Below are 44325 nucleotides of genomic sequence, written 5' to 3'. Positions count from 1 at the left end.
ATCGGTAAAATCCTACAAATCGCATCAACACCATATCGATCTTTATTGTTATGGATGAAATCCACCATTATTTGTGTGGGCGGTCGAGCTCCGCCTGGGCGAAAAAAGCGGCTGCTTTACGTAGAATCTCATTGGCGCGTTGCAGTTCTTTATTTTCGCGTTCGAGTTGTTTGATACGTTCTTGGTCTGAAAGCAGCTGTACTTTAACTGGATTTTGTTTATCTAAATATTTTTGATACCAAACACGTAGTGTTTCAGGAGTACAACCCTTGCGCAGCATGCTGCTCAGGCGCAATTGCTGTGATTGCAGCCCAAGTAGAAGGATAATCTTTTTCAGATTCAATCAATAATTGAACCGCTCTTTCTCTGATTTCAGGGGTATATTTTGGTTTTGTCATTGGAACATTCTCTCAAGAAAGTTGGTCTCCGACAAACCCGGTACGGTTCACCCCTTATTATCAATCAAATTAATTTTCAAAGTAACTCTAAATAACGATGCACCCAATCAACCGAAATGCGCTCTTGCTCTAAACGCCTATTTTTAAATGTCTGTGCACGCAAATCATGAAATAATTTTAACTCGTCAGCAGTGAGATATTGTGGCTCACTAAAAATAGAGTCTGGTTCATCCACCATATGATTTTGGAACTGTAAAACTGTGGCTTCATCCATCATTAAAGCAATCACGTGTGGAATTTTTTGCCGAACCATACTTAAAATATTTAAACCTTCAGAGTCGATATCTCCCCAATAAAAAACCTGTTTATACTGTAACCACTTGGCCTTCATCCATGTAATATTTTTACCCCCACCACAAACCACAATACTATTTTCCAAGTAAGGGCACGCTAAACCTGACTGAATATTTTCAACTACAATTATTCGTTCCGCAGGTAACTCAAATTGATCTAGCACCTCTGTGGACAATTGAAAAACGGGGAGTCCTCCCAATTTTTCCTGCACATTTGGGCAGACGGGTTTGATCGTCAACCAACCTTTGGGGCTATCTAAGCAATCTAGCCATGCCAACAACCCTCCAGCCAGTACGATCTCATCATCATAAAGTACATTGCAAATTGCCTCCGTCAGCAATAAGTTCTGCTCAAGAAACTTCGTGTTTACAGCGCTTAATGGCAAGGCCCTTAAATAAAGCCCTGCCCCCATATTCGGTTTCAGCTGTTCAATCAGCTGAATCAACCATTGCCATTCTTGTTGGCTATAGCGTTCTATCTGCTCTAAATGATGAATTAAAGTTTGAAATAAACGGTGCTGATGACGATCATGCACAAAAGACTGCTTCAAAAAGCTGGATATTTTATCCAACCAGTTTTCAAGTTGTTGCTCTGTTCCTAAAAGCTCAGTAAGCTGCTGTAAAGAAAAAATTCGTAACTTTACTGGAACACGTTGTTCTGAAAGTTGTCGATACTGCCGTTCTTGCCATTCAACCAGTTCAGGATAAGCAAAATCTGTCCACGCTTTAAAAAAAGCATGAAAATGACCCAAATTATCTCTAGCTTGTTGGTCTGTGGGCACTTTCAGTGAAATTTCGATTGGAAAAGGACGTTGATTTAACAACCGCTGCTTTAAATTTCGACGATTTTCCCATTCTTTTTTATGCAAAATACCCAAAACGGTATTTGGAAGTAATCCCCACTTCTCAATTTTAGGCATCTAACTGCACCCCAAACTGTTGTGCCTCTCTATGCAGTTGCTGTTGTTTTTGCGCCATTTTTTCATCAATTTCCTGCCAAGTAATTTCACATAAATGACTTTCATGTTTCTCAATATCACGCTCGGCAATTAATAAAGAACGTGCTGACTCACGCGCTAAATTCAAGTTTTTATAAGGTGTGATTAAATTGACATGAATTTTCAACGCCTTAAATACTTTGAGTACTCGACGACTAACCGCTTCAGCTGTGTTTGAAAAAGCTTCATCTAAAAACACTGTACTGTAGATTGGATAATCATAGCCGTCTGGTGTTAATACATAAGCCAAACTCGCTGCCACAATGGTTCCAGCAAATGATTCTTTTTCTCCGCCAGATTTACCACTCGATGACTCCAAAACATCTCGTATTTCTTCTGTAGCCAAATCGACTTCTTCTGCATAGAAAGACATTTGATGACGAGGATCAAGTAAACGCTGGCTTTCAAAAGTATGCGCTGTAACCGAGTTACTCGCTTTTTCTAAAATAGAAATTAATTCAGCTAACTTTTTAAAACGTTGTTCATATTCAATACTATTAATACTAGATACGACCCATTTTAGTTTTTGCTCAAAATCTATGACGTGTGGATACTTTTCCTTTTTGTATCCTAGTCTTAGATAGCTGCCAGACTTAAATTCTGTACGCCGTAAAACCTGATTAATTATGGCAATACGGTCAGTAATTTCTTCTCTATCTGCCTCAAGGCGATTCTGAATCACACTTAAAGACTGCATGGTATGTTTTTGCAGACGCTGTTCAAACTGTTCAACTAAGGCAGGCAAACCTTCCTTTTCTAGTTCATGAAAATAGGCAACGCAATCATCCAATGCGGCCAAACCAACTGCCCATTCACGTTGTAATGCAATATGTGACCATTTATCCTTGCCACGAAACTGACCAATAATGTACGTTGCGCTATTTTTTGCTGAGGTATTTTGGTTGCTGGTATGTTCAATTAAACGCTCTAGCTCTTTTTCCACAGCAGTAAGATAAGCATCCTCCAACCGAGGTGTTTCTCCTATACGCTGTAGCAACAGTTCTCTGGCTTGTTCTGGGACACCTTGGTTTGCTGCCTTTTGCGCTTGTTGTTGTTGTTTTTCTGCATCACTGAGTTTCTGTTTGAGTTGCCCCCAAGTGTGTTGTAACTGCCCTTTCTGTTCCTGTAGTTGTTTTAATTCCTCTTTTGCAAGCTCCCAACGTTGTCGAGCTTGTTCAATATTGGTATCTGCCTGTTGTAAATGCTGCAAGTCATTGCTGGTCTGTTGCTGGCGCTCTGTCCAATAAGGAATATTTATCATATCCCATTGGTAACGTAACATTCGCTCCCACAAACTCTTATGCTGTGTTACCTGATCTAACACCTTACGCGATTGTGCAACACTCAAGGCATACTGTTCCAACTGTACCTCAAGTTGTTTCGCTTCATGCTTTAATAAATTTAAACGTGAAGTATTGGAAAATCCCAAACACCAAATTTTTCGATCATCAATCCGCTGTTGATCTTTTTTCTCAAAACGACCTTGCTCACGATGAATTAAGCCCTGTTGTGTCATAGAAAAAGGCGTTGTATTCATGATTGTTGTATCTGCCACACATTGCAGATCAAAGCGAAGCAGATGTTGTTTTAACCAATCACGATATGGATGCTCTTGCCAAACCAATTTCCGCAGAAAACCATTTTCTTTAAAATACACACTTTCTGTAGCATCAGGATGGATCACCTGTAAACGCACATGGGTTTTATTATGACGTGCATTCACCCATTGAGTGACCATCGAATAACGATCTTTCGGCACCAATAACGTTGTTTTTAAACCACCTAATGCTCGTTCAATTGCGCCTTGCCAGCTTTTTTCAGCCTCTTTTACATCAATGAGCTCACCAATAAACATTAATTCATGTTCATCAAAATCTAAGTGCTGTCTAAGCTCATCTCTTAAACGCAATAAATGTACATCATGAATATTACTATTAGGTCTGGTTTCTATTTCCTGAATATCGCTTTGAGTTTCTTTCAGTTGCTGTTGCGTTTGTGCGTATTTGCTACTGACTTGAGCAAACTCATCTTGTCGTTGGGTTTTCTCTTGCCCAATATTTAGAAGCTGCTCATGGGCTATTTTTTGGTTATCAATTAAATTTTGCTCGGTTAAATCATCTTGCAATTGTAATTGCTGAGCATCTTCCTGATAGCGCGATGCCTCTATGGTTAATTGCTTTAACTGACGCTGTATCAGTTCTAGCTCTTTTTGTAAGTTTTCAATCCGATTACCGCCTACTTGTAAATAGTCTTCATGGCAGCGCTCTTGTCGTTTTTCCGCATCATGTTCTTGTTGTTCTAATTGCTTAAACTGCGTATGTAATCGCTGTATCTCTTGCTCCAGCTGATGTATTTTTTCAGTCCAAAACTGAACATACAATTCACCTAAATATGCAGGAAAAGCTTGTTTTTCGAGCTGTAGATTATTCAGTTGCAGAGTTAACGCTGTTATTTGAACAGCTAACTCAGGTAATTTCTGTAAATGTAGGACTTGTTCACGCGCATCTACCAAATGCTTATAGTTTGCCTCTAAGTCAGCAAACTCATTTACTGCAGTCTGTGCCAAAGCACGAACCTGGCTTGGTTCTAAAACCAACTCGCGAATTAATTTAGTCAAATCATCAATTTTCTTTAAGCCTAAAGCACGTGATAACAACGCAGGTGCATTTTTATTATCCATAAATAAATATTTACGATACATCTCCTGATAGTCTTCAAATTTGCTATCAAAATAATGCACGCGTGCATCTGTTTTAGGATTAAAATGTTGTTTTAGCTGGCGAGTATTACCGTCTGCAAATTTTTCTAACACTTCAGTCAGTTGCACATTACGACTTGCAATCATATATAAACGATTCACTTCACTCAGCGAATGTTGACCTTGTCCAACCCAAAACAATCCAATTAAAGTAATCATCGAACCATCATCAGCGGTATATAGCGCTCTTAATGCTGTTGTCACTGCTTTTTCACGCTTATTTTTTACTCGCGTTCCAGCCCCATCATGTTCTGAACCAAAACTACCACGCATATAAGAGAGTAATGTACGGTCTGAGCGATCGCCCTGCGCAGCTGCTACGTTAAAACTAGCTTTACTTGCAGGTTGTAACAATGCCATTAAACCATCAATAAAGGTAGATTTACCTGCACCATTATCTCCCGTAATAAGTGTCCCTTCAGGATCAATACGTGCTGTATGCAAGTTATGGAAGGAGCCCCAGTTAAATACTGAAATTTCTGACAAGCGAATTTGGCCTTGTGCAAATAAAGTTGAGAGGGTCATTTCTTGCATGATGATTCTCCATATTCTTGTTCGGATTGCTGCAACTTGGCCTTTGCTGCTAATTGTTGATATTCAGATAATAAACTTTGTAAAAACTCGGCATTCACGACATAGCGGATAATTGGCGTAATTTCATAACGCCCTTCTTCACCACGCAGTCCCGTTAATACTTTTTTCTCAATAAATTTTTCTAATGCTGCACTTAGCTTTTTACGATCTTTGCTGTCATGATTCGTTAAAGGAATAAATGGAATTAAACTGCTCTGGATTCGCTCAACATCAATAATAATTTTTTGCTCACCCGCAGTTTCCCGCTCCTGATAATACTTCCGCAAAATAAGTAAAATTAAGGTGTCATATACAGTCAAAGTTCGTTTTCGTATCAGTACAGGAAAATCATCTAAAGGCTGGTTCTCATCTTCCTGTTCATCCTCAATACTTTCGAGATTGATGATATAAGCCACCCCTTGCTTGGCATCCAAAACCAACTGGATATAAACCTCTGCCAAATGTCTACGAATTTCCGCTTCATATCGGCACAATAAATCAAAAAGTTTTAAGTTTTCTGCTGCAAGAATAACCCCTTGACGCATGAGATAGACCAATACGCGTCGGGCTGCATGTGGCATAAGCGCATCTGTATCACGATCCTGAGCATGCTCCATCTCTGTTTGATTATCTGCATGTTGTTCCTCTGCCCCAGTTGTAGGAAACGAATCTTCTACAGGCTGATTAGCTTGGATTTCTATATTTTTCTCTGAATTTGAAGATGGTCTGCGTACCATTTCAAAGAAGTTGTCATGCTGTTGTATCTTATTTTCTGATTGCATCTCGATCTCCTTAAAGTGCCAGCTCATCTATATTTTTGGGAAATAAATCTGCACTCAAGTAATACACTGGAATACTGGCCTGCAAATGCACACCTGAACGATCCTTAAGTTCAACTTGCTCGGTATGCTGCATTTGTGGTGCTTTAATGGCTTTTGCTATACGCAAATAAGCAACAAGTTCTTCAAGCCCCGCTTGTAAAGGATGTTCATGTGTTAAGTGGGCAATACTCATCACCCCTTTCTGTGCGAGCGTTTGATATACTTTTTCAGCAACAGCACGAACCCGTACATTGTCTAAGTACTTCAGCATCTGATCACTAGGTTCAGTCTTGTTTTGTTGCTCTTCGACCTCACGTGTATCCATATGTTCTGTGGGACTTTTTAAAGCAAGACTTTCAGGCGAATTCAGCTGGATGGAACCCACGGCTAAATCCACTTGTACTTCTGTTTTTAAATCACACTCCGATTCCAACAATGCCACTGCATTTTTTTCTAATTCCGACAACAACTGATCAATCAAACGGTTTTCCAATGCTGCACCACTTTCAATATAAGCTCTCAAACCTTCTTCTGTACGACGTCGGACTTGGAAAACTCGGCTACTTTCGCGTCCTAACTCACGCATTAACTGACCTAAATATTTACGTTGAGATTCGCTTAATTGTTGTGCAATAGGATGATTCAAAATACTGCGTAACTGCTCTCTAAACTCAGTAGAACGATCTTGATCCTGAAGTAATTGACAAAACCCATCAAAAGCACTGCCTGCATCACTTTGGGCAAGCAACTGCTCTTTTTCCATTAAGCTCAGCAATACTTCTCCACGTGAATAAGCACCACTAATCATATCTAGACGCAACTCTTTATCTCGTAGACGAATCTCATCTTCGACCCGTCTAAAATCGCCTGTAAGAATGGAAGCAAGTTGATAAATTTCTCGTATTCTTTCTTTTTGTTCTGATTCTTCTAATTGTGTAACAACACCCGCCAACAAAGCATCTATTTCATTTTGAATCACTAATTTTTTTTGTTCGAGCAACTCCACTCGTTCTTCAATATTTTCACTCAATGCGACCACAAAATCACGAACCGCATCCTGCACAATTCTTAAATGTGATGCTGTGGTATGGGTTGCTCGCTCATCCAAGCCCTAACAAAAACGTAATACGGTTTCGCTAATATCCGTTTTACTCAGCTTGCCATCTATTTCTCTGAGCCAGCCTGAATGAATCCAATGATTTAAATAATGCGCTGCATTATTTTCTGTCTGCCAAATACCCTGCTCACGACTAGATTTAATCAACTCATCCAAGACATTTCTTGCACGGCCATAAGGGACTTCATTTTGTTCTGCAAATAAGTCAACAATGAACGCTAAAATATGTGGTGCGTTATCTGCTCTTAATAATTTCCAAATTGAGTTTTCATGATATAAACGCCGATACTTGGCCTGTAACCCTAGAATATTCATGCCATTCCACATCATCTGTATGATGGTTATTTATTCTACAGTTATTTTTTAATCACCCAAGCAAATTACCAAGCAAGACGACACGAGTTGTCGCATAAAGTAAGATGATATAAACAATCACCTTACTTCATCGAAAAAAATAAAAAAACAAACCTTATCTAACTTCTTTGTGTACAGTGACAGTAACCTTAACCTACCTCTCCCCATACACCGTTGCAATCAAATGCTCCACCACTTGCGGCTCAGCCAAAGTCGAAGTATCTCCTAAACTATCCAATTCATTCGCTGCAATTTTCCGCAAAATACGGCGCATGATTTTACCTGAGCGGGTTTTAGGTAAAGCAGGTGCCCAATGCAGCGCATCAGGCGTTGCCACAGGCCCCAAAATTTTGCGAACCCAATTGACTAATTCTTCACGCAATTCCTCTGACTCGGGTGTACCAACTTGCAAAGTTACAAAGGTGCAAATCCCCTGTCCTTTAATCTCATGGGGCATACCCACCACTGCCGCTTCAGCCACAGCTTCATGCGCTACTAGGGCACTTTCAATTTCCGCAGTACCTAAACGGTGCCCCGAAATATTCAAGACATCATCCACACGCCCTGTAATCCAGTAATAGCCATCTTCATCACGGCGTGCACCATCTCCTGTAAAATACGCACCCGGATAGGTCGAAAAATACGCTTCAATAAAACGGGCAGGGTCGCCCCAAATACCGCGCATTTGCCCTGGCCATGAATCTTTCATAATTAAATTGCCTTCGGTCGCGCCTTCCAGTTCATTACCTTCGGCATCGACAATAGCAGGTTGCACGCCAAATAATGGGCGGGTTGCCGAACCGGGTTTCAGTGGCGTTGCACCCGGCAATGCTGAAATTAATATGCCCCCAGTTTCGGTTTGCCACCATGTATCTACAATTGGGCAACGTCCTTCACCTACTACGTTGTAATACCAGTTCCATGCTTCAGGATTAATTGGCTCACCGACTGAACCAAGTAAACGCAAGCTGCTGCGGTCACTTTCACGTACAAAACGATCTCCCTCTCGCATCATGGCGCGAATGGCAGTCGGCGCGGTATATAAAATGGTGATGTTGTGTTTATCGACAATATGCCCTGTGCGCGCCCAGCTTGGATAGTTCGGCACCCCTTCAAACATCACGGTAGATGTACCATTCGACAATGGCCCGTATAAGACATAAGAATGCCCTGTAATCCAGCCTACATCTGCGGTACACCAAAACACATCATCCTGTTTCAGGTCAAAGACTTCTCGGAACGTGCTATTCACATAGGTCAAATAACCGCCTGTGGTATGCAAAACACCTTTGGGTTTTCCAGTCGAACCCGAAGTATATAAAATGAATAATGGGTCTTCGGCATTCATCGGCTCGGGTGGGCAGATGTCATTGACCGACATAATTTCCATGTGATACCACACGTCGCGTTCAGGTAACATCTCAATAGGATTTCCTGTACGGTGCACCACAATCACATTTTGCACACAGTCGGTACCTGCTACGTTTAAGGCAGCATCAACATTGGCTTTTAAATAAATTGGCTTGCCACCACGCATGGTCGAGTCTGCAGTAACAATCAGCTTGGCCTGACAGTCTTCAATTCGGCTAGCCAAAGCATCGGGAGAAAAACCACCAAAAACCACACAATGCACTGCACCAATTCGTGCACAGGCCAGCATGGCAATCGCAGCTTCGGAAACCATTGGCATGTACAGCACCACCCGATCCCCTTTTTGCACCCCGTTCTTTTTCAGTACGTTGGCAAAACGACAGGTTTCATCATGCAAAGAAGCAAAAGAAACCACTTTATGCCGAGATGGATGATCTCCTTCCCAAATAATTGCAGGTTTATGCGGATGTTCTTTTAAATGACGGTCTAAGCAATTGGCACTGACATTCAGTTGCCCATCGGCAAACCATTCAATTTTAAAATGCTCGGGGTCAAAGTTGGTATTTTTGACTTGGGTAAAAGGTTTAATCCAATCTAAGCGTTGGGCCTGCTCTGCCCAATAAGTATCAGGGTCATCTATAGATTGTTGATAGCGTTGAAAATATTCTGCCTCAGTGGTGCGGGCAGTCTTTTTAAATTCATCTGGAACAGGATATACGTCTTTCATCTGCTACTTCCTTGATGTTCTTGCATCTCATCACGAGATGTATGCCACGTTATTGATTATTATTTCTGCATATTCACAGTATGAACTTTCTTTTTTATGGCTCACCATTCGGCTTTAGTCGCATAAATTTTATACAAACAATAGCATGCCAAAGCGTTGATCGAATGCCATATTCTTGCATTCATACTTTCAGGTTTACATTCCACTGTACTGCGCATTGCATTATTTTTAAAGAAAATATCGTCTAATAACCGTGAGTATTAACATTTTTTTACGCAGCCAATCATTCATACCTGCGACCCTGTCTTACAGATAAAACCACATACAACTCGCAGTTTAAATGCTACAAAATAGTACGCTCATCACTTCTATCCAAGTTGTCTAAAATACTGGCAAGTAAGCATTGCTCATTAACCAAATTGAGTTTTTCAGGCAAAATAGTCGCTTCATTTTGAATTCGGAATTATCGTGGCAGAATCCAAACCCTCACTCAGTGAAGTTTCTGAAAACACCAGTCAGCTGTTGCAGGAAGCCACTGAAAAAACCACGCAAACCGTGATCAATCATACGGCCAAGTACAATGACGCCTACTCCACCATCGACAAAATTATGGAAGGATTTTGGGAACGTGTGCCGTATTTGATGATTGCAGCCGTGGTGCTGATTCTGTTTTGGCTGCTTGCCCGACTGTTTAAATGGTTTATTCGCAAGACCCTGAACAATCGTTCCTATACCCGACAAAATTTGGTTTTGGTGCTGAATCGGGTCGGTAGCTCTGCAATTATTTTCTTTGGTTTTCTAATTGCGATGGTGATTGCAATTCCAGGTTTTACCCCAAGCCAACTGATGAGTGCTTTAGGTCTAGGCTCCGTGGCAATTGGTTTTGCTTTTAAAGATATTTTCCAGAATTTATTATCGGGTGTGCTCATTTTGATTGGAGAACCATTTAAAATTGGTGATGACATCATCGTGAATAATATGGAAGGTACGGTAGAAGATATTCAGATTCGTGCCACCTTCCTGCGCTCTCCCGATGGGCGTCGAATCGTGATTCCAAATGCTACGGTGTATACCAGTGCCGTAACGGTCAATACGGCTTATACCCGTCGTCGTTGCGAGTTTGTGGTCGGTATTGGTTATGAAGATGACGTACAAAAAGCCAAAGATATTATTTTGGCCATTTTAGACCGTGACATAAAAATCTTGAGCCAACCTGCATTTAGCGTCAATGTCACTGCCCTGGCCGATTTTTCGATTAATTTAAATGTGCGTTGGTGGGTAAATACGACGGAAACCACCACTTCAGCATCCATCAGTGAAGTGCAAGAACGGGTAATTGCCGCTTTTGCCGAACATCACATTTCGATTCCTTATCCTGTGCAGGAAGTGAAAGTTTATCGTGGTGATGCAGCAGTCAATGAAGATGATTCAGCCCGCACTAAACAAACGCCCTAAAACATAAGCAATCACAGTTTCAGTACGAATAATACGGTTGCCCAAGTGCCGCGCTTGGCAGCCGTTTTTTTCGAGCAAATCAATTTCGTAGGGAATAAATCCACCTTCTGGGCCAATCACAATACTACAAGGATGTTGAATGGTGTTCGGCATTGCCAGTTCAGTATAAGGATGCGCCACGTATGCAGGACAATCTGCAGAGATCAAATTAGGCAAAACATCTTCCACAAAGGGTTTAAAGCGTTTATAGCACTGAATGTCAGGCGCAATGGTATCGCCCGCTTGTTCTAAACCTAGGGTGATATATTGATCCAACTGCTGTAAAAATGGCGTTTGCCAATAGCTTTTATCAACCCGATAGCTGTGCAGTAAAATGATTTTTTCCACACCTAATGTCACGCTGTCCATAATTAAACGGCGCAGCACTTTTGGTCGTGGTAAGGCCACAATCAGGGTCACGGGTAATTTTTGCGGTACAGCTTCTTCATATAAGGCTATGACCTGAATCCGCTGCTCACTGACTTCCACCACTTCAGTCAAATAACGCTTGCCACCACGAATCCCGACTTTTAAGGTGTCACCGACTTGTACACCGACATGCGTATGCAAATGCTGCAGCTGTCGCTGTGCTGTAATTGACCATATTTCATTGGTAGTCTGTCGTGGGCCAAGTAATACAATATTCATGCTTACAAATACTGATCCATGACCTGAATATGCTCACGTAGTGCACCACGATTTTTATACATAATCACTTGGGCATTCTGATTCAATTGTGCACGTAATGCTGGTTCAAATAACAGTTGAGTCAAGGTTTTCACAGCTTGTGCTGCATCATCAACCACGTACACCGCTTCTGCCGCAACAAACTCATCCACCATACTTTGGAAGTTAAAATAATTTTTACCCAATACGGTGGCTACATTTAAAGCCAAAGGCTCTAAAATATTATGACCACCGCCAGGTTCATTCAATGAACCGCCCACATAGCAAGCCTGACTCATGGCATACCACAGCCACATTTCACCCATACTGTCGGCTAAATATAGCTGTGTATTTGCTTGGATACCTTCACCCAAACTACGACGCTGCATATTAAGTTGCAGCCTTTGTCCCAATTGTGCAACTTCATCAAAACGCTCTGGATGACGTGGTGCAACAATGCACAATAATTCGGGATGTTGCTCAAAGTACGGTTTTAAAGCAGTCAATAATTGTTGTTCTTCGGGTGCATGGGTACTGGCCAGCACCACAATTTTACGCTGTGCCAATTGCCATTCTTGCTGTAGCTGTGCTGCCTGCTGCACAAAATGCTCAGGTGCAGTAATGTCAAATTTAAGATTACCCAACACCTGCGTACGTGCTTCGGGCATACCCAAAGCCACAAAACGTTGCTGTGTTGCAAGGTCTTGTGCCAAGAGTTGTTGCAACCCCTGCAACATGCCACGTGTCAGGCCTTTAACTTTGGCATAGCCTTTGGCCGATTTTTCTGAAAGTCGTGCATTAATGAGCAAACATGGCACTTGAAAATGCTGCGCCTGATCAATCAGGTTTGGCCATAATTCTGTTTCGACCAAGGCCAATAATTTAGGCTGATATTTCTGATAAAACTCACGAATTAGATGCACCTGATCGGCAGGCAAATACACGGCCTGAAATAAATCTAAATAGGGTGCTTTTAAAAATAAAGACTTGGCACGAGCCTGTCCCGTTTTGGTGGTATTGGTGACTAAAACAGGGTGACCTGCTTTTAAATAATATTCAATTAATGGTTGTGCAGCGTTGGTTTCACCTACCGACACCACATGAAACCAAATGGCATGTAAATTTTTAGCGGGCTGAAATGGGCCAAAACGCTCAAGCAGTTCTTGTTGTAATTGCTCAGGATGTTCGGCACGTTTACGAATACGTGACTGATAAATCGGTTTTAGCAGGGTTAAAGCTGCGTTATACCAAAATGGAGTAGCCAAAAGATGCGCCCCAAAAGAAAGACTGTCGGCAAAATATAACAGAGCCACACGCGCATGTTAATCGCATGTGGCGCTGTACGGGCTTTTATTCTACAGATTGTTGTGTTTCAGCCAAAGTTGGATAATCGATATAGCCTTCTGCAACAGCAGTACCAATCATAGTGTCCAGTTTGAGTTCATTTAAAGGAGCATCTGCCAGTAAACGCTCATATAAGTCTGGGTTGGCAATATAGGCCTTACCAAAAGACACTGCATCGGCCTTGCCTGATGCCAATAATTCCACCGCATCGGCACGGCTTAAACGCATGTTGGCAATGTATGGTACACCGCCTGAACGTGCTTTCATTTCTTCGGAAATACTATCTTCAGCCAAGTATTCACGGGTAAAGAAAAAGGCAATTTTGCGCTGACCCAATTGCTGCATCACATAACCAAAGGTTTCACGTGGATCATCATCCCCCATGTCATGCTCATCGCCACGTGGTGCTAAATGCACACCGACACGACCTGCGCCCCATACTTCTATCAAAGCATCTACAACTTCCAACAAGAAACGTGCGCGATTTTCCACAGTACTGCCATATTCATCTTCACGTTGGTTGGTTTTACTTTGTAGGAATTGGTCAATCAGGTAACCATTGGCCGCATGCAGCTCGACACCATCAAAACCAGCCTCTTTGGCACGGATCGCGGCTTGTTTATATTGCTCGGTAATGGCATGTATTTCTAAAATTTCCAAAGCACGAGGTAATACATAAGGACGCTTTGGACGTAACAAACTGACATGACCCGCTTGTTGCACCGCACTTGCCGAGACAGGTGTTTCGCCCTTCAGCAAATCAGGATGGGATACCCGCCCCACATGCCACAATTGTGCGACAATCAGACCATCTTTATCATGCACCGCATCGGTCACCAATTTCCAGCCTTGTACTTGTGCATCTGTAAATAGACCTGGAGTATTAAAATAACCATTGGCTTCTTCAGAAATCACCGTTGCTTCTGAAATAATTAAGCCTGCGCTGGCACGCTGTGCATAATATTCCGCCATCATTGGCGTTGGAACACGGTCATCGCTGGCACGACTGCGGGTTAAAGGTGCCATCACTACACGGTTTTTAAGATGAAGATCACCCAAAACCAAAGGAAAGTTTAATTCAGCCATCATTGCCTCATGACTCACTGCAACATGCGACTGTTTAGAGTGAGTGTTTTAAATATTCGATGTATTGCTGAATCAGTGCTTCATTACGAGAAAAATACGACCATTGCCCATACTTTTCTGCACGAATAAGGCCTGCCTGTTGCAGTACCGATAAATGATTTGACATGGTCGATTGCGACACCTTGCCCAAACGCTCAATGTGTCCTGCACATACGCCACGCTTAAAGTCGCCACACTCTTCTACCGACAAAAATTGGTCTGGTGCTTTTAACCATTCTAAAATTTGCCGACGGGTAGGATTGGCTAAGGCTTTAAATATTAAATCGACATCCATCATTCAGACACATATTCGTAAATATAAGCCCAATTCAGCAGCTGCCTTTAATATATCGTATTTTTTCGATATTAATATCGTTTTTTTACGATTTATGCAAATTGTTTAAACAATTTAAGCAGATCAACCGAATTGGGCAGACTTATTGGGTACTGTAAATTTAAACTTACAGACCTTGTTTCAAACTGGCTTCAATAAATTTGTCTAAATCACCATCTAAAACTGCACCCGTATTTGAGGTTTCCACCCCTGTACGCAAGTCTTTAATCCGCGAGTCATCCAATACATAAGAACGAATTTGGCTGCCCCAACCAATATCTGACTTCGAGTCTTCCAGTGCTTGAGCCGCCTCATTACGTTTGCTCATTTCCAGTTCGTATAATTTGGCACGTAACTGTTTCCAGGCGTGGTCACGGTTGGCGTGTTGCGAACGCTGGTTCTGACAAGCCACCACAATACCTGTTGGCGCGTGGGTTAAACGTACCGCAGAGTCAGTTTTGTTAATGTGCTGACCACCCGCACCCGAAGCACGGTAAGTATCGGTACGAACATCGGCAGGGTTAATATCAATTTCAATGTTGTCATCCACTTCTGGCGAAACAAACACTGCAGAAAATGACGTATGACGACGGTTACCCGAGTCAAATGGTGACTTACGCACTAAACGATGTACGCCTGATTCAGTACGCAACCAACCATAGGCATACTCACCTTCTACACGAATGGTTGCAGATTTAATCCCTGCCACATCGCCATCTGACTCTTCCATCAATTCTGCTTTAAAGCCATGACGTTCAATCCAGCGCATATACATACGCAGCAACATAGATGCCCAATCCTGCGCTTCTGTACCGCCTGAACCCGCCTGAATTTCGACATAACACGGATTTGGATCCATTGGGTTGCTGAACATACGACGGAATTCTAATTTGGCCAGCTCTTCTTCAGCAGAGGTCAACTCTGACTGCACATCAACCAATAAGTCTTCATCATCTGCCTCAACCGCCAAATCCAGCATGGCTTGTGCATCTTCCAACTGGGTTGCCAAACCTTCCAGAACATTAATCACATTCTCAAGCTCGCCTTTTTCTTTGGCCATCGCTTGAGCACGACTTTGATCATTCCAAATGGCTGGGTCTTCTAACTCGCGGAGAACCTCTTCTAAACGCTCTTTTTTCAGATCGTAGTCAAAGATACCCCCGTAGTGTTTGACCACGTTCGTTCAAGTCTTTTAATTGGTTTAGATAAGGATTAATTTCCACGTAAATTCTCTCAATTAACAATGAAGCTCAATAACCAATAATTGTAGCACAGACCTGTTCAGGCATTGCCACCCTGCAGCTATTTCCAGCACAACTTTTCTAGACATAAATAGCCAGCCAATCCCTACGCATATTCAGCTTAAATTTGCCTGAAATATTTAGATCTACAATTTCCATTTACTCTAGCGTTGAAGGAGATCTGACACATATTTGATGGTTTTATAGTCAATATTTAGAAAATTCACAAAATCTACATAGTTTTAATAAAACAAAACATTTAATTATTTCACTTTTATTTCAATCACTTAAACTCAAATCATTACACAAACTTACGACTGAAACAATGCGGTAACTTTCTGATGATTGACGCTGAAATTTTTTAGCCTAGACTAAAAGTTGTAACAAAAAGTTTAACTGTTAACCAGATTTCAGAGGGGTAATTTCCATGAAAAAATTAGCAATCGCATCAGCCCTACTTTCAGCTTTAGCTATCACTGGTACTGCGAACGCATACCAAGCTGAAATTGGTGCATCAGCAGGACTGATTGATCCAGATAATGGCAGCTCAAGTGGTTCATTTGGTATAGATGGTACATATTACTTTAACCCTATACAAACTCGTAATGCACCTTTAGCTGAAGCGGCGTTCCTTGACCGTGCAAGCAATGTAAACGCCAAATATCAATATAACGAAGTAGGTGATTCTGAAGCGCATACTTATGGCGTAGGTGCGGAATACTTTGTACCGAACTCAGACTTTTACTTAAGTGGTAATGTGAGTGGTCACGATCTACAAAACAATGATGACCTAAACAATGACTTGACCACCTATGGTGCAGAAGTGGGTTATTTACCAGCACCAGGCTTGTTAATTGCAGCAGGTGTGAAAGGTTGGGATACTGATGAAGATGATGGTGTAGATCCGACCTTACGTGCCAAATACGTGACCACATTATCAAATGGTAAAGACATCAATTTAGAAGCAGGCGCTGCATTTGGTGATCTAGATGAATACAATCTAGCAGCAGACTACTTCATTGATAAAACCCTAAGCGTAGGTGTTGATTATTACAGCAATGACATCAATGATCGTGATGAGTTTGGTGTGAGTGCACGTAAATTCTTTACTCCACAAGTGAGCTTAGAGGGTCGTGTAGGCTTTGGTGAGCAATTCAACAATGACTACAACAGCTTTGGCTTAGCGGCAAAATATCGCTTCTAATTTAGCCTAATTAGATATTCAAACAGCACTCTTCTTCGGAAGGGTGCTTTTTTATGCCCCAAAATAAAGCAGTTAGGTAGAAATAGTGCATTGACTGTATGTTTATTTTCCGTACAATCAGCAACAACTGTAACAAAACAGTCATATTTCTATAACAGAGGGAATCTCAATAATGTTTAAAAAACTTGCGCTTGCAACTGCTCTTCTTGCTGGTTTAAGTACTGCTCATGCGTATCAATTTGAAATCAATGGGGGTTATGAAAATACCGATATTGAAGAAAGCAGTGATTTAGATACTTTCTTTATTAATGGTAAGTACTATTTAAATGGTGTTCAGGTAAAAAATGCGCCTTTAGCTGAAGCTGCATTTTTAGGTAAAGCAAGTAATGTTGGTTTAGCTTACACTAATGCGAGCACAGACGATGAAGGTACTGAACTTGAAATTGATACTGTAGGTATCAATGGTGAATTCTTTATCCCGAATACTCAATTCTATGTTGCTGGTAGCATCAACCGTGCTGAAGTTACTGTAGAAACAGAGTTCGGCACAGCATCTGATGACAATACTGGTTATGCTATTGAAGCGGGTTATTTACCTATCAATGGCTTACTTTTAGCTGCTGGTGTTTCAAAAGAGAACATTGATGCATATCAAGCAAGTAAAAAAGGGTTTATCAATACTTTTAGCACTACTTCTGCACTAGCAGATGATACTGCAGTTACGCTACGTGCTAAATATGTAACTTTAATTGGCAGCCATTATGCTAACTTTGAAGCTTCAACCGCTTTCGGTGATGAAACAGCTTATGGCGTAGCTGCTGATCTCTATATTGATCCAACCCTAAGTGTTGGTGTGTCAGTGAATGATGCAACTTTAGATGAGTTTGATACTGTATTCTCAGTACGTGCACAAAAATTCTTTACCCCTGCATTTGCTGTAGGTGTGAATTACACAACAACTGATGGTGCTGATTCTTATGGCATCAACGGTACATTCCGCTTCTAATTCCATAAATTAAAAGCAAAAAAAATCCGCTCAAATTTGAGCGGATTTTTATTTGGGCTACTGCTCTAAATGCACAATCTGCAGTTGTAAACTAACATTGCCATTAAACACATTGCGTTCCAATTCATAAACCAAACGCACATGATCCAGCATTGGGTTAAAGTCAAATTTATCTTTGGCACCAAACGCAATCGCATCAACCACTTGTCCATTGTCCAATGCCAAACGCAATTTTAAATGAGCGTCCTTCAACCATCTAAAATCAACCACTTTAAACCGCCCCTCAAACACAGGCTGCGGAAATTTATGTCCCCACGGTGCCAAATGCTGTAATAAATCTACCGTGTGTAAATCAAAAGCTTCTTGCGGCAATTCACCATCTGTCCATAGCACAGCATGAAATAAATCCGCATCCATTTGCGCAATGATCTGTTCAAAGACCTGTTTAAATTCTGCAAAGTGCACCTTTTTTATGGTCAAACCTGCCGCAGCCGCATGTCCACCAAAATGACTCACCAAATGTGGATATTGCTCTGCAACCAATTCAATGGTGTCACGTATGTGAATCCCCTCAATTGAACGGGCAGAGCCTTTAATATGCTCACCATCTTCATCGGCAGCAAATACAATCGCAGGGCGATGAAACTGTTCCTTTAAGCGTCCTGCAACAATTCCAATTACACCTTGGTGCCAATGTTCTTCAAACATGATCAAGGCATGCGGTAAATCGCTTTGATCTAACTGCAGCTTTTCCAACTCTGCCAGCGCATCCTGTTTAATTTGCCCTTCAACCTGACGGCGTTCCTGATTCAAAGCATTTAACTGACGCGCCAAAGCATAAGCACTTTGCATATCCGCTGCCAGTAAACACTCGATTCCAATGTCCATGGTTTCCATGCGCCCTGCAGCATTGATACGTGGCCCCAAGACAAAACCCAAATCCTGCGCTTTGAGCTGTGCGGGTTCACGTCCTGCCAAATCCAGCAATGCGCTAATCCCAGGACGACATAAATTCTGCTGTATCCGTTTCAAGCCTGCATCCACCAAAATACGGTTGTTATAATCCAGACTAGCGACATCGGCATAGGTGCCCAAAGCCACCAAATCTAAATATTGCGTTAAATTTGCAGCAGATTTACCCTGTTTTTTACGCTGACTGGATAAGTTCGCCAACACATAAAATGCCACGCCCACACCTGCCAAAGCTTTACTTGGGAAATCACAACCCAATTGGTTTGGATTGACCACAGCCTCTGCATTTGGAGTGGCTTTTGTAGTGAGGTGGTGATCGGTGATGATGACCTGCATCCCCAAAGCTTGCGCACGCTCCACACCTGCATGACTGGAAATTCCGTTATCTACCGTAATTAATAAATCAGGTGCATAACGCTCAAAAGCCAAATCGGCAATGGCGGGGGTTAAGCCATAACCATATTTAAAACGGTCAGGTACTAAATACTGCACGTGTGCGCCCATTTCGCGCAATGCCAAAATCATGAGTGTGGTACTGGTCGCGCCATCGGCATCGTAATCGCCCACAATTACAATTTTTTTCTGCTGATCAATCGCCTGATCCATCAGCTGAATGGCGTCAGGTAGACCTTTCATGCTTGGAGCAAGCAAGTGCTTCAGTTTAAGTTCCAGCTCCTGCTCAGACGCAACGCCACGGCGCGCTAAAATTTGGGCAACAAATGTAGAGACGCCCTGAAAGTTTTCAGGGCGTGTAAGTAAAGGTCTTTGCTTTATTAGAATTTTTGACATAATTTCCAGTGATTTAAGGCATCAAGCGTTGTAGTTTCCAGTCACCTTCAATTTTTTCATAAGCTAAGCGGTCATGCAAACGGTTCGGACGGCCTTGCCAAAATTCGTAATAATCAGGCTGCAAGCGGTAACCGCCCCAAAATATAGGTTTTTGCAATTCAGATTGATCGCCCACTTGGGCATGCAAGTCTTGGAAACGCGCCTGTAGTTCTTCACGGCTGGCAATCACACCACTTTGCGGAGTGCTAATATGCGCAGCGATTTGGTTGTCACGTGGGCGTTTGTGATAATACGCTGTCGATTCTTGCTCATCAATTTTTTCGACATAACCGCTGACACGAATCTGACGTTCCAGTTCAGGCCAGTAAAATAACAATTCAGCATAAGGATTGGCCGCTAAATCCAACCCTTTTTGACTGTCATAATTGGTATAAAAGTCATAGCCTGCTTCGGTGGCTCCACGCAGCAACACAGTACGCACATGCGGACGACCTTGCGCATTGGCAGTCGCCAATGACATCGCATACGGTTCATGCAGCTTGGCTTCTAAGGCATGGTTAAACCAATTCAAAAACTGAATATGCGGATTGGCACTGACCTGTGCTTCTAGCAATTCACCTTTTTGGTAACTTAAACGCAGCTCACTTAAATCTTTAATTAAATCACTCACGATTTACCCCCCTTTTAGACGGCATGACGACGTACAGCATCTGCTAAATCTTTCGCCATTGCCTTCACTTCAGCCAAATCATCACCTTCCACCATGACACGAATCACAGGTTCAGTGCCCGATTTACGAATCAATAAGCGTCCACGACCTTTCAGCTGTTCCGTAGCACGGTCAAACTCTTCCACCAAGGCAGGAACGGTATACGGATCAAACATATTTGCTAAGCGCACGTTTTCCAGCACATTTGGCAACAGTTTAAAATCTGCCACCAATTCATGTAGGGCTTTATTTTGTTCGACCATCACCGTTAACACTTGCAAGGCAGCAATAATTGCATCACCTGTGGTGCTCTTGTCCAAAGTCAAAATATGCCCCGATGGCTCACCACCAATAACCCAGCCATTTTCTTCCAGACCTTGTAGCACGTAACGGTCACCGACATTGGCACGGAGTAATGGTACTTGGGCTTTTTCCAACGCCAATTCCAATGCCATATTGCTCATTAACGTCCCGACAATACCTGCAGGTTTTTTCGAGCCTTGTGTAGCAAGAATATATAAAATGTGGTCGCCATCAATTTGCTTGCCTTGACTGTCCACCAAAATCACACGGTCTGCATCACCATCAAATGCAACCCCCAAGTCCGCCTGATGCTCAAGCACTGCTTTTTGCAAACTTTCAGGATGGGTTGAGCCGCAATTTTCGTTGATGTTTAAACCATTCGGTTCATTGTGAATGGCAATCACTTTCGCGCCTAATTCACGAAATACCGCAGGGCCAACATTGTAGGCAGCACCATTGGCGCAATCGACCACAATAGTGAGGTCATTTAAATCTAAATGATATGGAAAGGTCGATTTACAAAACTCGATGTAACGCCCATTGGCATCTTTAACACGAACGCTTTTACCCAAGTTGGCCGTATCATCAATTTTTAATTCTTGCTGCAATTCTTGGTTAATTTCTTCTTGCAAGGCATCTGGCAGCTTTTTCCCTTCGCCCGAGAAGAATTTAATCCCGTTATCAAAATATGGATTATGCGATGCTGAAATCACAATACCTAAACTGGCATGCAAAGCACGGGTTAAGTGTGCAATGGCGGGCGTAGGCAAAGGACCGAGCAAATGCACATAGACACCTGCGGCATTTAAACCCGCCTGTAATGCTGCTTCTAAAATATAGCCTGAAAGACGTGTATCTTTACCCAATACCACAATAGGTTTATTTTTTTTGGTGTGTTTTTTTAAAACTTTACCTGCTGCAAAACCTAGTTTTAATGCAAAATCAGGTGTAATTGGTAACTCTCCAAACTTCCCTCGAATGCCGTCTGTACCAAAATAACTCATATTGTTCTCACTTCTTAGGGGTGATCTTTATCATCACTTTTTTACTGCGAGTTACTTTACACCAAAAATGAAAAAGCCGTCACATTGATGACGGCTTTTATTTGAAAATGCTACTAAATATCAACCAACGCGATAGTTCATATTAACCAACGCGATAGTTCGGCGCTTCTTTAGTAATCGTCACATCATGCACGTGAGATTCCTGCATACCTGCTGCAGTAATTTTCACGAATTTAGCATTTTGGCGTAGATCTTCAATGGTTGAAGAACCTGTATAACCCATAGATGAACGTAAACCACCCATCATCTGATGCACGATGTTGCCCATTGGGCCTTTGTACGGTACACGACCTTCAATACCTTCTGGTACAAGTTTTTCTGCACCTGCTTTCGAGTCTTGGAAATAACGGTCTGCAGAACCTGTTGCACCCGCCATTGCACCCAATGAACCCATACCACGGTATGCTTTGTAGTAACGACCTTGGAAGAATTCAACTTCGCCCGGTGCTTCTTCAGTACCAGCAAGCAATGAACCCACCATAATGGTACTTGCACCTGCACCAATCGCTTTGGCCATATCACCAGAGAAGCGAATACCACCATCGGCAATTAATGGAATCTGTTCTTTCAATGCATTGGCAACAGCGTCAATTGCAGAGATTTGCGGCATACCAATACCTGCCACAATACGTGTGGTACAGATTGAACCCGGGCCAATCCCCACTTTCACTGCATCTGCACCTGCATCTAACAATGCCAAAGCAGCATCGCCAGTTGCAATGTTACCGCCAATCACTTGAACTTGTGGATAGTTGGCTTTTACCCAACGTACACGCTCAATTACACCTGCAGAGTGACCGTGTGCTGTATCAACCACAATCGCATCGACACCTGCTTCAACCAATGCTTCTACACGGCTTGGTGTTTCTGCGCCTGTACCCACTGCAGCACCCACACGTAAACGACCTAAGTCATCTTTACAGCTGTTTGGATACAATTCTGCTTTACGGAAATCAGTGACCGTAATTAAGCCTTTTAATTCCTGCTGGTCATTCACCACCAAGACTTTTTCAATACGATGCTGTTGCAATAAAGCTTGAATGTTTTCTTTAGATTCGTCTTCGCGTACTGTCACTAAACGATCTTGACCTGTCATGATATTGCTGACAGGTTGTTCAAGGTTGGTTTCAAAACGTGTATCACGTCCTGTCACAATACCGACAACTTTGCCATCTTTTACCACAGGTACACCGCTAATATTATTGGCTTGAGTCAGCGCAATCAATTCACGTACTGTAGTTTCTGGCGTTACGGTAATCGGGTCTTTCACCATACCCGCTTCAAATTTTTTCACACGGCGCACTTCGGCTGCTTGCGCAACGATGTCCATGTTTTTATGCAAAATACCAATACCACCGTTTTGCGCCATCGCAATTGCCATACGAGATTCAGTCACCGTATCCATTGCTGCTGAAACCAAAGGAATATTCAGGTCAATGCCGCGCGTAAAACGTGTCTTTAAGGAGACATCTTTTGGGAGAACAGTAGAATAGGCAGGGAGTAATAAGACATCATCGAAGGTTAACGCTTCTTGAACGATGGTCAGCATAACAGTCTCACTGGTAATTTCCGTGAGCCATTATAAACAAATCTGGGCACAAATTTCATTTGTTCTCTAAGAAATATTTTTTATTCTGCCCTTCTGGGGGATGCGACATGAAAAAATCGGTAATTTTCATCTAAAAATTGAAGTTTTCATCCTTAGTTTGCTTTTTAGCCGTGCAGGTTTAAAACTTGCGATGTTTCATTTTTCAGGCAGATAAAGCCGCTTCAATGTGAACCATGATTGGCTATTTATCCAAAATTAGCCGTAAAAAAAAGCAAAGCCGCAGCTTTGCTTTTTCAATCTGGATTGCGATCAACAACTTAAAGCACCATTAAACCACTTGATCGAAGTCATCATCATTCACAGAAATGGCTGGATCGACTTGCACAAATGGAATCATGTTATGCGCACGACGTGCTTTATTGCATTGATCATCGGCAATTTGCACTTCTTTACAAGAGCTGCTGCGTAATTCATAAATCCCGCAGCTCACTTGCTGTCCAACTTCACCTTCTAAAGCGACACAACGCGGCTGACTCTGATTGGTACCACACATGCATGAATAGACTGCTGTTACTGGTTCCGTGTAGTGCTCAGGCATATTCATGCCTTCAGCCCAATAAAATGAAACACGGAAATAAGCGCAACACGCGCCGCAGCTTAAGCAGGCATCTGCTGTAGGTACTTGAGACAACATTCGTTAAGTTCTCGTCATCAAAAAAATCGTTTTTGGGCGAAAATCTTAAAAAAAGTTGTTTTTGCACTCAAGTTTTTTTTACAGTTTTTTCAGCTTTTTTTGTCGCTTATTCAGGGCAGCTAAAAACGTGTTCATCCATCAAATCGACGCCACATTCCAGTGTTTCAATCCAGTCTAAGAATTGATTCACCTGTTCTTTGCCCACAAATGGCGTACCGTGTTGCGGCACAATCATTTCAACGTCCATGGTGCGTACCATATTCACCCAGAGGCGAATCACTTTATTGGAACACATATAGCGCTGATGGAAGCCTTTCATCGCAGGAATATGCGCAGCAAAATCAGTCAATGGAATTGAAGCATCTTCCACCATTGACGCACCCATATCACCAGAAAATAAAATTTTGGCGATAGGATCATAAAACTGGAAATTACCAACAGAGTGCAAGAAGTGCGCAGGCACAGCAATAATTTTAGACTCGCCCAAAGGAATTGCCTGACCTTCATCTGGCAGTTCCACCAAACGATCTAGCCAGTTGCCTTTCATACGATCACTCATAAAAGATGAGCTTAAGTGCGGCAAGAAACGCGCCCACAATTTTGATGCTACGATTTTTGCTTCGGTATAGACCAACCAACGTGGCATTGAAGTGATGATGTCTGGGTCTTGGTGCGATGCCATGACATAGTCAAGATTGGTCAAACGGGTATATTTGTTTAATTCCATGGTCAGTGGTACATAGGTCAGGTCGCCACCCGGGTCTAGCACTGCGGCACGGTTATTATCAATGATCAGAAATTGGTTGGCCTGAACACCTTCACCTTTGACCAAACTGGTAAAACTAATACATTTATGTGTCCCATTATCAAATAAGACCTGCGATGTTGTACGGTCAAATGCCATAACCAATCCCCAATTTTTTCATTTTAAAAATAGATTTTCTATCATTGAATAACATATAGCTATTTATGGAAAGTTACAATAAATAAAATGGCTCAGATTATCTGAAATATCAGTGAATTGCAGTACCATTCACATAAATAAATCCCGAGCAGTTTGCTCAGGATTTATGCATTTTAATGAATAATTTAGAATAAATAATGTTGCGCCAAAGTCGACACACCAATAATTAGGAAAATCAGTGCACCAATTTTATGAATTAAAGCAATTGGCAATCGGGTCGCTAATTTATTGCCAATAAATACCGCAGGTGCATTGGCCAGCATCATCCCCAAAGTGGTTCCAAGCATGACCCAAAACACGCTGTCATAACGTGCGGCTAAAGCCACTGTGGCAATTTGAGTTTTATCGCCAATTTCTGCCAAAAAGAACAATACAAAGGTCGCGCCAAATACACCGTATTTTTGCCACTTGTTGATGCTTTCAGTTTCATCATCTAGCTGGTCTGGAATAAGCATCCAAATCGCCATGCCAATAAAACCTAAAGACAAAATCCACAATAAAATTTCTGGGCTAAGTACCGTGGTAATCCACTGCCCTAAAACTGCAGAAAGTCCGTGGTTAATGAGTGTTGCCAGTAAAATAGCAACCAAGATTGGAGCAGGTTTACGAAAACGTGCCGCGAGTAATAAAGCCAATAGTTGGGTTTTATCACCCATTTCGGCTAAGGCGACAATGGCAGTCGAGATGAGGAATTCATACATGATGTTTTTCTCTGGCTAGCACACATACCAATGACCTATCCCTCCTGCTAGCCAAAATCTGCAGAGTGATAAATCAAAGGTCTTGCCAACAAAAGAAAGCTTGAAAAAGCAGACTTGGTTCTTTGCTATGATGACCATGTTCTGTGGAACAAATATGTTGACCATCACCTTTTTACTGCATTCAGTTGAAACAGAAATTAGTAAAAAGCGGCTACTCCCCAATGAAGTACAGCTATTCTAAACGGAATACTGCGGTTAAGCAAATTTAGCCGAATAACGGCAGTGACAAAAAACCCTGCCGCAGCAGGGTTTTATAAAGCTTTTCTGAGTTTAGAGCAGCAAGCTACGAATATCTGCCAACAACTGGGTCAGTTTATGGGTAAAACGTGCTGCATCTGCGCCATTAATTACCCGATGGTCATACGACAATGACAATGGCAACATCAAGCGCGGATCAAAGCCTTCACCATTCCAGACAGGCTGCATGGTCGCTGGTGAAATACCCAAAATCGCAACCTGCGGCCAGTTCACCAACGGCGTAAATGCCGTACCGCCAATCGAACCTAAACTGGTGATGGTAAAGTTTGCACCTTGTAAATCTTTAGGCGACAACTTTTTATCACGCGCTTTTTGACTCAACTCACCCAGTTCAATCGCAATTTGTTTAATCGATTTCTGATCTGGATTACGTAGTACAGGCACGGTTAAACCATCGGGGGTTGCCACCGCAATGCCCATGTGGATTTCTTTACGCAGCAGCACAGACTTTTGATCGTCTGCCAGATGCGCAGCGAAATATGGCTCATCTTTCAGCAAATGCGCTACTGCTTTGGCAATGAACGCCAAAATGGTCAAGCTAACACCTTCTTTTTTGAAGTTAGCTTTCAATTCACTGCGCCACGCTTCTAGCTCAGTAATATCGGCCAAATCAAATTGCGTGACTTGTGGAATGTAATTGTTCAGGGACAATTGCGGAATTGACACTTGTTGTAAGCGCGTCAAACCTTTTTCTTCCACGCCACCAAATGCACTAAAATCAGGCAACTTTGGCAAACCTGTAACTTGCTGTGTTGTAGCAGCGACAGGAGCAGTCTGCGGCGCAGTAAGACGCGCTTTAACATAAGCCTTCAAGTCTTCTTTGAGTACACGTGCATGTGGGCCAGTGGCGTTTACATCGGCTAAAACGACACCCAACTCACGTGCCAGTTTACGCACAGCAGGGCCTGCATACACTTTTGCATTGGCTTCATGTTGCGCCTTGCTCAATTTATCTACATTCGTATGCGCACTTGCTGCAACTGTCGTGGTTTGTGCTGTAGATGCAGCACTGACTGCTGGCGATGCACTTGGTGCAGAGGCAACTTGAGCTGCTGCAACTGCTGTTGGTGCAGCTGCGCTTGCAGTTACTATCGTCACTAAGGCATTGCCCTGCGCAACACTTTGTCCTAATTCTACATGAATCGCTTGAATCACGCCTGCAGTAGTACTTGGCACTTCTACCGTAGCCTTGTCTGATTCCACCACAATCAAACTTTGGTCAGCAGCAACCGTATCGCCCACTTGTACCAAAATTTCTGCCACTGTGGCTTTATCGACCCCTAAATCAGGCACTGCGACTTCAACCTGTGCTGATGCTGTTGTTTGTGGTGCCGATGCGGTTGCTGCGCTCGCTGTTGCAGCAGCCGCTTCTGCTGATGCCACTTGAGGTGTTTCCACCTGTGTGACTGCAGCAGCGGCGGTTTTCACTTTCAGAATCACCACACCTTCTTTTACGGTATCACCCGTATTGATTTGGATAGCGGTAACTGTACCCGACACCGTACTCGGCACTTCTACTGTGGCTTTGTCCGACTCCACCACAATAATGCTTTGATCAACATCAATCGCATCGCCGACTTGTACTAAAATTTCCCCAACAACGGCTTTTTCCACGCCAATGTCAGGTACTTGTACATCTACTTCTTGCGCAGTGTTTGATGTCGCTGAGCTTGGTTCTGCAGCGATCACTGGTTCAGCATCTTGCTTCGGTGCAGCATCTACTTGGGCTTGCGGTGCAGCAACTTCTGTAGCAGCTGCCGTTTGAGCTTCAGTTTCCAACTCAATCAGCACCGCACCTTCAGTCACTTCATCGCCTTGTTGTACCAAAATACTTTTCACCACCCCTGCAACGGTGCTGGGTACTTCAACAGAGGCTTTGTCTGATTCCAATAGGACAATGCTGTCATCAACTGCAATCGTGTCGCCAACTTTGACAAGAATATCTGCAACAGTGGCTTTATCGACACCAATATCAGGCGTTTGAATTTGCATGATCAGTGCTCCTCTTTGTAGTCAGCAACCGCTTGTACTTCAGGAACCGCTTGCGGTGCCCACGCGACAGGACGATCTGTATCTAACTCAAATGTCGAGATTGCATCTTTGACCAAACGCGCATCGACTTCGCCTTCATCAGCCAGTTTTTTCAAGGTGGCTACCACAATATGTGCTGCATCGACCCCAAAGTAGCTACGCAAGTTACCGCGGGTATCGGAACGACCATAACCATCGGTACCTAAGGCAACAAATGGACGATTGTCTGGCAAGTAACCGCGAATTTGCTCGCTATAGGCGCGCATGTGATCGGTAGCAGACACGACAATGCCATCTTTGCCACGTAACTGTTGTGAGATCCACGGCTCTTTGCTTTCTTCTGCCAGTGGATGCAAGCGGTTGTATTCTTCACACGCCATACCATCACGTGCCAATTCGTTAAAACTGGTCACACTGTAGACATTCGAGTGGATTTGATACTCTTCACGCAAGATTTTCGCCGCTTTGATGACTTCACGCAAAATCACACCTGAACCTAGCAATTGAACCGTGGCTTTTTCATCTTCCTGCAGTAAATACATGCCGCGCTTAATGCCTTCTTCCACACCTTGTGGCATTTCAGGATGCTCGTAGTTTTCATTCATTACGGTGAGGTAATAGAACACGCGCTCCTGATTGACATACATGCGTTGCAAACCATCATGCACAATCACGGCAAGCTCATAACCAAAGCATGGGTCATAGGACACACAGTTTGGAATAGTATTGGCTAAAATATGCGAGTGACCATCTTGGTGTTGCAAGCCTTCACCATTGAGTGTGGTACGTCCTGCAGTGGCACCCAACAAGAAACCTTGCGCCTGTGCATCACCTGCCGCCCATGCAATATCCCCAATACGTTGGAAACCAAACATGGAGTAATACATATACATTGGGATCATTGGTAAGTTATTGGTCGAATAACTGGTACCCAAAGCTGCCCAAGCACTCATTGCACCTGCTTCGTTAATGCCTTCTTGCAGCATGTGACCGTCTTTGGCTTCACGATAATGCATCAATTGTTCTTGGTCTTCAGGGGTGTATTTTTGCCCATGTGCGGCATAAATACCCAGTTGACGGAACATGCCTTCTAAACCGAAAGTACGTGCTTCATCGGGTACAATGGGTACCACACGGTCTTTAATGGCTTTTTCTTTGAGCAGGGCAGAAATCAAACGCACCATCACCATAGTGGTCGATTGTTCTTTGCCACCTGAACCTGCCAAGACTGAATCGAAAACTGATAATTCAGGAATTTGTAAAGCTTCGCTGTCTTTACGACGCGCAGGCAAATAACCACCCAACGCTTCGCGACGCGCTTTCATATATTTCAATTCAGGCGAATTTTCACTTGGACGATAGAACGGCACTTCTTCAAGTTGCTCATCGCTAAATGGCAAGTTGAAGCGGTCACGTACATATTTTAAAGAATCCAACTGCATTTTTTTGATTTGGTGGGTTTTGTTCACCGCTTCAATTTCATCAGACAAACCATAACCTTTGACAGTTTTGGCTAAAATGACCGTTGGCTGACCTTTGGCCTTACATGCTTCAGCATACGCCGCAAATACTTTGTACGGATCGTGACCACCACGGTTCAGGTTATCAATATCTTCATCGCTTAAATCTTTGACCAATTCTTTGGCTTCAGGATATTTACCAAAGAATTTCTCACGAGCGTATGCACCACCTTTCACTTGCAAGCGCTGATAATCACCATCCACCGCTTCTTCCATAATGGCTCTTAATGCACCTGTGTCGTCTTTGTCTAATAAAGCATCCCAATGACGCCCCCAGACCACTTTAATCACGCGCCAACCTGCGCCACGGAATAACGACTCAAGTTCTTGAATGATTTTACCGTTACCGCGTACAGGGCCATCTAAACGCTGTAAGTTACAGTTCACCACCCAAATCAGGTTATCTAGCTTTTCACGACCTGCCAGTGAAATTGCACCCAAACTTTCTGGCTCATCCATTTCACCATCGCCTAGATATGCCCAGACTTTACGGTCTTCTTCTTTAATTAAACCGCGGTTCATTAAGTATTTTTGAATATGTGCCTGATAAATTGACATGATTGGACCCAGACCCATCGACACCGTTGGGAACTGCCAATAGTCAGGCATTAAATAAGGATGTGGATAGCTAGGTAAACCGTTACCGCCCACTTCACGGCGGAAATTATTCAATTGATCTTCGGTTAAACGCCCTTCTAAAAATGAACGGGCATAAATACCGGGTGCACAGTGACCTTGGTAGTAGATCATATCACCGCCAAAATGATCACTATTGGCACGGAAGAAATGGTTAAAACCAACATCATACAATGTTGCTGAAGATGCGAAACTTGCAAGGTGACCACCTAAATCATCACCTGTTTTATTGGCACGCAATACCATTGCCAACGCATTCCAGCGAATCAGGGCGCGAATACGACGCTCCATATCCTGATCGCCCGGCATGGCAGGTTGTTCTTCCACTGAAATGGTATTGAGGTAAGGAGTATTTAATCGCTGAATGGGTACATGCTTTGCAATTGCACGTTGGTACAGTTTTTCGAGTAAAAATGCTGCCCGTTCAGTACCCATATGTTGTAACACAGCATCAAAGGCGTCTTGCCATTCTTGGGTTTCTTGTGAGTCCGTATCACCGTAAAACGCCATAATTCACTATTCCTAAGCCTAATCGTATGCTTTATATGTATCATAATTTAGACTTTAGTAGATATGGCTAATCTTAAATGCATATCCTGCATACTATTTAGAAAATAAATAGTCATTGACACATTCTTACAGCAAATAACAAAAAACCGCCAATTTAGGCGGTTTTTTATACAATAAAGCAGATACTGCGTGTTATTATTTTTTTAGGTGATAAGTTGATGTCTGAAATGTCTCACTAGATTTCGCTAAAAGCTAAAACGTGAGTATAAAGAAAAGCGACCTTTGCCGCTTTAATTTCATGTTTTAATTTGTAGTTCGCGTGTAGTTTACAGTGAGTGTGGCTAGAGCATGAATTTCTAGCCAAAACATTACGGCAACATTGCTAAATAGGTAGAAGGGTTCTTACGTTGACCATCTTTCACTACTTCATAATGTAAGTGAGGACCTGTACAACGACCTGTACAACCCACGTTGGCAATATGTTCGCCTGCATCTACACGGTCACCCACACGTGCAATTAAACGTGAAGCGTGTGCGTAGCGCGTGATATAACCATTACCGTGGTTAATTTCTACATATTGACCATAACCTGTGCCCCAGCCTGACTTGGTCACAATACCTGGGCCAGTCGCATAAATTGGAGTACCGCTTGGTGCAGCAAGGTCTAAGCCTGAATGGTTTTCAGCACGACCACTCATGACACGACCGCCATAGTTCGAGCTAATACGTGCATTTGGTAATGGATGTGACACTAACCAAGCATAAGGATTTGAAGAAGCAAAACGGGTGCTGGTATTGGTACCGTATTTTTTTGCTAAAGACGCATTGTTTAATTCTGTAGTCTTTTCACGAAGCTTAACGGTCATCTGCGTTTGTGCAGGAACATCAATGTCTTGTGTTTCTGTATAAGAACCTTGTGACAAGGTGCGGGTTAATTGCTCAATACGATCAGTCGATGAATTTTGAGAATCTAACTCAACTAAATCAGCAAATGCGACAGATGCTGCCGAAGCTGCCAGTGAAAACGCTAATAAAATACGGCGCGAATGCATAAAAAAACCTCTTAACTGTTCTTACTTGAAGTTCCTTGTGATCTCTTCCTTGATATCTACTGAAAGGAGCGCATAAGATTAGGGCATAAACATGAAGGAATGATGTATGTCCGAACCTGTGAATCTCTTTCAACAAACAAGAAAACACATAAAAACAGGAAACCTAACGTTTCTCTCAACCCAAGTTGCTGCATGGCAGAAACTTGGCAAACTTATTCAACCTTTACTGCCGCAACCAGAGCAATGGCAGGTGGTTTGTTATCAACAAGGTGTCTTAACCATTACTGGAACGAATCAAGCGATGGTCAGTCAACTTGCTTATTTGCAAAAGCAATACATTACTCAACTGTCACAACTGCATGAACTGAAAGACATACAAAAAATTCAAGTTCGTTTAAGAGTTGAATCTCAAACGCCCCCAAAAAGCGAAAAGCCTTTAAGAACACTTAGTCCAGAAACTCAAGATATGTTACGAGGTGCTGCTGACTTTGTGAGCGACCCTAAGCTTAGCCAAGCTTTGTTACGTTTGGCAAGCAATAAAAAATAATTGTTTGCAGAAAACACCAAAAACTCGTGCTCAAATTTGTGATGAAATTCACATATTATTATTGTTACATTATAACGTAGTAAGAAAAGACAATGACTTATGTCACATGCACAAAAGTGATCGGGCAAGAATTTATGTCATCAAATGTTACAATTTCATAACTGGTTGGATCGCTCTGAACATTGCGTAATAACTGATTATTTAAGGCATGTCCTGATTTATAACCATCAAACTTGGCAATAATTTGATGTCCAAGCAAGTACAAATCCCCCACAGCATCTAAAATTTTATGCCGTACAAACTCGTCCGAGAAGCGCAAACCTTCTTCATTGACCACGCCTGTATCATCTACCCCAATGGCATTATCTAAACTCGCACCCAAAGCCAAATTATTGGCTTTTAAATAGTCCAAATCTTTCATAAAGCCAAAAGTACGTGCGCCACTGACTTCATAGACAAAGGTTTCTGTAGAAAAATCGATGGTGGCAGACTGATATTCTTTTTTAAAGGCAGGATGATCAAAGTCGATGGTGAAATTGAGCTGAAAACCTTCATGCGGACTGAACACCGCACGTTTATCGTCAATTAAAGCTTCTACAGGTTTTAAAATTTTGATGAACTTTTTCGCAGCATCCTGTTCTTTTAAACCACCCTGCATCAACAAATAAATAAAAGGCCCTGCACTGCCGTCCATAATGGGCACTTCAGAGGCAGACACTTCAATAATCAAGTTATCAATGCCCAACCCTGCAATTGCACTCATAACATGCTCAATAGTGCCAACTTTGGCATTATCCTGAACCAAATTCGAGCACATAAATGCTTCTTGAATCAGCATGGCATCGGCTGGAATATCGACAGGCGGATTTAAATCGATACGACGAAACACAATTCCCCCATCGGCATGATGCGGCACAAAGTTGATCAATACTTTTTGACCACTGTGCAGACCAATACCGCTCGCCTTGACGACACGTTGTAGGGTACGTTGTTTCAGCATGTTCTCAATTCATCTAAATTTTAAAACCGCTATACGTTAGCATATTTAGCCATTGATAAAAAACAAAAAAGGCAGTTTAAAACTGCCTTTTCCCGATCACACAATGAAATTGAGGATCTTGTCTTATTTACGCTGCTGATTTTTCAAATAGTCTTGAATACTCATTGGCGTTGGACGCGCAGAGCCTGATGTTGTTGTCGCACTAATTGCAGGCGCAGTTTCTGCCTGCTGACGCTGAATTGCAGGCACATCATCTTCTTCTACTGCCGCTGTTGGTGCTGCAGAAGTGGTTTGTGTCACGGTGCGTTTTGCAGGCTCTGGTGTATCGCCTGTGTTACGCGCTAAACCAGTAGCAATAACAGTCACGCTAATTTCGTCACGCGCTTCAGGATCAAATACCGTACCGTAGAATACTTGGGTTTGTTCGGTATCTGAAAGTTGATGAATCACGTCCATGATCTCTTCGATTTCACCGAAGGTCACATCATCACCACCCGTTACGTTAATCAACAAGCCTTTGGCATTGGCAATGGTTACGCTATCGAGCAATGGGCTACGAATCGCTTGTTCAGCCGCTTGACGCGCACGGTTTTCACCACGACCTGAACCAACACCCATCATCGCATAACCGCGCGTACTCATCGCAGTTTTCAAGTCAGCAAAGTCTAGGTTGATGTGACCTGGACGTACCACCAAATCAAAAATACTGCGTACACCGTTCAACAAAACGTCATCGGCTTTTTTATACGCATCTTTCATTGAAATGTCGCGGTAAACTTTCATTAAACGCTGGTTTGGAATAATGATTAAAGAGTCTACATGCTGTTCTAATGCCGCAATCCCTTTTTCCGCAGAAAGTAAGCGACGCTTACCCTCAAAGTTAAATGGCGTAGTCACCACACCAACAGTCAAAATGCCCATTTCTTTGGCAATTTCAGCCACAACTGGCGCAGCACCTGTACCTGTACCACCGCCCATCCCTGCAGTCACGAACACCATGTCTGTGCCTTCAAGTTGCTGACAGATCAGCTCGCGGCTTTCTTCCGCTGCAGTTTGACCCACTTGAGGATCACCGCCCGCGCCTAAACCACGTGTGCTTTGCTCACCTAGCTGGATTTTGAATTGCGAATTCATGCGATCCAATGCTTGTTTGTCCGTATTGGCACAAACAAATTTTACACCCTGAATATCCGACTCAAGCATGTGCTGCACAGCGTTACCACCTGCACCACCCACACCAAACACAGTGAAACGGGCTTGACCGTTGCTATCGGTTTGATCATCTATAAATTCAAATGAGGCCATGACCTTTAGATTTCCTAATACGTTATTGGCAGTCACTTAAGCCCGTATACTGCCTTGATCTTCATATAAATTATTTTTAAGAATGCTGTTCAACTTCTGGCTTGTCAAGTACCAGTGATGATCCGTACAACTTCCTAACAATATTCCCAAAAAACTCAACTAAAAAATAGATTTTAACTTTTCGTTCAAGCCAGACCATGCCCGTCCGACACGCCCCCAAACCGATAAGGTTTCAGGGTCTTCATGTTCTACAATCGTGTCTTGAGTATAGTTTTGACTATAAAGCAATAAGCCTGAAGCTGTTGCATATTGTGAACGGCGTAAGGCGGCCTGATGCGGTTCATCGGCATAAACTTGTGAAGGATGATTCCCCAAGTGTGCCGAAACACCCAACATACGACGTACCAAGCTGATCATGCCTTCAATTTGTGAGGCATCACCCGCCAAAACCACACCATGATATAAACCATGAATGGCACCGCTCTTTTCGAGTTCCTGACGAATTTGTGCAAAAATTTCTTCATAACGCGCAATAATAATTTCCGCCAGTTCAATACGGCTAATGGTTTGCGGCCCATCAATGCCCTGAATCTGAATCATGTGATCAGGTTTGACCACTTTCATATCTACACAGCCATACAATAGCTTAATCCGTTCAGCTTCTTCAGTTGTGGTTTGTAACACCGCTGCAATATCGCGGGTGACATGCTCACCACCACGCTGCAAAGTGTGTGCCAAGGCCAAACGTCCATCTAAATAAACTGCAATACTGGTCGTACCTGCGCCAATATCTACCAGACACACACCGTATTCTTTTTCATCTTTAAGCAGACTGGCTTCTGCAGTGGCTAAATTTGACACCACCATTTTTTCGACACCAATATTGGCACCTTTTAAAGCACGGTCTAAATTCTGCATGGTGCTAATAGGCAACATCATCAATTGATAATGCCCCGTCATGCTATGTGCTGACATACGAATTGGGTTTTGTACCCATTCACCCGAATCATCTAAATCGAAACCGAGTGGTACTGCACTCACCAAATAATGGTCTGAGGTGAGGTGACTGGCTTTGGCCAAGTCCAAGGCGCGTACCACTTCACTGGTGGTAATGGTGTGATCACTACTTTCAATAGGTGTGCGACCTGAAGCATAAAAGCTTTTTAGCTCTGCACTAGGAATAGAAATCCATGCCGAATGCACTCGGCATTCCGCCATATCTTCCGCTTCTTGCACAGCATTTTTAATTGCAGTAATCACTTTATCGAGACTGACAATTTTTCCTTTACTCATGCCTCGATTACGTGCGGTGGCCATACCAATGACTTGGATATTGTCTGGCGCATGGACCTTAGCAATCAAAACTGAAACTTTGTGCGTCCCAATGTCAATCGCAACAACCGAGGGAACAGCTTCACTCATTTATTCACTACCATTACCAGTATGTTTAATTTATGGCTTAATGCCTCTATTTTTTTAAAGCCCAATATTATGGCTTTGCTCTTATTCCCTCTGCAATGCTTGTGTCATCAATCGTTACAACAAAGTGACCATTTGCAATTTTTGGCGGAATTGAGTTTTTCCATTGAATGGCTAAACCATTGCGATAACGCAAATCGATGGCGGATATTTTAGACCATACAGGTTTCAAATCACTTTGTGCAAGATGCCCCAAGCGCTGCAGCTTACTCATGGTTTGATCTTTATCTACAATAACACGTAGACCTGAATCAAACTGCATAAACCACGTCATACGTTCTGTTAAATATAGTTCTTTTAAACGATCGTTGACGGGTAAGAATAATTGGTTAATTTCATTATAACGACGCATCATCATTTTAGATTGATGCGTTGGCCCGTGTAATAACGGTAAATGTTGATTATTTTGTGGCGTGACCTCGGTAAAGACTTCACCGCTGTCACTGAGCAAACGACCTGTCCCCCAACGTGCAATTGGATGACGCGGCATAACCCGCACACGAATAGCATTCGGCCACGCACGTGAAACCACCACTCGATCTACCCAAGACAACTCCAAAGCGGTATCGCGGATTTGCTCTAGGTCAGAGGTGAAATAGTTCTTGGTCATTACAGGGTTCACATGCGTCATCACTTGGCGGTGTTCCGCATCTGAACGTGTACCCACTACATCTAGCTTGGCAATTTGTGCATCGGTCATGACTTTGTATAGCCCGTACGCACCCACTGCCAACACGAGCACCGCAACGCACAGCATTACCCAACCGCCAAAATGAATCAGCTTTTCTTTGGCTGTTGGCGGTTTGTCATGAATCGAGGTAATCGCTGCCCGTTTACGGCGCAAGGATGCAGGAAGTTGAGCCATATTTAGTGTGCTTCACCTGTAAGGGTTTGTGCCAAAATTGCCACACACAGCTCATCAAAACTATAGCCGACTGCATTTGCCGCTTTCGGAACTAAAGAGTGGCTGGTCATTCCCGGCACGGTATTCACTTCCAATAGCCAGAAATTGCCGTTCTCATCTTGCATGGCATCAATACGACCCCAGCCACTTGCACCCACGGCTTGGAAGGCACGTAATGCCAAAGCTTGTAACTGTTGCTCTTCGGCAGTGCTTAAACCACACGGAATACCGTATTGCACATCATTACGTTGATATTTGGCTTCATAATCATAGAACGCCACATCTTTCGGTGGTTCTAAACGAATAATCGGTAAAGCCTGACCATTTAACAGCACGATGGTAAATTCACGTCCTGTAATCCATTTTTCAGCCATAACAATAGCGTCATGTGCAGTTGCTTTCGCTACAGCATCGGCAAAGTCTTCTACTTTTTCAACTTTGCTCATGCCAATACTTGAACCTTCATGTACAGGCTTGATGATGAGTGGTAAACCCAATTCGGCAACCACGTCTTCAATATTGGAATCTTTGCTAACAATACGATATGGCGCAGTTGGCAAGTCAGAACCTTGCCAAATTTGCTTGGTCTTCACTTTGTCCATGCCAATGGCTGAACCTTGCACGCCCGTACCCGTGTATGGAATATTCAACCATTCCAAAACACCTTGAATTTGACCATCTTCACCACCGCGCCCGTGTAACACAATAAAGGCACGATCATAATTGACCAATTCGGTCACGCTACGTGTTTGTGGATCAAATGCTTCTGCATTGACCCCAGAACGTAGCAGTGCTTCGAGTACTGCTTGACCGCTGTCTAGAGAAACCTCACGCTCAGCAGATTTTCCACCCAATAACACGGCAACTTTGCCGAACTTTGAAGCATTTGACACGTTTATATCCTTAAACTTTAAACTGGTCGATCAAATTCAAACATCACAGGTTGTGATTATTTTAAATATAAATGGTTTTGTGCAAGCTCGATTGAAATCGCCCCCACATTACCTGCACCTTGGGTCAATAACAAGTCATTGGCCTGTAACACTTGTTTCACAATATTCGGTAGGTTGCCGTCATTTGGATCGACCAAAATTGGCTCAACCTGACCACGCAAACGAATACTGCGTGCCAAAGTACGGCTATCTGCGCCAACAATTGGTTTTTCACCCGCAGGATAAACATCGAGCAATAACAATTGATCGACTTGTGACAACACTTCCACAAAGTCATCAAAACAGTCACGGGTGCGACTAAAACGGTGTGGTTGGAACAACATCACCAAACGGCGATCAGGATGACTTTGACGCGCAGCTTTAATGGTGGCTTCCACTTCTTTCGGGTGATGTCCGTAGTCATCTACCAATTTCACATTGCCGTCTGCTACCTCAAACTCACCTTGTACTTGGAAACGACGACCGACACCGCTAAAGCCTTCTAAAGCACGGCAAATTGCACCATCAGAAACGCCTTCATCGGTGGCAATTCCAATTGCAGCCAAGGCATTCAATACGTTATGCAGCCCCGGTTGATTCACCGTCACGCGTAACGGTTCGCGGTCTTTACGCAGTACAGTAAAGTGTGTGCGCATGCCGTCTTGATCGACATCAATGGCACGAATATCGTTGTCTTCATTAAAACCATAGGTCAATACAGGGCGCCCGATACGCGGCATGATTTCACGAATATTGGCATCATCACCACACACCACAGCCAAACCGTAGAATGGCAGTTTGTGCAAAAATTGAATAAAGGTATCTTTTAAGGTATCGAAACTACCACCATAGGTGTCCATGTGGTCGGCATCAATATTGGTCACCACAGCCGCCATTGGCTCTAGGAATAAGAACGATGCATCAGATTCATCGGCTTCTGCCACGATATAACGGCTAGCACCCAATGCTGCATTGACCCCAGTACGGTTTAGCAAACCACCAATCACGTAAGTTGGATCCATGTTTTCTTCGGCCAACATACAGGTGATTAAACTGGTAGTGGTGGTTTTACCATGTGTACCCGCGACTGCAATACCATGACGGTAACGCATCAACTCGCCCAGCATTTCAGCACGACGCACCACAGGAATACGGGTGTCAATTGCTGTTTTAATTTCTGGGTTTTCTGGGTCAATTGCAGTAGACACCACCAACACATTGGCGCCTTTAATATTCTCTGCCGCATGCCCAATATAAACCTTGATGCCGTTTTCTTCTAATTGCGCTGTGGTTTTTGAAGCTTTGATGTCTGAACCCGACACTTTATAGCCTTGGTTTTTCAAGACTTCGGCAATACCACACATCCCCGCGCCACCAATACCCACAAAATGAATGTGTTTGATACGGCGCATTTCAGGCACTTTGATTAATTTTTTCGCTTGATCAGCGGGTGTAGATGGAGACATATTTTACTCGAACAATGCTTGAATAAGACGAACCACGTGTTGAGTTGCATCAGGCTGCGCCTGCTGACGGGCTTTGACCGCCATTTCAGACAACAATTGACGATTCATTAACGGGGTTAATAATGTTGTTAAACTTTCAGGTGTCATGCTGGCTTGCGGACAGATTTTTGCTGCACCAAGATCGGCTAAAAACTTGGCATTGGCAGTTTGGTGATCATCCACCGCACTAGGCAATGGTACAAATACTGCTGCAACACCTGCAGTCGCGACCTCGGTTACCGTGAGTGCGCCCGCACGACAAATAATTAAATCGGCATCACTATAGGCTTTGGCCATATCTTCAATAAAAGGCTGTACCTCAACCTGTAAATGGTCAGGCTTGTGTGCATAACGTGCCTGCGTCGCTTCGGCATGGTTTTGCCCACATTGATGATAAACATCTAAAGCGACATTTAGATGCTTTAACGTTTCAGGTACACATTCATTTAAGGCTTGTGCACCTAGTGAACCACCCACAATTAAAATACGAATTGGCAAGCCTGCTTTTTCACGTTCCTGATAGCGCCATGCAGGGCTTAAGGTCGCAGTGATTTCTTCACGAACAGGGTTGCCTGTGGTGACAATTTTGTTACTGTTTGGAAAGGTATTTGGGAAAGCCTGACACACAGTTTTTGCCACACGTGACAATTGAGTGTTGGTAAAACCCGCGACTGCATTTTGCTCGTGAATCAGCACAGGGATACCCAAAGCACGTGCTGCCAAGCCACCCGGCCCTGCCACATAACCACCAAAACCTGCAACAGCATCAACTTTTAATTGCTTCATGTAACGCACAGCACTGAGCGTTGCGCCTAAAATTTTAAATGGTGCAGCCAGTTTACGGATCAAACCGTTGCCACGTACACCTTGAATATTAATTTGGTAAATTGGGATATTATGATTTTTAAGCAGACGATTTTCCATGCCCGTTGGGGTCGCCAACCATGACACTTGAATCCCTTGTTGCTGTAATTGTTTTGCGACGGCCAAAGCGGGAAAAACATGTCCACCTGTACCTGCGGCCATCATCATGACATGTTTAGGCTGTTGTTGCTGTGCGTCAGTCACGGTTTAATTCTTCAACTCAAAATAAGGCAAATAAAAATCTTGTATAAGCTATCAATTGTAATCACAAACGCATGGGCTTTAAAGGTTATTTACTTTTTTTCACCAAGTGCTTGATTGTTTTTTTCTACAGATTTTCAAGTTTAAACTAGTTTTATTATTAATCTACGGAAAATGTTAAGTTTTATTCAATTTTACCTGCTTTGATTGATCTATTTTGCAAAGTGTTTAAGTTGTTTTTTGTATCCACGTCTCTAAAAACAAGGCCGCTTTCAAATAGAAAACGGCTTTTGTATTGATACAGTGAGCATAAAGCCCAAACTTAGTTGGGACGACCTGCTTCAAGTACGGTAAATAAATCATCGGCAATGGATGTACCAAACTGTGCATCAATTTCACGAATACACGTTGGACTGGTCACGTTGATTTCAGTGACATAGTTGCCAATCACATCTAATCCGACAAAAACCAAGCCTTTTTCACGTAAAAATGGCCCGACTTTGGCGGCAATGGCTTTGTCATTTTCAGTCAATGGACGTGCTTCGCCTAAACCACCTGCAGCTAAGTTGCCACGCACTTCTCCATTTTGTGGAATTCGTGCCAAACAATAAGGCACAGGCTCACCATTAACCATGAGGATGCGTTTATCACCATCTACAATTTCTGGAATATAGCGCTGCGCCATGATTGGCTGAGTGCCGTTGTTGGTCAGAATTTCAATGGTTGAGCCAATATTGACCCCATCTTGGTACAAACGGAAAATTCCCATGCCGCCCATGCCATCGAGCGGTTTAACGATCACATCACCATGTTGCTGAATAAATTCACGAATCAGGCTTTGTTGTGACGTGACCAATGTCGGAACTTGTAGTTCTGGGAATTGAGTCGCAAACAGCTTTTCATTACAGTCACGCAGGCTTTGCGGCTTGTTGATGATCCATGCGCCTTCGCGTTCAGCTTGCTCTAAAATATATGTGGTATAAACGAAATTCATGTCAAAAGGCGGGTCTTTACGCATGAGAATGACATCATAATCAGCTAAGGATTCTTTGCGTTTTTCGCCCAATTCGTAATAATGGTTATAATCTTCAAAGACTTTGAGCGATGCAATCAGACCAAATGCCTTGCCCTGATCAATATATAAGTCTTGCTGTAATGCATAGCCCAAGGTATGCCCACGACGGCTTGCCGCCCATAACATCGCCATGGTTGAGTCTTTTTTCAAATTGACACTTTCGATGGGATCCATCACAACAAGTACGCGCATATTTCGGTGCTCTTTTGAAGAATTGAATAAGCAAAAGTATAGCGGAGTTTGGCTTTGGTTTTGCTGCAATTTTCGTAACGCTTTATCCACGATCATCATGCACTTAGGAGTATGCGATGCAACAAGCGATTATTGGTTTTCATTTAGATGAAGAAAATGATTGGGTCGCAGATTTGGCCTGCGGTCATGGGCAGCATGTGCGGCATAATCCACCGTGGCAAAACCGCCCGTGGGTAATCACAGAGCAAGGGCGCAAGGAAAAGTTGGGGGTGATGCTGGAGTGTAAGAAGTGTGAGGAGGAGACTGAGTGAATACGCTTAGATACTCAGTGTTATTCATACCCTCTTCATACCCCAAATGTCTCCTTTTAAGTCGTGCGTGTATAGCATTCTTCGCTGCCATTAAAGGGCGATCTGGTCTCATCCATGGAACTCGAGAACTTGTGGTGCACGCACTATGTTGTCGTGTATGACGTTAAAGATTCTGTTCGTATTTTAAGAATTTTGCATACATCACAACAGTAGGGTTAGGTTGATGTATTTACGCACTCCTGAAAACCAATACAACAAAGATCACTGGTAACTAGCGATCTGTTCAATCGCCAACTCATAAGAACTTTCAAACTGATATTTCAGCGTTTTATCTTGAGTAGAATGAATAAAATCTTCCATTTTTTGTCTATATTCTTCATGTCCTGCCTTATACATCGCGAGTAAGTACCCCCACTCACCATATAAATATTCAGAGTCATTTTTAGGAGTGACTTTCAATGTCTTTTCCAGCAATGACGCTACTTGGGCATAACATTTTTCATATTCATTTTTAGGCTTTTTAGCGTAATAGCTCAACTCACATTGAGTCAGTAAACGTGCTTCGCTAAACCTAGTTTTTAACATTTTACTATTTAAATCATAAGCTTCTTTATACATGGCTGTGGCTAAGTAAATCTGCATTTGCAACTTTTCTCGCTCGGAATCATTCTTAATTTTGCTTATTTCAGACAAACTATCTTTCATTACCTTATTCGCATGTTCTCTTTCCCTAAAATTCAAATTATGAATCGTATCTTTATATTTTTTTATAATAGATTGATCTTCTGCAGAAAGACTCTGGGCAGCTTCACTATCTTGAGTGAGTTCAACTTCACCATGATGTGTATTATGTCCATTAGATGAGCAGGCAGTGCTTCCGAATATCAAGAAGGCTGTTAAAAAAATAAGAAAATTCTTCATCTAACTTCCCTTGCTGCGGAATTTAAAGTAAAGCTGTGGGTTGTAAAACTGGGTATCGGGGTAACAACTCCACCGCTAAACGTCAATACATATCCAAGATCTAATTCAACCCTCAATAGGAGTAAATCAGGCTCAGGTAAGGTAATGTTACAGAAACCTACTGGTTCTTTTCCTCGCTCAATACTCCAAACCCCACCATCAGACTTCAATTCTTGTATTTTTAATAATTCAGATTTTCTATTTTTTTCTTTATAGAGTCTTAGAGTTGCATAAGGAGTGATTTTATTTGCATCATGTTTTACAACTGGCGGGTGATATGAAACTGTTATAAACAGATTCTTTTTCTTTAAAATAGATGTAACGATAAAATCACATGCTCCTGAAACTATTTGTAAAACACTCCCAAATAGCCCTTTTTTATCTTCATCGTATGGAGGAATTCCTGTTTTAAATTTTACATAATCGGTTTTATTAAACTCAATATAATAGTTCTCATACTTCCTCTTATTTGTAAAACTATTTATTAAATTCTGTTGAGCACTTATAGGCAGAGTTTGCTCAGTTTGAGGATTAGAAACTATATGATAATTAGCATTACTCCCACCAACAACATGCGACTGTTGCGGCTGAATAATAGCACCGCATGTTAATTTATCCCCGACATAAGCAACTGGCTTACCATCAAAGATAATATGGTCATGGCTTTTAATCACTGAAGACCAACATTTACATCTTGGACAGAAATGCCCATCGCCCGCTCTAACAAAAGAATTGCCCATTTGAGAATTTCTTATCTGAGTAGCTAGAATACGACCACCATGATTAGTTGGTGCATTATGAATAGCAAAACCTCTCATAATCTTAATCCTTATAGTTTAGTCATGACTAAGAGAGTTCTGAAATGTTAATTGATCTTTAAAAATGCATATTGCCACCGAATTGTTAAAAGTATCAATAATTTCATCGCCATTCTTTAATTGACTACTGACCAATAGAGCAGTGATACCTTCAACAACTTTTAAGATTTGCTCAATCTCTTTTGAGAACATCTGTTGTTCTAGTGTTTTGATAAATAATTTGTATAACGAAGTTGATCTTGTCATTTTTGAGTTCGTATATGTTTTTATTATATAATGCGAAGTATAACAAACTTTTAAATTAGTAAAAAATCATAGTACTTTTCTCATATTAAATTTTAATGTGATTTAAAAATACAAAATTTGTCTCACCCCTCAGTCGGGCTTTTTTATTATTTATTACATTTCATTATATTAACCCGAATTACGGATAAGAAAAGCCCTTGAAAAAAAGGTAGTTAGAGCCATTTAGAAAGTTACGACACAACCCAAAGGCTCTAACTACCATGTACGATTTTACAGAAATTTTTTGTATT

Annotated in this window: 34 protein-coding genes, 2 pseudogenes, 1 riboswitch and 1 other annotated feature; of the genes and pseudogenes, 5 read left to right on the top strand and 31 right to left on the bottom strand. The window is 42.5% G+C overall.

All coding sequences use genetic code 11. The annotated features are described in order from the left end of the window. Positions 1-110, bottom strand: a sequence feature (AL1L pseudoknot). This feature is flagged as partial in the annotation. The 6 genes and pseudogenes from FTV41_RS11455 to acs form a co-directional block, all read right to left on the bottom strand. Then, a pseudogene (locus FTV41_RS11455) lies at positions 1-398 on the bottom strand (IS3 family transposase); the annotation flags it as partial. It overlaps the preceding feature by 110 nt. A gap of 76 nt (positions 399-474) precedes the next feature. Then, positions 475-1671 carry a Wadjet anti-phage system protein JetD domain-containing protein gene (locus FTV41_RS11450; RefSeq protein ID WP_004974289.1) on the bottom strand — a complete coding sequence of 399 codons (1197 nt, stop codon included), beginning with the start codon at positions 1669-1671 and terminating at the stop codon, positions 475-477. Further along, complete coding sequence (locus tag FTV41_RS11445; RefSeq protein WP_179996573.1) at positions 1664-5041, bottom strand: ATP-binding protein; 3378 nt, start codon at positions 5039-5041, stop codon at positions 1664-1666. Before FTV41_RS11445 ends, FTV41_RS11450 begins: the two co-directional genes overlap by 8 nt. After that, a complete protein-coding gene (locus tag FTV41_RS11440; protein WP_179996572.1) occupies positions 5029-5862 on the bottom strand; it encodes a DUF4194 domain-containing protein in 834 nt (277 codons plus the stop codon). Before FTV41_RS11440 ends, FTV41_RS11445 begins: the two co-directional genes overlap by 13 nt. A gap of 10 nt (positions 5863-5872) precedes the next feature. Next, a pseudogene (locus FTV41_RS11435) lies at positions 5873-7333 on the bottom strand (DUF3375 domain-containing protein). A 193-nt stretch (positions 7334-7526) separates the two neighbouring features. Then, a complete protein-coding gene (acs, locus tag FTV41_RS11430) occupies positions 7527-9470 on the bottom strand; it encodes an acetate--CoA ligase (protein WP_179991256.1) in 1944 nt (647 codons plus the stop codon). A gap of 468 nt (positions 9471-9938) precedes the next feature. On the opposite strand from acs, the gene FTV41_RS11425 reads away from it, so the two are divergent. Next, the gene (locus FTV41_RS11425) at positions 9939-10925 is read left to right on the top strand and encodes a mechanosensitive ion channel family protein (protein WP_131261199.1); all 987 of its coding nucleotides are present in this window, start codon (positions 9939-9941) and stop codon (positions 10923-10925) included. Here the strand turns inward: FTV41_RS11425 and FTV41_RS11420 are convergent. From FTV41_RS11420 to prfB, 5 genes are all read right to left on the bottom strand, one after another. Further along, entirely contained in the window at positions 10899-11612 is a 714-nt protein-coding gene (locus tag FTV41_RS11420) for a 16S rRNA (uracil(1498)-N(3))-methyltransferase (protein WP_179996571.1), read from the bottom strand. The genes FTV41_RS11425 and FTV41_RS11420 overlap by 27 nt on opposite strands. Before the next feature lie 2 nt (positions 11613-11614). Beyond that, positions 11615-12895: a 3-deoxy-D-manno-octulosonic acid transferase gene (locus FTV41_RS11415; RefSeq protein ID WP_179996570.1), complete on the bottom strand. Its 1281-nt coding sequence runs from the start codon at positions 12893-12895 to the stop codon at positions 11615-11617. An 85-nt stretch (positions 12896-12980) separates the two neighbouring features. Then, complete coding sequence (locus tag FTV41_RS11410; RefSeq protein WP_179996569.1) at positions 12981-14060, bottom strand: alkene reductase; 1080 nt, start codon at positions 14058-14060, stop codon at positions 12981-12983. Positions 14061-14094: 34 nt separating this feature from the next. Continuing rightward, complete coding sequence (locus tag FTV41_RS11405; RefSeq protein ID WP_168417728.1) at positions 14095-14394, bottom strand: helix-turn-helix transcriptional regulator; 300 nt, start codon at positions 14392-14394, stop codon at positions 14095-14097. Between the two features lie 166 nt (positions 14395-14560). Beyond that, positions 14561-15656, bottom strand: a protein-coding gene (gene prfB / locus FTV41_RS11400; protein WP_168417714.1) for a peptide chain release factor 2 whose coding sequence is annotated in 2 segments (ribosomal slippage) — positions 14561-15583 and positions 15585-15656 — 1095 coding nt in all. Because the reading frame shifts where the segments join, the coding sequence is not laid out codon by codon here. 445 nt (positions 15657-16101) lie between these two features. On the opposite strand from prfB, the gene FTV41_RS11395 reads away from it, so the two are divergent. Both FTV41_RS11395 and FTV41_RS11390 read left to right on the top strand, forming a co-directional pair. Then, the gene (locus FTV41_RS11395; protein WP_179996568.1) at positions 16102-16878 is read left to right on the top strand and encodes a putative porin; all 777 of its coding nucleotides are present in this window, start codon (positions 16102-16104) and stop codon (positions 16876-16878) included. Positions 16879-17050: 172 nt separating this feature from the next. After that, a complete protein-coding gene (locus FTV41_RS11390) occupies positions 17051-17884 on the top strand; it encodes a putative porin (RefSeq protein ID WP_179996567.1) in 834 nt (277 codons plus the stop codon). 57 nt (positions 17885-17941) lie between these two features. Here FTV41_RS11390 and recJ read toward each other — a convergent pair whose 3' ends face one another. The 10 genes from recJ to FTV41_RS11340 form a co-directional block, all read right to left on the bottom strand. Beyond that, on the bottom strand, positions 17942-19645 hold the full coding sequence (gene recJ, locus FTV41_RS11385) for a single-stranded-DNA-specific exonuclease RecJ (RefSeq protein WP_179996566.1): 1704 nt from the start codon (positions 19643-19645) through the stop codon (positions 17942-17944). A gap of 13 nt (positions 19646-19658) precedes the next feature. After that, the gene (gene pdxH, locus FTV41_RS11380) at positions 19659-20315 is read right to left on the bottom strand and encodes a pyridoxamine 5'-phosphate oxidase (RefSeq protein WP_179996565.1); all 657 of its coding nucleotides are present in this window, start codon (positions 20313-20315) and stop codon (positions 19659-19661) included. A 14-nt stretch (positions 20316-20329) separates the two neighbouring features. Beyond that, positions 20330-21661: a phosphoglucosamine mutase gene (glmM, locus tag FTV41_RS11375; RefSeq protein ID WP_131261207.1), complete on the bottom strand. Its 1332-nt coding sequence runs from the start codon at positions 21659-21661 to the stop codon at positions 20330-20332. Positions 21662-21803: 142 nt separating this feature from the next. Beyond that, positions 21804-23270 carry an IMP dehydrogenase gene (gene guaB, locus FTV41_RS11370; RefSeq protein WP_004974257.1) on the bottom strand — a complete coding sequence of 489 codons (1467 nt, stop codon included), beginning with the start codon at positions 23268-23270 and terminating at the stop codon, positions 21804-21806. 328 nt (positions 23271-23598) lie between these two features. Further along, positions 23599-23964: a YkgJ family cysteine cluster protein gene (locus FTV41_RS11365; protein ID WP_004974255.1), complete on the bottom strand. Its 366-nt coding sequence runs from the start codon at positions 23962-23964 to the stop codon at positions 23599-23601. A gap of 106 nt (positions 23965-24070) precedes the next feature. After that, entirely contained in the window at positions 24071-24868 is a 798-nt protein-coding gene (locus FTV41_RS11360; protein ID WP_004974253.1) for an MBL fold metallo-hydrolase, read from the bottom strand. A gap of 185 nt (positions 24869-25053) precedes the next feature. Next, positions 25054-25629, bottom strand: a complete 576-nt coding sequence (locus FTV41_RS11355; RefSeq protein ID WP_004974251.1) for a TMEM165/GDT1 family protein — start codon at positions 25627-25629, stop codon at positions 25054-25056. A 72-nt stretch (positions 25630-25701) separates the two neighbouring features. Beyond that, a riboswitch (yybP-ykoY riboswitch) is annotated at positions 25702-25861 on the bottom strand. Positions 25862-25959: 98 nt separating this feature from the next. Then, positions 25960-27939 carry a 2-oxo acid dehydrogenase subunit E2 gene (locus FTV41_RS11350; protein ID WP_179990246.1) on the bottom strand — a complete coding sequence of 660 codons (1980 nt, stop codon included), beginning with the start codon at positions 27937-27939 and terminating at the stop codon, positions 25960-25962. Positions 27940-27941: 2 nt separating this feature from the next. Continuing rightward, on the bottom strand, positions 27942-30644 hold the full coding sequence (gene aceE, locus FTV41_RS11345; RefSeq protein WP_096901655.1) for a pyruvate dehydrogenase (acetyl-transferring), homodimeric type: 2703 nt from the start codon (positions 30642-30644) through the stop codon (positions 27942-27944). A gap of 368 nt (positions 30645-31012) precedes the next feature. Next, positions 31013-31696, bottom strand: coding sequence for a M23 family metallopeptidase (locus FTV41_RS11340; RefSeq protein WP_004974246.1), 684 nt, complete (start codon positions 31694-31696; stop codon positions 31013-31015). 106 nt (positions 31697-31802) lie between these two features. Here FTV41_RS11340 and FTV41_RS11335 point away from each other — a divergent pair, with 106 nt between their 5' ends. Further along, the gene (locus FTV41_RS11335) at positions 31803-32243 is read left to right on the top strand and encodes a DciA family protein (RefSeq protein WP_004974242.1); all 441 of its coding nucleotides are present in this window, start codon (positions 31803-31805) and stop codon (positions 32241-32243) included. Between the two features lie 97 nt (positions 32244-32340). Here FTV41_RS11335 and lpxC read toward each other — a convergent pair whose 3' ends face one another. The 8 genes from lpxC to gshB form a co-directional block, all read right to left on the bottom strand. Next, positions 32341-33243, bottom strand: a complete 903-nt coding sequence (gene lpxC, locus FTV41_RS11330; RefSeq protein ID WP_179990241.1) for a UDP-3-O-acyl-N-acetylglucosamine deacetylase — start codon at positions 33241-33243, stop codon at positions 32341-32343. A gap of 123 nt (positions 33244-33366) precedes the next feature. Continuing rightward, positions 33367-34548, bottom strand: coding sequence for a cell division protein FtsZ (gene ftsZ / locus FTV41_RS11325; protein WP_004974238.1), 1182 nt, complete (start codon positions 34546-34548; stop codon positions 33367-33369). Positions 34549-34707: 159 nt separating this feature from the next. Further along, positions 34708-35970 (bottom strand): cell division protein FtsA, encoded by a 1263-nt coding sequence (ftsA, locus tag FTV41_RS11320; protein ID WP_004974236.1) that lies wholly within the window; start codon positions 35968-35970, stop codon positions 34708-34710. A 67-nt stretch (positions 35971-36037) separates the two neighbouring features. Beyond that, a complete protein-coding gene (locus tag FTV41_RS11315; RefSeq protein ID WP_004974235.1) occupies positions 36038-36892 on the bottom strand; it encodes a cell division protein FtsQ/DivIB in 855 nt (284 codons plus the stop codon). A 2-nt stretch (positions 36893-36894) separates the two neighbouring features. Continuing rightward, the gene (locus FTV41_RS11310) at positions 36895-37824 is read right to left on the bottom strand and encodes a D-alanine--D-alanine ligase (protein ID WP_004974232.1); all 930 of its coding nucleotides are present in this window, start codon (positions 37822-37824) and stop codon (positions 36895-36897) included. A gap of 56 nt (positions 37825-37880) precedes the next feature. After that, positions 37881-39329 (bottom strand): UDP-N-acetylmuramate--L-alanine ligase, encoded by a 1449-nt coding sequence (murC, locus tag FTV41_RS11305; protein ID WP_179990852.1) that lies wholly within the window; start codon positions 39327-39329, stop codon positions 37881-37883. A 3-nt stretch (positions 39330-39332) separates the two neighbouring features. Continuing rightward, positions 39333-40436 carry an undecaprenyldiphospho-muramoylpentapeptide beta-N-acetylglucosaminyltransferase gene (gene murG, locus FTV41_RS11300; RefSeq protein WP_179996564.1) on the bottom strand — a complete coding sequence of 368 codons (1104 nt, stop codon included), beginning with the start codon at positions 40434-40436 and terminating at the stop codon, positions 39333-39335. Between the two features lie 319 nt (positions 40437-40755). Then, on the bottom strand, positions 40756-41700 hold the full coding sequence (gene gshB, locus FTV41_RS11295; protein ID WP_004974228.1) for a glutathione synthase: 945 nt from the start codon (positions 41698-41700) through the stop codon (positions 40756-40758). A gap of 116 nt (positions 41701-41816) precedes the next feature. Between gshB and FTV41_RS11290 the strand changes: the two genes are divergently transcribed. Beyond that, on the top strand, positions 41817-42011 hold the full coding sequence (locus tag FTV41_RS11290; protein ID WP_070155853.1) for a DUF3565 domain-containing protein: 195 nt from the start codon (positions 41817-41819) through the stop codon (positions 42009-42011). A gap of 261 nt (positions 42012-42272) precedes the next feature. Here the strand turns inward: FTV41_RS11290 and FTV41_RS11285 are convergent, their stop codons facing one another. Continuing rightward, positions 42273-42932 carry a hypothetical protein gene (locus FTV41_RS11285; protein WP_179996563.1) on the bottom strand — a complete coding sequence of 220 codons (660 nt, stop codon included), beginning with the start codon at positions 42930-42932 and terminating at the stop codon, positions 42273-42275. Then, entirely contained in the window at positions 42929-43789 is an 861-nt protein-coding gene (locus tag FTV41_RS11280; protein ID WP_178867106.1) for a PAAR domain-containing protein, read from the bottom strand. Before FTV41_RS11280 ends, FTV41_RS11285 begins: the two co-directional genes overlap by 4 nt. Positions 43790-44325 lie beyond the last annotated feature (536 nt).

The organism is Acinetobacter sp. YH16051 (assembly GCF_013417135.1).
GTDB classification, from domain to species: Bacteria; Pseudomonadota; Gammaproteobacteria; order Pseudomonadales; family Moraxellaceae; genus Acinetobacter; species Acinetobacter towneri.
Note: the sequence above shows the minus strand (reverse complement) of the source record. Positions and strands in the feature narration are given on the sequence as shown.

Excerpts from the sequence above, each read along its gene's own strand:
- FTV41_RS11335 (WP_004974242.1), top strand. The coding sequence starts at position 31,803 with ATGTCCGAACCTGTGAATCTCTTTCAACAAACAAGAAAACACATAAAA.
- ftsZ (WP_004974238.1), bottom strand. The coding sequence starts at position 34,548 with ATGGCCTCATTTGAATTTATAGATGATCAAACCGATAGCAACGGTCAA.
- FTV41_RS11365 (WP_004974255.1), bottom strand. The coding sequence starts at position 23,964 with ATGTTGTCTCAAGTACCTACAGCAGATGCCTGCTTAAGCTGCGGCGCG.
- glmM (WP_131261207.1), bottom strand. The coding sequence starts at position 21,661 with ATGAGTTATTTTGGTACAGACGGCATTCGAGGGAAGTTTGGAGAGTTA.
- FTV41_RS11355 (WP_004974251.1), bottom strand. The coding sequence starts at position 25,629 with ATGTATGAATTCCTCATCTCGACTGCCATTGTCGCCTTAGCCGAAATG.
- FTV41_RS11420 (WP_179996571.1), bottom strand. The coding sequence starts at position 11,612 with ATGAATATTGTATTACTTGGCCCACGACAGACTACCAATGAAATATGG.
- ftsA (WP_004974236.1), bottom strand. The coding sequence starts at position 35,970 with ATGAGTGAAGCTGTTCCCTCGGTTGTTGCGATTGACATTGGGACGCAC.
- FTV41_RS11280 (WP_178867106.1), bottom strand. The coding sequence starts at position 43,789 with ATGAGAGGTTTTGCTATTCATAATGCACCAACTAATCATGGTGGTCGT.
- FTV41_RS11410 (WP_179996569.1), bottom strand. The coding sequence starts at position 14,060 with ATGGCTGAATTAAACTTTCCTTTGGTTTTGGGTGATCTTCATCTTAAA.
- FTV41_RS11360 (WP_004974253.1), bottom strand. The coding sequence starts at position 24,868 with ATGGCATTTGACCGTACAACATCGCAGGTCTTATTTGATAATGGGACA.
- FTV41_RS11440 (WP_179996572.1), bottom strand. The coding sequence starts at position 5,862 with ATGCAATCAGAAAATAAGATACAACAGCATGACAACTTCTTTGAAATG.
- FTV41_RS11315 (WP_004974235.1), bottom strand. The coding sequence starts at position 36,892 with ATGGCTCAACTTCCTGCATCCTTGCGCCGTAAACGGGCAGCGATTACC.
- gshB (WP_004974228.1), bottom strand. The coding sequence starts at position 41,700 with ATGCGCGTACTTGTTGTGATGGATCCCATCGAAAGTGTCAATTTGAAA.
- FTV41_RS11405 (WP_168417728.1), bottom strand. The coding sequence starts at position 14,394 with ATGGATGTCGATTTAATATTTAAAGCCTTAGCCAATCCTACCCGTCGG.
- recJ (WP_179996566.1), bottom strand. The coding sequence starts at position 19,645 with ATGTCAAAAATTCTAATAAAGCAAAGACCTTTACTTACACGCCCTGAA.
- FTV41_RS11445 (WP_179996573.1), bottom strand. The coding sequence starts at position 5,041 with ATGCAAGAAATGACCCTCTCAACTTTATTTGCACAAGGCCAAATTCGC.
- lpxC (WP_179990241.1), bottom strand. The coding sequence starts at position 33,243 with ATGCTGAAACAACGTACCCTACAACGTGTCGTCAAGGCGAGCGGTATT.
- FTV41_RS11340 (WP_004974246.1), bottom strand. The coding sequence starts at position 31,696 with ATGCATTCGCGCCGTATTTTATTAGCGTTTTCACTGGCAGCTTCGGCA.
- FTV41_RS11290 (WP_070155853.1), top strand. The coding sequence starts at position 41,817 with ATGCAACAAGCGATTATTGGTTTTCATTTAGATGAAGAAAATGATTGG.
- acs (WP_179991256.1), bottom strand. The coding sequence starts at position 9,470 with ATGAAAGACGTATATCCTGTTCCAGATGAATTTAAAAAGACTGCCCGC.
- murC (WP_179990852.1), bottom strand. The coding sequence starts at position 39,329 with ATGTCTCCATCTACACCCGCTGATCAAGCGAAAAAATTAATCAAAGTG.
- FTV41_RS11390 (WP_179996567.1), top strand. The coding sequence starts at position 17,051 with ATGTTTAAAAAACTTGCGCTTGCAACTGCTCTTCTTGCTGGTTTAAGT.
- FTV41_RS11395 (WP_179996568.1), top strand. The coding sequence starts at position 16,102 with ATGAAAAAATTAGCAATCGCATCAGCCCTACTTTCAGCTTTAGCTATC.
- aceE (WP_096901655.1), bottom strand. The coding sequence starts at position 30,644 with ATGGCGTTTTACGGTGATACGGACTCACAAGAAACCCAAGAATGGCAA.
- guaB (WP_004974257.1), bottom strand. The coding sequence starts at position 23,270 with ATGCTGACCATCGTTCAAGAAGCGTTAACCTTCGATGATGTCTTATTA.
- FTV41_RS11285 (WP_179996563.1), bottom strand. The coding sequence starts at position 42,932 with ATGAAGAATTTTCTTATTTTTTTAACAGCCTTCTTGATATTCGGAAGC.
- FTV41_RS11350 (WP_179990246.1), bottom strand. The coding sequence starts at position 27,939 with ATGCAAATTCAAACGCCTGATATTGGTGTCGATAAAGCCACTGTTGCA.
- FTV41_RS11450 (WP_004974289.1), bottom strand. The coding sequence starts at position 1,671 with ATGCCTAAAATTGAGAAGTGGGGATTACTTCCAAATACCGTTTTGGGT.